Raw genomic sequence first — 57,671 nt, 5'->3', positions numbered from 1 at the left:
CCGATTTGTTCACACGGAAAAACTCCTGGAACTCGTCGATAAAGAGTGTGATGGGACGTTCTGCCGAAAGTTTCATCAGGTACTCAAACACATCGGTAAAGTGTTCGGCCCGCCCCATGGTTGGGACCCCCAACTTGTTCTCTATTTCAAGCCGGTAGTCCTCACACAAATCGCCTTCGGCTTTCCGGGCAACAAAGAAATAGAGAATCGGTTCGTCCTCGTATGCTTTCCACACAAGTGATGTCTTACCGATACGGCGACGTCCCGTTACCACTGTAAACTGAGCATTGTTTTTGGCCATTTCGCGAATCTTGCGAAGAAAGGCTATTTCTTCTGTCCTGTCAAAAAATCTCATATCCTTATCCTTTTTTATTGCTGTTTCCGAAACGGCTGTTTCCGAAACGGCTGTTTCGTTACTGCAAAAATAATGCAAATTTCTGGTAAAACAGGCAATTGATACAGATTTATTTAGCGAAATGGCTCAAAGGATTTTTATCTGGTAAGTTCCATTCCTGTTTTACACCGTCTGGTCTTACGTCCTTCCGCTTGTCCCGTTGTATCGTTAATCATCCCTTTATAGTTCCATCCGTTTTACCATCCGCCTTTCAGCGTATTCTTCCTTTTCTATATTCTTTTAATGCCACTCATCCGGTCCATTTCTGCCATCGCCGGTTGGTTTTCCAGACGCAAAGGTGGACTGCCGCGCTTGATTCCGTCGCTTTGAAGTGCATTTCCTATAAAATTCTTCCTTTCTGCGAAAGAGTAATTTTCCGGAAAAAGCGTCGGAAATCGCTTATTCGTCAGTCCTTGTAAAGCATCTGTAAATCCCAAGCGGTTCAGGCAGAAAAGAGAACCGAACAAAGGGAAAATAAGAAATTAAATATTAAAACCAATTAAATTTTTATGATTATGGAAGCAACAGCAATTCAATCAGTAGAGAAAAACATCACAATGGTAGCATTGGCAAACGTGCAGCCGAGCAATTACAACCCACGTAAGAATTTTGACGAAGCGAGCCTTGCAGAACTTTCCGAGAGTATTCGTCAGCAGGGTGTGTTACAGCCTATTGGAGTACGCCCAATAGAAGACAACCGCTTTGAGATTGTTTTTGGAGAACGCCGATATCGTGCCTCCCTCATGGCAGGATTGGAGGACATTCCGGCTGTCGTTATGGAAATTTCAGACGAAGTTGCCGAAGAAATGGCGGTAACTGAAAACCTCCAGCGCAAGGATGTTACCCCGATAGAGGAAGCAAATGCCTACCAAAAGCTCATTGATAGTGGTCGCCACGATGTGCAGTCTTTGGCGGTGCAGTTCGGTAAAAACGAAAGCTATATCCGCACACGCCTTAAATTCGTTTCCTTAATGCCCGAAATCGCACAGCTTTTGGAACAGGACGAAATCACAATCAGCGTAGCGAGCGAAATTTGCCGTTATGGGGAAGATATTCAGAAAGAGGTGTACAACAAGCATCTTAAAGAGGGGGTGCAGTACAATAGTTGGCGAGGAATGAAAGCCTCTGATGTTGCACGGAACATCGAACGGCAATATACCACCGACTTGGAGCGATACGCATTTGACAAGACCCTCTGTCTGTCGTGTCCTCACAATACAAATAATATGATGTTATTTTGCGAGGGTGGTTGCGGAAATTGCGCCAATCGTACTTGCCTTGCTGAAATGAATGCGGCATATCTCACGGAGAAAGCCGTGCGCCTTATGGAAGAACGCCCTGAGGTATCCCTCTGCTATGAAAGTTTCAACAGCAATGAAGCCGTAGTAGAACGTCTTACCGCCATGGGTTACGAAGTGGAAAGCCTTAACTATTATGCAAAGGCATATCCCGAACAGCCCGAAGCACCCCGAAAAGATGAGTACGACACCACCGAAGAATACGAACAGGCACAGAGCGAGTTCGAACAGGATTTGAACGATTACACGGAAGAATGCGAAGAAATCCGTACCCGAAGTGAAGCAGGTGAAATCATCCTTTATTTCCGTATTGAGAGCAAGGACATCGTACTTTGTTATGTTCCGAAAGTTACCTGTACTACCAATGACACAAAACAGGAGCAGACGCTTTCACCGGTAGAGAAGTTGGAAAAGCAAGACAAACGCAACAAGGAAATTGCCCTTGAAAAGACTGTAGAGGACACAAAAAAACAGATTTTGGAGGTTGATATGTCCGATTGCAAGTTTGGGCAAGACGAGGACAAGATGATTTATTTCTTCTTGCTATCATCCCTCCGCAAAGAGCATTTCGAAGCGGTAGGTATCGAGGAAAAAAAGCCTTATTCCTACCTTACAGATGAAGAAAAGATAAACATCATTGCCAACCTCACGAGCAAGCAGAAAGCGATTATTCGCAGGGATTTTCTAATTGCTAATTTCAAGAACGCATACGGCAACAATGCCATTGCATCCCTCTTGCTTGACTTCGCACAAAAACATATGCCCGACCTGTTGGCAGACATCAAGAACGGACATAATGAAGTGTATGAGAAGCGTCACCAACGTATCGAAGAGAAAAAAGCCGTTCTTTTGGTGCAGGAACAAGCAAAGCAGGAAGCTGAGCAATCTGACAAACAGCAATCCGAAGTAGGGATGCAGACCGAAGAACAGCCACAAGAGGAAAATATTGCAGCTTAACCATAATCAGAACCAACGAATAGAGGGTAGAGTAATCTGTCCTCTATTCGTTCCTAATTTGTAATTAGATTACAATTAAGGTGAAGATGTTCACGGACAACTGCTCCAAACCGTTGTCGGGCGCGTCTGCCGGGCAAACCCGCCATCCGCGCGATTATGCCTTTTCTATCCCATTTATAGCTACCTCCCGATACCCCGCCGCCACCCGTCTCCATTTATACCTATCAGTTTCCTCCTTTTTATCTTTTCCATCTTATTCCTTCTCCGGTTCCTTCCTGTCCTCGCCGGTTGGTTTTCCAGACGCGAAGGTGGACTGCCGCGCTTGATTCCATCGCTTTGAAGTGCATTTTTATAAAATTCTTCCTTTCTGTGAAAGAGTAATTTTCCCAAAAAAGCGTTGGAAATAGCTTGTTCGTCAGTCCTGTAAAGCATCTGTAAATCCCAAGCGGTTCAGACAGAATATAGAACCGAACAGAGGGAAGAAAAATAAATCATTAAAATTTCATGACAATGGACAACATCAAAGAAAGCAAAGAGTACAAACTTGCCAAAGAATGGGAAATGGCAGTGAATAGTTTTAGTTTCAATCCCAAGCGTTTTGCAGCCGCTATACCTGATATGCACCCCACACTGCAACAGAGCCTCTATAGATTGTTTAAGGAGTGCATCATTGTGATGGCGGATGAGACACGTCGCTATGATGACCGCAATCGTGCATCACATGAAGAAGCAAAGTGTCTTATGGAATACCTCAAGACAAATGGAAAGCATATCCCATTAAAATAACAAGCGTATGAAAACACAAGAAGTACAATTTGGCGGCAATAACTATCCTTGCCGTGTGGTGGAATCCAACGAGGGTGAAGAACTCCTTATCGGCTCGATTACCTTGCTTGATGCCCTTCAGCCCGGTAGTTTCAACGATGAAAACGAAGGCTTCGCAAGCAAGGAAGCCGAAAGAATCTATGACGAGGTTTTCTTCTTTACCGACATGGCAAACCTGCGACTGACAGACGTAGAATTGGTTGCCGAACTGAAAAAGGACAACCCGGAATGGTTCGAATAAAAAAACAATAATCATCTTAAAAATAGCATAGTTATGGAAAAAGAGTATGTAATACAAATAGCACAGACCATTCAAGAGCAGTTGATAGGACTTACCCCTATGCCCGTCCTCATGTCATGGGATATCGCAGAGTTTGCAGCCACCATCTTCAAAGGCCTGCCTGCACTTCGTATCAAAGTAAACGGACTGTTACACACCGGATACGTCATTATTGCACTTAATGGGTCGGACTATTATGAGGTATATCTGTTGAAAGGCAAAGATGCAGAGTGTGTCAATGAAGAAGTTTGTTACAACGAGTTAGGGGATGTCATTGACAGGGCAATTGAATGCGGTACTGACAAAGAGGAATACGAAAAAATTGCCATCAGCAACTCACCCAATTATTAAGCAGGTAACTCTCCTGATAAACCAGAAGAAGAGATTAGTTAGTAGTAAACCGCCAGTACGATTGTACTGACGGTTTTTGTTGTTTTTATTTACATTATATGTCAGACAGCCGGATTTTTATTTCGCGTTGCGCTTATTCTGAACGTCTTTTATCATCTCTTTCACATCTTGCCCCACTTGTACGAAGTTTTTATATAGGATGCGCTCCCGTTCCTCTCTCGACTTGAAAGTGTAGAACTTCGGCAGCGGCACATACGCCGCTTCTTCTTTCTTGATTTCTGCCATATCAAAATCTGTTTTGCAGAAGAACTTTGTAGTCTTGAACTCTTCCGATTCTTGAATATTCATTGAACCGCCCATACCTGTTTTCGTCTTCACAAAGTCCCGTGCCGTCTGACCGCATATCCATCCGGTTGCCATATCCGAGATTTTCGAGGCAGGCACAAGGTTATCCATATTCTCATTGAGATTGATACTTGTTTTGTCCCGGTCAATAGTCACGCCTTTTTTGACTTGGACCACCTTGCCGAAGATGTCGTTGGACAACCATTCCAGCGTTTCTTTGGCACGTGCCGAGCCGCTTACCACATTACCTACCGTCGTAATGATCTTTTGCATACCTACCTTACCATAATCGGCTTCCAGTTGCGGTAGTTCCTGAAAGCCGAGCGTTACACTCACCTTATTGCTTCGCGCCGTACCTATCAGACGGTCTATTTTGTGAAAGTAAAGTGTCGGTAACTCGTCCACTATAATACTCACAGGAATATTTTTCCCCTGCCCGGTATTCACACGGGTAACGAGACGGTTTAGGATAAGAGCGTTCAATGCACCGATGATGGATTCCATTTCCGGGTCATTTGCAATCAGCAGGTAACTCGGATTCTTCGGGTCACTCACCTTCAGGTCGAAGTCATCGCCATCCCGGTGGAATATCCAGTAGCTCTCTTTGGTTGCCAGACGCGAGGTATAAACACGTAACGTGCCAATCATACCCTCCAATTGTTCCATTGCCTTATTTTTGAAAGCTGTCTGGAATGGGCCAAGCAGCGGAGCAACCTCATTGTCAGTTTCCAGTACCTCGAAAATCGTCTGATAACTTTCATTCAAGAATGACAGAATATGTGGCATGTCCGAATACTTTCCCAGCCAGTAGGCCGGTTCCACGATATTGCCGCCTTCACGGTCACGCACGATACCTGTCGGTTTCCAGAATTTGGTCTGCGGATCTTGCTGTCTTTCCGCATATAGAGGCTTGCCGTTGGCATCGTAGGGTTCACGTTCATAATTCACGAAGAAGTAGATACAAGCGGCAAGGAAGTTTACCGCCGAGGTTTGGAAGAACTGGTCGCTTCCGCCGCCTCCCTCTTTCTTACCCTTTTGTAGGCTTTCCAATAATGTTTCCGCCGTTTCGCTGGCCGCCGCAAGATTGTTGATGTACTTTGCCTGAATTGGATTCACCCGACGGCTGTACTCCACATCCACAAAATTAATCATGTTGAACTTGCACCCTTGGGGTACTCTGCCCAGTTTCTCGTTCTTCTTGTAATGGTAGTAGAGCTTGGTCGCCAATGTAGGAAACTTGTAGTCATACACCACCATGGCGAAACCTTTGGCCGAATGCTGTCGGATAAACGGCTCTATGATACTGAAAGTCTTACCCGATCCCGGTGTTCCAACTACCCATGTTCCTCGAAAGCAGTTGCTTACAGAAATCCACCCCTTACGGAATTTACCCTTATAGTAGTATCGCATGGGGATATTTACGCTGTATTCATTCTCGACTTTTTCTTCACATTGTTCAAAACTTTCATTCTCGAAGTTGAAACGGTCTTTCATCAATCCCTCCTTGATGAACTTTGAAATGTTGTCTAATGCGATATGTACCAGTACTACGCCAGCAATGGAGGCAATCATATAGAGAATGATATTCAGAGGTAAGGTATAAAGCCTTGTTTCCATCGTATGGCCGAACAGCCATACGGAGAGTACGAGCAGCAATAACCCACTCGTCAATGGATACACCACCTGCCGGCGTGCGTTGAACTCCAGATGCTTCTTGTTCCGCGTTCCGACACAAGTGATGCAGATAAGCAGTACCGTTGCGATTTTGCTGTACACAAGATTGCCGTCGTGGTAAATCATCCATTGTTTGATGCGTCCGTGAATGTCGGTCAGTATGCCGCCCCAGTGGTCGAGCATTGCAGGGTCAATGGCATATTCAAAGAACTCCAGCAGCACGGACACATATACCACTGTGCGGAATATTTTATAGAACCCTTGCAATTCCTTACTTTCTTCCATAAGTCAGTCTGTTATTAGTCCTTGTTTTCTACGATACCAATGATTACCTACTCTGATTACATCCATACCGAACCATGCACCATTCTCGTTCAGTTTTGTTTTTATCTTATCAAGTGTTACCGGACCGATACCCCAGATTTCCATGAGATATTGCTCGTTAAGATGAATCAGGTCTCCGATATATAATATTCCATGAGATTCAAGATGGCTTTTGATGGATGGGGTAATACCCAAACTGAATACCGGTTCCGAGAGATAGTGTACTTCTTCTGCCTGAATGTTATTCAGGGCTATTTCAAGCCCCACTTTGATTCTTTTGAGAGAATCAAGGCGTTCTTGCATCTTTTGGATGACAAGCTCGTCTTGCTGTATCTCATTGCGTAATTGGGTTGCTCTCTTTACAAGTTCGGCATTACTTCTTTTCAACTCTCCGTTAATATCCGCCATTGACAGATTACTTGTTTCAAGCTCGTTTCGTGTGCGGTCTAATTGCGTGACAAGTTCCTCCAGTCTGTCGGCATGACGCTTCAAGATTGAATTTTTTTCATTATCGGCAGTCATTTCGTCCAAAAGGTAGCCGAACCTTTTAATTTGAAAATTAATATCTTCTTTATCCGATGCTATGGAATCTGCGAGTTTTGCCAGTATTTGTCGGCATGAATTACCTTTCATGGACTTATACATGAGGACAATTCCCAATATCATCAATGCTATGCTGAAAAATATATCCGTATCTTTCATATCTTTCTATCTTTTATTCGTTTATGGTAATTATGGGGCGTACTCTGTGCGCCTGTACTTTAGGTGTTTCCTGCATTGCACCGCTCCCCATGGAATAGAGCCATGCCTTGGCTGTCTGTTGCTTTTCGACTTCTGTGGATGTCCAGTACCAACAGTCGTTTTCATCCAGTGGTAACGGCTCACCGCCACATTGTTCGATGACAGGGTTGATTATCTTTCGCATGGTGTAGAGCAGCCGCATCTCTGCCACGGACGGTACATAGGCACTCTGCCCGTACCGCCATAGGTCGAAAACCGCTTCTGCCATTGGCGAAGCGGTTTCTTGTGTATCATACAGTGCGAATGTATTCTCATTGCCATCATAAGCCATGATGTCAGCCGATGTGCCTTGTGCGATGCCGAGGCTGTCGGCGAATGCCTGTGGAGCAATGTCCCACAGGTAAACTGCATACCCGTCCCCCTCCGTATCTCCGCGTTTTTCGGTATCGAAGACCACCGCTATCGCTTTTTTCCCCGATTGTTCATATTGTGCGTAAGGCAAGGCTGTTCCATCCTCGCAGAGGATATGTCCTGGACGAACTGCTGTATCGGGTACGTCTATATGCGTGTCACAGGCAGCGCAAAGCACGGCAGCCGTTGCCGCTGCCACCAAATGTATCTTTCGTATCATATTGCTTTCTTTTTTGTTTCCCTATTTTATAGGTAGTTTCACACCCAGCACGACACCTGCTCGCAGCACGTCCGCACCTTTTATCATCACATCGCTTTTCACTTGCCAATACAGTGTCCATCCGGCCCGTAGCACATAGTTGTGTTCGTAACCGAAGTGCAGGCCACCGAGGAACTTATTCATGTCGCTTCCGGCTGAAGCTCCGATACGCAGACTGCCATAGTGGTTGCGTCCCCGCGTCATGCACGGCTTGTAGGCCACGCCAAAACCGTAGCTGCGGTAGTTTCGCCAAAATGATTCCGGGCAGATATGCCCGCACGAAGCGCACTCTGCCCATTGTAGATAGCCGTTGACGAAGAACTCCCACATATGGCGATAGTTCATTTCGTGTTCGTAGGCGAGCGTTATATCCATGCCGTTCTTGTAGAGTAGCCCTGTGCCAAGCGAGAGGCGTCCGCTACCTTGTTGTGCATTTGCACTTGCAGCGATACACACGCAGGTAATTATCACGATGATTGTCTTTTTCATAGTCATTCCTCCTCCAATAAATCTGCATGGAACGAATCTGCCGCCAGTATATCCTCATAGTCGATGTTCAGACTGATGTTACGGCCACTAATCTGTTTCTCCGTCATTTCGATGGTCAGTAGCTTGTCATTGGGAAAGGTCATCTTTTTCACGACAATCACATTCCGATAGCCGTGTCTGAATGTCTTGCCCGATTCCAGAACCAGGGCTGGTGTCAGTTCGATAGTCTGTGCGTTGGTTGCCTTGGCGAGTTTCTTGTCTGTCAGCTTTATCCGTATCTCATCAATGTCAAAACGGATGTTCGTCTTGTTCTCGATGGAAAAGTCTATGAAGAAGTAGTCACCCACCGAGTAGATATTGTTCAGACGCATCACCATGCGGTGTGCTTTGGTAGCTACGTTGCGGATTTTTGCAGGTGAGTTCCAGATGCGCCGTGCATGATGTGTCATGTCGGCAGTGGACATTGAGACTGCCGGATTGTTGTACGCATTACGCTCTTGTAGCAATATCTCCTTATCCGTTACTGCCTCTTTCATCCTTGTGGTATAAATCAGTGCGTATTGTGTGCGGTATCGTTCCGTCACAATGGTGACGATGGCGAGTATTTCACCATCCTCGTGTCCGCTTTCCTTGGGCTTTAGGCGAATGATGTTGTCAATGGGCTGATCGCCCGCCACCTTGTCAGTGGAAATATCCACGAAACGCACCGGTTCCGATGCCGTGATGACAGTTGTTATCTGTTCGTTCACCGTCAGTTGTTCCATTTCTTCGTAGGTAGTTTGTGCGTTAGCTTTCGGTAAAATGGAAATACCTGATAGAAGCATAATGCCAAATAAATTCCTTTTCATTGAAATACAGAGTTATAATTGAAAATTCATGATTGCTTTATTCTCTTGCGAATTGATATTTGCCTTATCTGGGATGTCATCCTGCATACAACTTGGAGATTTGTCCGTAACATCTATCTGTTCGAATATGATTTGTTTCGGAAGTATTTTATGGCAGAAATAGCTGCTGTTGAACGGTACGTTTTTCCCTTTTCCGAACTGAATACGTTTATCGAACATGAGTAATTCCAGATCAGTATTCTGGAAAAGTCGGCAGGGTGCTACGTTGTTCAGCCAATAGTTGGACATCAGCAAGGCGAATGGTTTTCCGAGTTTCAGACAGCGTTCAAAGACTTCCACCTTCCGGCTGAAAGGAGGATTGGATACGAGTATATCCCATTGGGACGGTTCATAGTTGAAAAAATCCTGTCCGTTATAGATATGGGAATACACGACATGGAAACCGGCATCCTTGAATTTCTGCACAAACTCACTGTGCTTCGTATCGAAAGGACACCAGACTATCTTGCCTTCAGGTATATATTTGATAATGGGTAATACACCATATCCCGGTGTATATTTTTCATCTGTCGGATTCCCGTATAATTTTTTTAAGTAGTTTGAAGATTTCATAGGCACATGATTAAAAATATTTATATTGATTTCTTTTCCCTATTTCGCTTCATTTCTTTATCTGCCTGGCACGCGCCCAAGTACAACGTCCCGTCCGGGTCATTTGGATTTCACATTGCCAAAGAGTGCCCTTCTCCACTGTTCTGAAATTAACATTCCCGTATCTTGGTCCGTAAAAACCGGTATGTTTTTGAAAAGCGAATAAGGCAATCCTCCGTCTGTCTTCTGTTCGGAAGTTGCATATTAGGGCAAACTGCCCTCTGTGATGCCACCATTCGGTACTCACAAGTTTTCCGATAAATGTTTCGGCTTTATTTGGGGCTATATAGTCCGCATAATAAAGCCCATCCGTACCTTTGTGATATTCTGATAAATCTGTTTCCATGTCATCATCGTTTTAATTCCTTTTTTCCTGTCCGTTCACTAAATACACGAAAGTTCCGTATTTCAACTTGACTTTGTTTTTCTTGATAGCTTTGCTAATGGCATTGCTTGTTTTCTGGTAGGCATTGTTCACCGCCTGCATCCCCCATTGTGCAAGGCTGTTTCCTGTTGTACTTCCCATACTCATGTTCATATTGCCCGACATTGCCCCGCTTGCTACATCCTTGCTCGTTTCCCGGAATTGGCTGTTGGGCACATACAGCCCCTCCATGCCATCTGTATCATAGAGTGAAAGACTCACTTTCACCAATTCGTCATTCACGAGGATGCTACTGATATTACCTTTCACGCGCCCGGATGAGAATCCGCTTACCGTAGCGTACAGGTACGTTCCTCTTGCTATCACACACTCGCCAATCTCCACATCGTCAAGCAGGCGCAACCTCACGCGCGAGCCGTCCACCGCTTTGATGTTCTCGTCAATGATGGCTTGGATGAGTTTCGGTTCACGGACATTCTTCGACAGTGTGTTAAAGTAGTCCGAGGTTGTCTTCACCTTGCGTACCACCTCGCTGGGCGGTTCGTCCGCTGATGGCGTTTTCACAGCCCGGCTCTCTTCGTTGATGGTTCCGGAGGCTGCTGCTCCTTGTGGTGGAGCAATGTTGGCCGTGTCCGTTTCTGCCGGGGGTACAGTCGCGTTTTGCCCTCTCAGTCTCGCCTCTGCGAGTGCTTTTTCCAGTTCGGCAAGTGCTTCCTGTTCTCGTGTCTTGGCAGAGGCAATTTCCGCTGCCGCAGCTTTTTCCTGTTGTTCTTCCGTGAGCAGGTCGATGTCGTCCTGCGTGTATTTCGATTCATACTCTTCCTTGTTTTTATCGGGTTCTTCCCGGTCTATGTTATCTACAGCGGAGTAGTCTTGTATCTTACCCCATGATTTTGCCATATTCTCGTATTTGCTGCCTATGCCATCGTCCTTGATCTGTGCCCCCGGCAATTCGGGGTTCAGGAACTCCGTCGTCTGCAACGCCTTGTCTTGTATTTCTATCGTTTCTGTCTGAAACAGGTCGAAGATGAAATAAGACGTGCCGAGCAGGGGGAAATAAAGGATGGCGGGAAGCATATATTTCGGCTGGCGAAAATTGATTTTCTCCAATATCTTCATTATACATCTTTTAATTGAGTTGTACATATTTGCCTTCAATGGCACAATTTCTCAGTATCTCTGCGTTGTCTTCTCCGAAAGCTAATAGGATGCTACCGCGACTGGGAGAGTCACCTCGTGCTCCGTCTGGTCGGTAGAATCGGATGCGGTGGCGTAGGAATTTCATTCCCGTCGCTTTTGGGAAGATGACGTCCTGAAACATTTTGGAATCGCAACGGTTGAATAATAATGCAATGCCGTTGCCATGTTCTGCCAATTTCCGGACGAATAGCTCGATAAGAGGACGCGAATAGGGAGGATTGAGCCACACACGCCCTTCCCATATCTGGGACAACCCATCTATGTTCTGGTCATACATGACCTCGGCAGTCGGCCACAACGGACGGATGGGAGCGCAAGGGTCAAGGTCGAATTTGCCCAATGCGTCCAGTATCTCCTTTGGCGTGTACCATTCGTCTGACGAACGGACTGATTTTTCAAGCCGTGTATTCATAAGTATTCTTTTATTGTGGTTTGTCCCCTCTGTTTTTATGTTCCCTTATTTCGACTTCCTGCAACAGCTTGTGCCGTTCCCGAAGCACAGAATCCTGCATTTCCGTCGCCGTGCAACTTGCCGGACTGTGTCTGTACACAGTTACCAAGCGGTAGGCGTTCCATACGAAAGCTCCGATGACGAATGTAAAGACGATGACCAGAAACAGCGTCCGGTGTGCGTTGGCAAAGCCCTGCACCTTGGCCGCCGCTTGGTCGATGCGTGTCGCCTTGGCGAATTTATGCCCGGCCTGCACCTCTCGCTCGTAGCGTTCCTTGTACTGCGGGTCATCTTTGTCCGGCATCTTCTCGCCGAACAACATCCGTTTGAATCCTTTGATATTCATATCTTTGGTGATTTAATAGTTACTCTTTGTTTTTTGCTCGATATCTTTGTTCAGCAATGTGCGCCAGTTTACTATGAGCAGTCCATGCGGATTGTTGTCCGTTCTCGGCACACGTTTAAGTTGCCCTGCCGTAACCAGTTCGCGCATCAGGATATTACTCCGGCGCTCGATTCGCTGCCGACCATAGTAGGTGAACTCCATATTCTTTTTGTCAAAGGAGATACTGTCACAGAATATCGAGAACACCGCGCTCGTACCCAATATATTGGAGTAAAATCCCTTTTCCTTGAGGGTATTGTACTGTGCCAGTCCCGTCTCATCGACCAGGTACATCGCTTTTTCCATCGTATAGCGGATGTATTTGTCGTCCGGTGCGAGAGTAAAAAAGTAATGGTGAAACATTTCTACGTGGCTCTTGGCCTCCACGTCCAGTGTTTCGTCCATCGTCGTGCGGGTTACGAGTATAGGTACATTTCCGTCCAGCACATACACCTTTTTCTGCGCGTCCGTCACCATTGTCCGGGCAGTCCAGATACTTGATACGCTGATGATGATACACCCTGCAAGAAAAGCAGTGCAGATGATGCCCACCAGTCGGATTTTATTCTCCAAATGTTTGATGACCATATACCTTTATTTTTTCTTGTTAGACAATCGTGTGTATTCGTCATGTAACATTGTCATGACTGTATCATGCAACTCCGTCAGAAATTTTTCGAACTTCCCGTCAAAAAGCTGTGTGTAATCTTCCCGCATGATTACATGCACGAATATCCACCAGACACGGCGGTTTCGATTCTTGGCATTTTTCTGCAATTTGACCAGTTGCAGACGATAGGTAAGGTAAGTCATCATAGGGACAATATATCGGTTGTCCCATGTAATGGCTTCGTCCAGTTCTTCATATTCCGGATCAATTCGGTGGTTAGGTGCATAAACGAGTTCTTCGCTTATGCGTTCATTTGCATAGTGCACGAAACGCTCGTTCCTGCACCATTTCTCAATTTTCTGTTGTACATTCATCTTTTGGATATTTAATATTAGGTTTATCATTATCTCATCATCGAGCCGATACCGCCCGTAGCCGTCATTTTGGCCTGCTGCGCCACACCTTCTCCAAAGTTCCGTGTAGAGAAGGCCGTGTCGCCTTCAGGTATCATCCATGCTGCCAAGTCCGGCACGAGGTTTAGGCATTTCAGTGCCACGATACTTGCCGCCATCAAGTAGCCGGCGGAGAAGAAGCTGTTTTGCAAGTAGGCCGCCATTGTCTGTTCGCTTGCTGTGATTGCCGTCAGGTTTTCTACCTGTATGCACAGTACAATGTCGAATAACAGTAGCACATAGAAGCCGACGAAGTAGAGGATATTATGGCGTAAAACAAAGTCGTAACAAATCAAAGAAAATACACGTTATTCCATTGATACACAGAAACTTCTTTGATTTGATTTCTTTTATTTCCTTGACTGTTAAAAATCTATTTTTGGTGCATTTTTGTTGCATGTTTGTTACGCGAAACAAAATAATCTTTATAACTTTGACCTCAGAGAAACCCGAATGGGGGCATAAAATAGAAACAAATAAAAGCATATAACAGCATGGGAAGACAAAAGAAAGTATCAAAACCGAAAGAGCCTGTTCGCATTCGTCAGCGCAAGTTGAAGAATGGAAATATCAGCCTCTATCTCGACATTTATTCAGATGGTGTCAGAAAATACGAATCGCTGTCGCTCTACCTCGTTCCAGAGAAAGACCCGATTTCAAAAGACCAGAACAGACACGCTATGCAAGTGGCAAACAAGGTGAAGTCAGAAAGAATATTGGGGTTGCAGAACCGTGGCATCAAACAATGGGAGAAAATCAAGCAGGAGAATATGCCACTGCTGACTTGGCTCTGCAAATATGAGCAGTCAGACGGCAACTTTGCCAAATCCACATTGAAAGGCAGAAAGGAGATGCGCCACAAGATAGAACAGTACCTTGCCACGACTGGCGACATCAATATCTGTTTGTCAGAAATAGATGTTGATTTCTGCCGTGGCTTCGTGAAGTTTTTGAAAACGGCACATCATGGAGTGAAGAAAGACGCTACAGCTGTTATCAGTCAAGGTTGCGCACATCATCATCAAGCGGTATTCAATGGAGCGTTGAACAAGGCAGTGCGTGAGGGTATCATAGCAAGCAATCCAATGAAACTGTTGGATGCTAAGGAGAAGCATCAGCCAGCCGAAAGCGTAAGAGAATATCTGACCATTGACGAGTTGAAAGCCATTATGAAAGCGGACTGCGCCAACATGGAAGTAAAAAAGGCATTTATCTTCTCTTGCTTTGCAGGATTGCGCTTGGGTGATGTACGTGCGCTCACATGGAACAAGGTGTTTCTCGCATCTGACGGAAAGACAAAGTTTGTCCGCACGATCATGGAGAAGACAAACAAACTCGTCAATGTTCCATTATCAAAAGAGGCTCTGAACTGCCTTAATGAAAAGGAAGACCCGAACGAGCCGATATTCACTTTGCCAGGCACTCCAACGGTATGTCACGACATTCGTAAATGGATGCAAAATGCTGATATTAAAAAGCACATCTCGTTTCACTGCTCACGGCACACCTTCGCCACGATGATGCTGACACTTGGAGTTGACATCTATACAACAAGCAAATTATTGGGGCATAGCAATGTCTCTACAACACAGATATACAGTAAGATAGTGGACGAGAAAAAAGTGGAGGCGGTCAACAAGGTTGATAATCTATTTGATTAGCACTAATAAAAAAGGTAACTGAAAATGAGTATAGAGATAAGAACAAGAGTGTTAAAAAATGGCAGTCAGTCGCTATACCTTGACTGCTATGAGAATGGTAAAAGGGAATATGAGTCACTGCATTTGTACCTTGTTCCAGAGGTAAACGAAGACGCAAAGCGAGAGAACAAGAACGCCATGAAAAAGGCGGTCGCTATAAAGGCAGAAAGACTCCTTGGTATTCGTAAGGAGGCAAAGTCTCCAGATGAAACGGCATTGAGAAAGTCATCGCCTGTTTTCTATGAATGGCTGCTTGATTATCACAAGGGATTGGTTGACAGCCAAGCGTATTCTCAGAACTACATCAAGAATGTATGGAAGCTGATAGCCATCATGCACCAATATATGAAATACAGTCATAAAAGTGGCATACGATTGATAGACTTCAATAAAAACGTATATGTGGGCTTCTTGAACTATATGAGGGACATCTATGTTTCGCCAAAGTCTCCAAGCTACCCTCAGAAGTTGGCACAGTCCACCATGCACCAAATGCAGACCACACTCAACACCATATTGAACAAGGCGGTCAGGAACGGTCTGATAAGTGCAAATCCTTTTGCTTCATTGGATATAAGGGAAAGGGTCAGCAAGGCAGAGAGTAATATCGTTGCATTGACAAAAGAAGAGGTCATGTCATTGGCTTCCGTTAAAACAGGCAGCCCTGCAACCAAACAATGTTATATGTTCTGTTGCTTTACAGGTTTAAGACATAGCGATATATCCAACTTAAAATGGAAGGATATTCGCCAAACTGATGCGGGATTGGCAATCTATCTGCCTCGTATGCAGAAAACCAAGCACCCCATTCTGATACCATTAGGCAAAAAGGCATTGGAATGGTTGCCCGACAAGGAAGATAAAAGTGAAGATAGCCTTGTGTTCAACACACCGCAAATCTGCAACTGTGATAGAGCCTTGAAGCACATGGCTAAACGAGCAGGCATTACAAAGGTTCTCGGATTTCACACAAGTCGGCACACTTTTGGAACGTTGGCTATCCTCGCAGGATGTGACATCTTGACTGTGAGCAAACTATTGGGTCATAAAAGTGTTAAGACAACACAGATATATGCTTCCGTAGCCATGCAGATGAAAGCGGATGCCGTCAAGCGAGTGGAAAAAGTATTTGGAAATTAGGGAAGAAAAGAAAGGGAGTAAGGAGGATAAAATCTCTTTATTCCCTTATTTCGTTCTGATTTTACTACAAAAACACTCGCATAATCACTAAATATAGCATAAAACGAGCGGTTTAATGAAATAAAAGTACTACATTTGCGTTATTATAGGAAATAAAGGTTTGAAAAATGAAGCTGAACAGAATAAAACTGGTTCTGGTTGAGAAAGAAGTCTCCCAAACCGAATTGGCAAAGAAACTCGGAAAAAGTTTCAGCACCATAAATGCCTATTGCAGTAACCGCAAGCAGCCATCATTGGAATTGCTAAACGAGATAGCCGATATTCTCTCTGTCAGTATGAAAGACCTCATAGTGGATAAATAAAATCGTATGACTATGGCAAAAGATGCAAAATCAGCGTTCTGCGAGGACAGCAGGGTGAAGTTCCCCACACTCATGCACCTAATGGGTATGGGGTTCAAGTATGTTTCCTTGAAAGGACTGAAAACAAAATATGTGGAGGCTCCTAAAACGGAGTTTGACCCACTAACAAATATTTTGACGGATTATTTTATAGATGCTTACTGCACCCTCAATCCTAAGGCGGAGAAAAAGGATGCAGAGGATATGCTTGTCAAAATACAAAAGTCATTGCAGAATGACGATTTGGGCAGACAGTTCTACAATGAAATACTGTTGAATACAGGAGAAAGGATTATAGATTTGTCTTCTCCTGCCAATTTCTATAGGAATAACACATTCCAAGTTACCACAGAAATGACTTGTGGCAGTAAGGATAGCGACAACTACCGCCCCGACATAACGATTTTTGTAAATGGTTTGCCATTGGCTTTCATAGAGGTAAAGAAAGAGAATAACCATAAAGGCATACAAGCGGAAACAGACCGCATGAAACAACGTTTTGTCAATCCACAATACCGTCGCTTCTTGAATATCACACAGATAATGGTATTCAGTAACGATATGGAATATGACAATAATGAGGTTACGCCAACTATCGGTGCTTTCTATGCCACTATCGGAAAGAAGAATACAAAATACAACTGTTTCCGTGAGGAGGGACAGGACAGTTTCCCTACCGCACGGCATATTCACCAAGTAACGCCCGAAGAGGAAGAAGTCCTTTTGCGTGACAACAATGTGCCGCAATATAAGAACAGCAGTGAATACAAGACTAACTGTCTGGCAAATACTCCGACCAAGCGTATTTGTGACAGTCTGTTTTCTTTCAATCGTTTCCATTTTCTTTTGAAATATGGCATCGCATACGTTGACTATCCTAACGGGCTGCAAAAGCACATCATGCGCTATCCACAGTTGTTCGCCACAAAAGCTATAGAACGGCATTTGGAGGCTGGCAAAAACAAAGGTATCATTTGGCACACGCAAGGTAGCGGAAAGACTGCCTTATCATTCTATAATGTGAAATACCTGACAGATTATTATTCAGCAAAAGGGATTGTTCCGCAGTTCTTCTTTATCGTTGACCGCTTGGACTTGATGATACAAGCCCAAAGGGAGTTTTCGTATCGTGGTCTGAAAGTCAATTCCGTGCAGGATAAGGGGGCTTTTGCAAGTATAATAAGCAGCGGTTTGACCACTCAGAACAGAGAGGGTAAGCCTGAGATAACCGTAGTAAACATACAAAAGTTCTCCAACGATTCAAAGGCTTTGGCAAAAAATGCCTACAATGTACCTGTGCAGCGCATCTATTTCATAGACGAGGCACACCGCAATTACAGTCCAGACGGCAGTTTCCTTAAAAATCTCATATCCAGTGATACGAATGCCGTCAAGATAGCCCTAACAGGCACACCAATCATCAGCAAGGAGTATAACACTAAAGATATTTTCGGTGATTACATACACACCTATTTCTATAATGCGTCCATTGCTGATGGTTATACACGCCGACTGATACGTGAGGATATAGGCTCAAACTATAAAATCAAGTTGAAAGAGGCTTTGAACAGCATCCGTGTAAAGGTACACAGCGTAAAGGAAAGCGATGTGTATGCCCACCATGTGTATGTGCAACCGCTTCTTGATTATATCATAGAAGACTTGCGCACATTCCGCCAAAAGAACGAAGACAACACGTTGGGCGGTATGGTTGTGTGCAACAGCAAGGAACAGGCACAACTCATGTACCGACTATTTCTTGAAAAGTATGCCGATGAAAGCGAACTTGACAACGAAACGGACGAGGACGGTTCAATCGTGTACAAAAGTATCAGTGCTGGCGAAATGGAAGTCAAGAAAAAGCCCTGCAAGAAAGGTTGCTATCGTGCAGCACTTATCACATACGACAGTTTCGACAAGGAAACTCGTGCCAAGTGGATAGAACTGTTCAAGGATGGCAAAATTGACTTGCTTATTGTGTTTCAGATGCTCCAGACAGGCTTTGATGCTCCACGTTTGAAGAAATTGTATCTGCACCGTATGGTCAAGGAGCATAACTTGCTCCAGACATTGACACGTGTAAACCGCCCATACAAGGACATGAAGTATGGCTATGTGGTGGACTTCGCCAACATTGAGGAGGAATACAGCAAGACAAACAAGGAATATCAAGAAGAACTTGAACATGAGGTTGGCAAAGACAATATACAGAACACCGATCGCTTGTTGGTGTCAATGGATGAAGCCAAGAAAAGGGTTGATGAAGCCAAGAAAGTGCTTGACAACTATGAACTGGGCAATCCCGAAATCTTCTCTCGCCAACTCAATTTGGAAGATGACAGAAATGTTGTCCGCACAGTCCTCAACTCTCTTGAAGATATGCGGAGTTTGCAGAACATGCTTACTTCGCAAGGTTCTAACGCTGACGAGGTTGTGGAAATCAGCGACATTCACAACTTGATAAAGGCAGCGAAGAACCGTCTTGACCTGTTGGGCTTCATAGACAATTCCGACGAGAACGCCAATGCAAAGCAACTGCTCAATATGGCATTGGAGAACATTGAGTTTTCTTTTGAAAAGCGTGGCGAAGGTGAGTTGGAGATACAGGAACAATACAAGCAGAGCGTGGAACACGCCAGACAGCAACTGAAAGCGTGTGTTGATACCGATGACCCAGAATATCGCTCTATCTTGGAAGAGTTCCTGCGCCTGTTCCGTAAAAAGGAAATGGAGTCACAGGAGGAGTTTAATATGCACAAAAAGGTACAGAACGTGAATGACATTCTGCGTCGCATCAAGAAACTGAATGAACGTGACGCTTTGGAAGCCATCAAGTACAATGGTGATACCAAGTTTGTGCGCGTGGAGAAACGCCTGAAAGAGAAAGACAAGGAAGAAACCGAACGCAAGGTTACGCCACGCAACTACGCATGGACGGAGGAAAAGGAGAAAATGACCATCATTCTGCTTGCCATCAAGGAAGATGTGGACGATGTGTATTTCCATAACCAATCCATCTTGGAAGTTCCAGAGTATTTCAAGAAGAACATCCTTACTTACGTCACACGCCATTTCAAGGAAGAAGCGGTAAAGACCGACCGTGAGGTGCGCAAGTATGTGAGTGAGATAATAAACAGAGAATATCAAATAGCAAGATAACAAACGAATGAAGAATATAGAAGAAATAAAAAATCAGACCTATGCACTGATTGATGACTTGAAAAAGACTACCACAGAGAACGGACTCGCTGGTAGCGGTAACGAATATGTGGTTATTGTGGAGATTTTCCTCTACAAGTTCCTTAATGACAAGTTTATCTATGAGGCTAAAAAAGAAAATCCAGGACTGGCTAATGCCGAGGATTTCTTTGCAGCTATTGATGCCATGTCGGAAGATGATTATGAGGAGATGTGCGATTCTATGCTCGACACAATCATCTTGAAAAAGGAACATCTTATTCCGTTCCTTGCCAAGCGACAGAACGAGGATAAGTTTGCCGAGCTGTTCGATTCTACATTGGAGAGTATAGCAAGCGAGAACTCTGACATCTTCTATATCCTCAATGAGGACGAGACCAGAGTTTCCATTATGAAGCCTATATCTGATGTTGTTTCTGGTGGAACGAACAAGAAGAATGCTTTTTGCCGTTCGCTGATTGGTGATGTGGCAAGTTTTTCGTTTGAGAATGCCTTTGAAGCTGGCTATGATTTCTTCTCCACGATATTTGAATACCTTATAAAGGATTATAATGCCAATGGTGGTGGCAACTATGCCGAATACTACACACCTCACGCCATTGCAGCTATCATGGCTCAACTGCTTGTTGATCCGTCGGAAGATGTAAGAAGCGTGACTTGCTACGACCCATCGGCAGGTACAGGAACACTTGTTATCGCCTTGGCTCATGCCATCGGTGAGCAAAACTGCACAGTTTATACACAGGACATCAGCGATAAGTCATCAACCATGATGATGTTGAACCTTATCCTTAACAGTATGAGCCATTCTTTGACTCATGTAATACAGGGTAACACGCTAAAGCATCCGTTCCACAAGAATGAGGATGGCTCGTTGCGTAAGTTCGACTATATTGTCAGCAATCCACCTTTCAAGTTGGACTTCTCCGACTATCATAGCGATTTGAAGACCGATAGTTACAAGGGGCGTTTCTTTGCTGGTATTCCAAACATTCCTTCCAAAAACAAGAAAGGTATGGAAATTTACCTTTGCTTCTTCCAACACTTACTTTACAGTCTGAAAGAGGACGGTAAGGCGGCTATTGTCGTGCCTACAGGTTTCATAACGGCTAAAAGTGGCATCGCTTTCAAGATACGTAAGCACTTGGTCGATGGCGAAAAGTCCATTTTACGTGGTGTGGTAAGTATGCCAAGCAATATCTTTGCAAACACTGGTACAAATGTAAGTGTGGTTTTCATTGACAAATCGGGAGTGGATAAGCCTGTTCTCATTGATGCAAGCAAACTTGGTGAGACCATCAAAGAGAATGGCAACCAAAAGACAAAACTGCGCACAGAGGAAATACAACAGATTGTCAATACATTCCGCAACAAGGAAGTGGTTGAAGACTTCTCTGTCACTCCAACTTTTGATGAGATAAAAGAGAAGGGCTACAGTTTCTCCGCTGGTCAGTATTTCGACATCAAGATTGATTATGTTGATATTACGGAAGATGAGTTCAACCGTCGTATGGATAATTTCAAGACCACGCTAAGACAGCAATTCAGCGAGAGTCATCGTTTAGAAGAAGAGATTCTGAAGCAGTTGGACTGTATCGGTTTCAATGAAAATGTAGGAAAGGAGAACAGCAATGAGTAACGAGATACAATTTCTGCTCTATAATATGCCCGATGCTGACGGTAAGGTGCAAGTAGTCATCAAGGATGAAACGCTATGGTGTACACAAAAGGCTATGGCTCAACTCTTTGGTGTCGGTGTTCCTGCTATTAGCAAGCACTTGAAGAACATCTTTGAAGAGGGTGAACTTATGGCAGATTCAGTTATTTCCAAAATGGAAACAACTGCCGCTGACGGCAAAAACTACACAACGACATACTATTCTCTTGATGCCATTATTGCCGTAGGCTATCGTGTGTCTTCACTGAAAGCCACTCGTTTTCGTCAATGGGCAACAAAGATACTCAATGAGTATATCAAAAAGGGCTTTGCAATGGACGATGAGCGGTTGAAGCAAGGTAATGCTGTATTTGGAAAGGATTACTTCCGTGAATTGCTTGAACGCATCCGCTCTATCCGTACAAGTGAACGTCGCATTTGGCAACAGATTACGGACATATATGCAGAGTGCAGCACCGACTATGACAAGAACTCTCCGACTACAAGAGATTTCTATGCTATGATACAAAACCGCTTCCACTATGCCATTACAGGACAGACTGCTGCGGAGATTATCTATTCAAAAGCAGACCATACGAAAGACCACATGGGATTGACCACTTGGAAAAATGCTCCAGATGGACGTGTTCTGAAATCAGATGTCAGCATAGCCAAGAACTATCTACAAGAGAAAGAAATCCGACAACTGGAGCGTGCTGTAACAGGCTTCTTTGACTATATCGAAGACCTCATAGAGCGTGAAAACACGTTCAACATGTCGCAGTTCTCGGCAAGTGTCAATGAGTTCTTGACATTCCGCAAATACCAGATATTGCCTGACAAAGGAAAAATATCGGCAGCGCAAGCCAAGAAGAAAGCGGAAGAAGAATATGACATTTTCAATAAGACACAACGCATTGACTCTGACTTCGATAAAGAAGTGAGGGGATTGCTGGATAAAGGATAAATCAATGACTGAAATAGAATATCTAAAAGAGCAGTTAGAAAAGGCAGTTAAGTTTATCTCTCAAATTGAAAATGATTGCTATCCTCTTATTGATGAAATCATAGATACTGTCTGTAAGAATGTGATTAAGCGCATAAACACAGAGTCGAAACAGATAAATCTTTGCGATGATTTGCCAAAAGGATTCACATTCTTCGACCAATTATCAGTTCTGCATCAATCCAGAGATTATGACGAAATATTCTTTCCAAATGGGTGTTTGGAAGATTACATTGGTAACTCAATAGAGTTAGAAATCAACGAACTTCCAAGAAAGGATAAGATAATTCTATGGTATAGTGATTGTCACTCTGAATTTGGTAATGAATATGAAGTCTTTGATGCACGGTATATATGTACTCAACGTTTCAATGACTTTGAGAATAAGAGGTATGAAGAATTGCTACCAATGTTGGAAGAATGTAATTTTTGACTAATTTTTAGTACGGATATAAATGGAATTGAAGAAATATAAAATTGGAGATTTAGTACAAGTTACAAGAGGTGCAAGCTTGGGTGGCGAATTTTATGCCACCCAAGGAAACTATGTACGTCTTACTTGTGGAAATTTTGACTATCGAAATAATTGCTTCAAAGAGAATCAATCAAAAGATAACATCTACTATACAGGTGGTTTCAAAGAGGAGTTTCTACTTGAAAAGGGAGACATTATTACGCCTTTGACAGAACAGGCAATCGGATTGCTTGGTTCTACTGCAAGAATACCCGAAAGTGGAAAATATATCCAAAGTCAAGATATTGCAAAAATTGACTGCAACGAGAGCCTATTGGATAAAGACTTTGCTTTCTACCTAATCTCGTCAGCTTGCGTTAAACAGCAGCTTAGTGCCGCTGCTCAGCAAACAAAAATACGTCACACCTCTCCCGACAAGATTAAAGAATGCACAGTGTGGATTCCGTCTCTTGATGTTCAGAAAAGGATTGGACGCATTTTAACGGACATTGATAACAAAATAGCCATCAATCGTCAGATAAATGATAATTTAGAAGCGATGGCAAAGCAACTCTACGATTATTGGTTTGTGCAGTTTGACTTCCCGAATGAGGAGGGAAAACCGTATAAATCGAGTGGAGGTGCTATGGTTTGGAATGAAGAACTTCACATGAACATACCTTACTCTTGGAATACATGCCTTTTGAACGATTACATCGGCAGTGATAACACTGGCGATTGGGGATTTGACGAACCTGCAGAAAAAAGAAACATGAAAGTTGGGTGTATTCGTGGAGCAGATATTGTAAAACTTAATGATTTGCCAACTCGCTACATAAAAGATAGTAACACTTCAAAGCTGTTATCTGTATGGGATATTGTTATAGAAGTATCTGGTGGTAGTCCCACCCAAGCTACTGGTAGAAGTGCGTTTGTAACGCCTGGAGTATTGAAACGCAATGGCGGAAATTTGACTTGCTCTAACTTTTGCCATGCTTTTACAATGAAGAACTACAAAGCATCTGCATATTTCTTCTTTATGTGGCGCATGTTCTATGACAATAACAATATGTTCAATTATGAGGGTAAAACTTCGGGCATAAAGAATTTTATGACAGACACTTTCTTGGCAAACAGGTGGTTAGATGTTCCTACAGCATTATTAGACTTATTCTTTGAACGAATAAAGGTTATATACGAGCAAATTGATAACAATATAGAAGAAATAAATGCTCTCACTAAGCAGCGTGACGAGCTCTTGCCATTGTTAATGAACGGTCAAGCGTCGGTAAATTATCATTTATCTGACGATTGACTTTGATTTTTTCATCAATAGAAGCTAAAGAGACAACTATTTGGTTTTGTTTTTCGAGGGGTAGATATTCAATATCAATAGCAGACAGGGCATTGTCAAGCTGTAAGTTCTTGATGCCAGAAGTCTTCCCCTCGAAATTGAAAAATGCACCATGATTATATACATTTTGCCAAAAATAGTACACATACAAAGGATTCCAACCAGCCTTTACACGAAATGCTGTACAAAAGTTAGAACAGACAACATTACCTTTGGCTTTTATCAAATCTTCCGACACATATACAATGCGTCCTGTAGATTGCGTAGGACTACCTCCCGATTTTTCAATCACCAAATCACCTGCTTCCAAAAGTTTTGTTTCTTTTGTGCGGTCACAAACATATCGTTGAGGTATGTCTGTAAAATTGTGGTTGGTTATAGGCACAATGTCTGCGCCCCTAACACAATATGCTGCATTAGGGGTATCTTGCGTAGGAGATTCTTCGCCCCAATCTCCTGATATAAATGAGTCAATAATATCTGCTAATTTCATATACTTCTTACATTTTGTGATGCAAAGGTACTCAAAATCAAGCAGAATAACTAATTTGTAAACCTTAATTAAGGAATTTGCGGTGTGCTATCTTGACATTTGTCTGATTTACCATAGCATAATGCAGCGTAGTGTCTATTTTCACATGCCCTAACATTTTTTGCACTTGTTCTATTGGCATTCCCTTGTCAATAGCCATTGTTGCCAATGTTCTACGGAATTTATGAGGGTGAACCTTGTTGAGGTTTACTTTCTTTCCAAGTTGGCGCAAACGCACTTCCACGCCACTAATGGTTAGGCGTGTATGTGGTTCATGCAGACTTACAAACAATGCAGGATTAGTGTCTGTGCGTTGCTCCAAATACTTTTTGAGGTGGATTTTAGTCCTTGCGTTAAAATAAACCTCACGCTCTTTGTTGCCCTTGCCGAACACTACACACTGGCGTTCTTGGAAGTCAATGTCTTCACGATTGATTTTCACCAACTCCCCTACACGCATTCCTGTACTAAGCAGCAAATCTATCATAGCAATGTCACGCAATTCTTGGCAACTGTCACGCAATACTTCTATATTCTCGTCTGTCAGCACCTCTTTCACCAAAGCATCCGTGCGCACCTTATGGATTCTGCGGACAGGGCTTTTGGTGATGTAGTCTTCATCTTCAAGCCAAGAGAAGAAACTGGAGTAGATACGGCGCAAGTTGTCAATCGTAACCTTGCTAAGTCCTCGTTGTTCCTGTTGCTCAGCGAGATAGCAGCGGATGTCATTAGTGGAAATGTCGCACACATTCTTCTTCACAGTCGCTATCAGCTTCTCAATGGAAGACTTATAATAGTGGATTGTCTTGTCTGAACAGCCCTCCACTTTCTTTGAGGATATAAAAGCCCCAAGAAGTTCAACGTTTTCCTTGTTGCGCTGTTCTTCCTCTGTTGCCTTTGGCGTAATTTCACACTCTGACAGTGCCTTTCGGGTCACATCTGTCAGCAAATCCAACTGATTTTCAGTCAAAACCGCTCGCATGCCGTCTAAAACGGTTTGTATAATTGTTTCTTTCATGTCATAAAACTTGTATTGGTCTCTATATAATATAAGGGAAGAAAGAAACGATGCCGATAAATGATAATTTACCGTGGCTTGACCATTCATTAAGAGGGGCAAGAGTTCGTCGCGTTGCTTAGTTAAAGTCATAATTTCTTGGTTATTTTTGACTATTTCGTCAAAAATTGGGCAAAGCTTTTCTTCTAACTTGTTAGCTATCTCTACATTTGGTGGAAGGGCGATAGTGCTTTGCCTTAAATGATCTTGCGTTATATGTCCCATTGTTGTCTTTCTTGCCTCTGCCATTTGCTTGAATACACCAACATAATGTATTAGCTGGTAGAAATAGAAAGAGCGTGGATAACCATTCTTTGATGTAACCTTGAATATATGTTGGTTCAATCCGCCATTGCCATAAGCCCACAGCATTACTTCCAAAGAAGCAGACCATGAGAACAAAACATCACCATCAAAAACCTTTACATCATCGGGAATATCAGCCTTAACCCATTCCGTGTCAGCAGATAAACCGTCGTGCATTTCTTTAATTTTTATAACAGGTAATTTGTTATTATCTGTTGGGCGGTATTTCTGACACGCCAAGCCGTTTGTGTATTCTGCAATATCCAACAACGTACCACAATGCCATCCTTGTGGTATCTCACGCTTCAACTTCTCATTCCACACCATAGCTCCGCCACTTGACTTGTATGGCTTGCCCTCCTCATTCGGGAAGTCAAACTGCACAAACCAATAGTCGTAGAGCTGTTTTGCCATTGCCTCTAAATTATCATTTATCGGCAAGTACTTCTATATCTTTTGATATATCTGTCTTGTTCTTAAACTTTACAAACGGCAATTCACTTTATAAAACAATCAGTCTTGATTATCAGTGCTTTGCATTACCTTTGCACTCAAAAGAAAATTCGCATGGGACTATTCAAGAAGATAAAAGACATATTCAGCAACGACAAAGGCAAGGAGACAAACACGCAAGAGAACGTTTCCTTGCCTTCTTCTATAAATGTACCTCAACAGTCCACCAAGCAACCTTTGGTAATGCCTGGTGTTACAGAGGTTATAAAGGCAAGAACATATCTGAAAGCAAATGACACAGAACAGACTAAATGCCAATACGAGAGTGCGGTTCAAAAAGGATATTCATTGAACCTTGAACCCTATAATTGGCTACTTCGCCATTATACAAGCAAAGAACAATGGAGCGATGCCAAGCGTGTTCTGTTGCTTGTCCCTGCAAAATTCAGCCAAGATGCGCTTGTTGTCGAATTTAGGGAAGTAATAAGGCAACGAGAAGACAAACTACCCAAACAAGCCAATCTCCACAGAAACATTATCACCAAAGACACATTGGCAAACCGATACAAAAGTTTGATTGCTCAACTGCCCGAATTTGATTTCTACACAAGTGGAAACGATACTTTGTTTTCAGAAGACGCTCCAGCGTGCCGTCAGATAGAAGATATAATCAGCCATATAGAGAATGAACTACGCAAGGCAAAGGTTGCTGAGAAAAGCAAGGATTACATCACCGCAACCAATATCTATGAAGAGCTGATTGCCAATGGCTATTGGAAGCCAGAGCCTTACAACCGTCTGCTTTATATCTATGACAAGGCTGGACTTACAAATGGGGTAAAGGAGTTACTTGTTCTTGCAATAAGTTTCTTCGAAAATCAGCAAAAGAAACAGAAACAGGAATTATTACGCCTTGCCGACAAGTACAAAAGCAGAGCCTATGCAGAGGCGAAAATAAATCAAGGAAAGACAGTGGCATATTTCGATGGTCTTTTTGAAATATACATGCCTTTCCCTGATATTGATGTCTGGAAGCGAATACTCGCTGACACTACCGCTTAATGCCCGAACTCTTCTTGGGATAGTGTTTGCTGTGGGCGAATCTCATGCAACGTCTGGCAAAGTTGAAAATATCCTCGTCCTTATCCCTCCAAGGCAATTCCGAATTGGAGCCACCGCCACCTCCCGACTGCGTGATGCTTGTTGCCCCATTGACGCCCTCAATGAACATCTTGACAGCTGTGCCAAGCACATCTTTGAAACGCATATCGCACATATCTTCAATGATGGTGTTCTCTGCCATTTTCTTGGCTTCGGGTACATTGGCGCAAATTCTACTGCTCATCGTCAGCAGTTCTTGGAAACTGCCTGCAAGGATAGAGGCTTGGGCGTATGTTTGTAATGTCCGTGAAGTTTGCTCCTGCACGACACGCAAAGTTTCAGCCTCAGACTTCTGCGCCCTTGTCATGGCTCTGAACTCGGCAAGGGCTTCATCGGCTGCACTCAGTTTTTCTCGTTTGTCCGTCAGCTTGAACTCCAAGGTGGACAACTGACTTTTGAGCCGTTCCAGTTCCTTTGACAACTCGGAATGTTCGCCATTCTGTTGTTCCAACTGTTTCTCAACCTCATGGATTTTGTTCTCCACCTCGGATTTCTGGTGAGTGAGGTTTTCTATCATCGTTTTCAGACCTTTAACGGCATTCTCCTTTCTGCGAATGTCAAGTTCCAGTTTGCCATTTGCGATTTCCAACTCACGGCTTTCGGCTTGGAGTTGTCTATACCATTCGTCACGAGGGACATGCTGGGCATTGGTAGCCGAAACGGATTCGCCACGTACCAAGCCCCACTTTTTGTTGACCTCTGCCAAGTAGTCGTGGATAGCATCCAGTTTGTTTGCGTCACCACCAAAAGTATCTCTGTATTTGATACGCATCTTCTGTTTCTTCTCATCGTACATAATGGGCGTGACAAGGCAATGGATATGTGGTGAAGACTCGTCAAGATGAACGGAAAAGTCAATGATGTTGTCTTCGCCCCATGCATCGGCAACAGCCTTGTAGATGTCCTTTGCCCACAATTCTATCTCCGCTTTGCGCTTGACATGACTGTTGTCTGCGCCTTTCGCTCGCTCCACATTCTGGTTTCCGAAAGCCATTTCTCGCATTCTGTCGGCATCGCCCGAAAATATCATGTTGCAGGCAATGCGGTATTTGGGCGTTTCAAGCCCTTTGTTAGGGTCTTCCGCACCAGTGGCTTCCAAACGGTCTTGAAACCGCTCCAAAATGGGCTTAGAAGAGCCGAGAGGTACAATCTTACCGCCCTTGACTATCTCAAAGTTGAGATGCGCACGGCTCTTGTCGTAGTTAAACTTCTTGTTGGAGGCTTTGGCTTCCCATTGGGATTCCGTCCAACGCCTCTGATGTTCGTTATCTTCACCTGCCGAAAACGACTTGACGGCTTGTTGGTGAAACACTTGGTATTCTGGCATAATGTTATTTCTAAGATGGGGTAATGAAATTTATAAAATGAGCTTGCTCTGGTGTCCTCCTAAGGGCTTGCCCGATGGAGCATAATTCGGTTGGTGATAACCATACCGAGGATTATGTTCCCCATCTACATTATGCGTACATATAGGCAAGCCTCTTCTGTTGTGTACCATCACTGCTCTAAAACGGTTTTGATGAAGTCTTGGCATTGCGTTCTTACTGGCAAACTGACAGCATAAAGGCAAATGCCAAGAGTAAAAATGAAAGAACGGTAGGTTACATTTCACGTTGCTCGCGGAATTGCTCCATATCTTCCGCTAACAACTGCTCTCTCACATCATCAGGGATTTCTTCCAAGGAATGGATTTGCTCCATTTCCGAAGGCGTGATTTCTGATGAATCGGAAGAAGGCAAAGGCAAAGTTGAAGAAGTCGGATCTGAAACAGACTTGTTCGGGTTCTGTTCCGACTTCGCTTTGCTGTTGTCTCGCTTATAAAGGGCATTGGCTGTATAAACCGTTTCACCCTCATGCTTCCACGCTGCTATGCACCTCATATCCATAATGGTGGTAAGGCAATCAGTTTTTATTGTTACGATACCCAACTGTTCCAACTGTTTCAAGAAGCGAATAACCGTCTTTCGGTTGCAGTTCCATTCCTTTGAAAGTTCAAGGGCAGATACACAAGTTTGTCCTTGCATTAGTGGTTTGGATATACCACGCTTGGTATAGGTGGTATCGGCAGTTGCCGTGTGATGAAGCAGTCTGCGGAAACATTGTATTCTGTTGATGCCTCCCTCGTTGCTACTGAGAAAATTCAGTTGTTCGTCCGTCAATGACAAATAGTAAGTGACAGGGCGAGTTTTGTCTATCTCTTTTCTTTCCATGTCCGAATGGTTTATAAATGGTGAATGACTGAAAGGACAACAAATCATCGGTGAAGACCATGCTGTTGCCGTGGCATATCCTCACTGACAATCTCCATGAGTTTTCTATCCAAGCGTTGAAGTTCATCTTTGTTAAGACTGCTTATTGCCTCAATGCTCACTCGCAACACAACGGCTCGTCTTCCATACAAAATGGCTTGTTCGTCATTGTCTATGGCATGGTTTGCACCAGTTGCTTCAATGTAATCATTGACGGCATCCCTCATGGATAATTCACGAAGTCCTGTCTTAGCCCAGAGGACAGACAGTTTGACTGCTTGTTCCTTCTTGGCTTCAAATTCTGTTGTCCTCATGGCTACTTGACACTTAGATTTTTCAAGATACGGTTGGCTTCTTCTGAAACCTGCGCCTTTGACGCAATCGCATTTCTGCGAATCCATGTCAAGAGTTCCGCTTTCTCGAAATACACCATCTTGCCATTCGGCTTGTAATAAGGAATGGTCTGCTCATGGGTCATCTTGTAGAGCGAACTTTTTGTCACTCCCATAAATCGGGCAGCTTCTTCCAAAGTCAGCACTTCCTTACCTGCTGACAGGGTATTTTCAAGCACTTCCACTCGCTTGGCGAGTTTTAGGTTCTCCAGCATGAGTGCTTGAACATCTGGAGTAACGCTTTGATTGGTTCGTGATTCCATAATCTGTTGATGTTTTAATTTGACTATTTCATCATGACCATTGTTTGTGATTGCAAGTTGAAAGTGGTGCAAAGGTATGTAAGATATTTCTCATTCTGTTAGAAATGCTTGGTCAATGACGAAATCTTAAGTTATATTATAATAATGAAGTTGTTTCATACTCTAAATCATACTTGGATGAAATAAAGTGAAGACAAAATCAAACTTAGAAACGATAGTAAGAATACAAGAGAAACGCTGTTTTTGGAACTTGGTTGTCAAACCCTCAAAACAACCATAAAATGCAGAAATGGTGCTTGGACTGTAATTTTATAGTTGCAAATACGCAATTATCTCTTTTTTATTTGGAAATTTTTGTTGCACGTTTGTTACGTGGAGGTGTTTTGTAAAATAACAACACTGATAATCAACGAGTTACACAGCGAAATAATCCCACGAAGTAGAGCATTGCACCATAGAAATGTACTGTCAGATACCTTATAAGCCACTTCGCCCATGCACCTTCCCATTTGGGCAACAGCGAGAACGCCCATTGTATAGGTCCGAATATTGTTAACATGCCCAGTAGGATTTGCTGGCAATAGATGGTAGCCCACTATTCACTAAATATATTCAGTGAAATTCTGTTTTACAGGTTATCTTTGTATATCAGTTATTTGTAGATGTTTTCATTTGGTTTGAATACTCACGAAATTTCACGGTTTTAGAAAATATTGGTACTATTTGATACCATATTTCGGGATATATTTTGTACCTTTGCATCACAGTAACCAAGATATATCGCGTATGGATTTCATCTTCATCAAATCATCCAAGGCAGGAAAAGAGGACTACGGTTCCATCTATGCCCGTGTGCGCACCGGAAAGGCGAACATGAAGGTCGTGACGGGCTTCACCATCAAGCAGCTTGAATGGGAAAAGTACCGCAGCCTGCAATACACCTCGTCAGCCCTGATGTCGAGCATCGGGATAAAGTACGGGCAGTTCGCCCAAGTCCTTGCGAGGATAAAGGTGGCGTTCGAAGCGGACGACTTCAACCCCAAGGAGGCAAAGAACATCATCGAGAGCGTGAAACACGATGTGCTCAACGGGATGATGCAGATTGTGGAGGTCAAGCCCAAGGGCAGGATGCTGTTCGAGGATTTCCTCACCTCTTATATAGAAGACATGGAGACCGGACGGCGCACCAAGAAAGGCCGTACCGTGAAGGTATCACCTGCCTATATAAAAGGTCTGCGCATTATCCAAAAACAGATTCGCAACTACCAAAAGGAAACACACCGCAAACTCGGATTGGATGACATGACGATGGAGACACGCAATAGCCTTGTCGGTTACTGGAAAGAACGGGGCTTAATGCCCAACGCCATCAACTCGTACATGACCGATGTCCGCACGGTGGCAAAGGCGGCCTACGAGGACAAGCTGACCAAATGCGATGATTTCCGTCATTCCGACTTCGTGCCGAAAAAGGAGGAGGTGGACAACATCTACCTCATGCCGGAACAGATACAGGAAATGCTCAACCTCGACCTTTCCACCAAGGAGGCTGTCATCAGCAGGTGGAAGACTCTGGATATAGATGAAGATGAGAAGCAAGCGCAAATCTCAAAATGCCGCATCACCCATATCAAGACACTGGAGCACGTAAGGGACATTTTCATTGTGGGCTGTCTGACCGGGCAGCGTGTTTCCGACTATTCAAGGATATGCGAGGACATGATAACGGAAATAGGCGGCACGGAGTTCATACTCATCACCCAGCAGAAGACGGAAAAGAAAGTCTATATCCCCGTTGACAGGCGCGTGAGAGCCATACTTGCCAAGTATGACGGCAAGCTGCCCCCGGTTCATCCCAATGAAATGAACAAGCTGGTGAAGACCATCGGCCTGTTGCTCGGCTGGACACACGACTGCGGCTTTGACGAGAAGCGTCTCAACCCCAAACGTGGAAGGAGATTCTGCGACATGCTCCTTTCACATACAGCCCGGAGAAGTTTCGCCACCAACGCGTACAAGGCTGGTGTCCCTCTGCCTTCCATCCAAGCCATCACCGGACACAGCAGCGAGGCGCAACTGCGCCGCTACCTGAAACTGGACGCGGAGGAAAAGGCCGTCATAGCGTTAAAGGATTTCAAGGGTATCATCAAAATATAAGGAGGTGCTTATGGAGAAATCAAGGTTTGACATTATTAGCGACCTTTTCAAACTGTCCAACGTAATCAGTGATACCCTGAAACTTGCGGAATCGCTTGCCGGCAAGTCTTCCGGCAGTGGCAAAACGGATTGTAAGGATATTTGCCGGAACATCCGATACAGCCTGAAACCCCTGCCTTTTCTTTTGGCCGGCATCAGGGAATATGTCACCGAACACGAGGACAAGGAACTGGCACGGAAATTCGTCGGGCTGCACGATGACACGAAAAGGCTTCACGGCATCTGCTCCAAATATGCGGACTTGAACAAGGCGGCTTTCCGTACAGGTGTGGCTTACCTGAGCATGGAAGTCATAAGGCAATACTTCTTTCCCGAAAAAGAACAGGAGAAAGTATCGCCGGAAGGTTCTGATATTTCTCCCAAACCAATGATACGCACCGAAGCCACCGACTGCATTGACACCATCCGTGCCGCCATACGGAAGTGTGCAAAGGATTCAGACGGGAACAGAGGGAAAGAAATGTATGCCATGCTTGCCAAAGTGGACAAGGCTAAAATCCAAGCCGTCAAGGAGTATATTGTCAATGCCAACGACAAGGATTTGGCGCAACTCTGCACGGAATATTTTGCAGAAGCCGTCCACCTTTCCATGCTGCCCCAAAATGACGATGTGAAAGCGCAGTCCGCCGGAATAAAGATGTTCCATATCGCCATGACGATGGGATATGTCAAAAGAAACGTGCTGCATGAGAACGAGTCCAAGTCGGCAACATCCAAAACAATACCCTCTTGTACGGAAGAAGCGTCATCCGGTTTTATCGCCACAGATACAATGCAAGGCGGCGCGTTCAGTACGACCGCACAGGTTCCTGTTTTAAGGCTGTACCGTTTCCTTACCACTTTCACCGTACAGAGCGGCCCCGACAAGGGCAAACCGCTATTGGACGGCAATGCCGTTTCCGACCGGGACTTCCTCCGTGCCGTCATGCGTGCCGACTATTCCACGATATACGGCAGTTGCGTAAAGGGCAAGATGCGCTGTGTCGCAATCCTGCTGTCCAAGGCCTACTTCAAGGACTGGAAAGGTTACAGGGTATCCGCAGCCCGTTCCATGGGGCTGACACCCGAAAGCCTCGCCAAGTACAACGTGGAGAAAACCTTTATAACGAAGCTCAAAGAGCTGCTTCCCATGATAAAATAGTGACATAACCCACAGGTGGCTACAATTCACCACAACCCACAGACTTCCACAAGCCGTTAAGCACCAGTTGTTTGACGGCTTTTTTCATGCGGTGCCATTTCACAGAATACCACAAATTCACAGGTTTTATTATTGCCCTACCTTTGCCGCCATAAACTTAAAATCAGTGAATTATGACAGATAAGACAGAAATGGTACTGGTATCGCGCGACGAGCTTCAACAGCTTATCGGCGCAAGCGTGAGGTGCGCGTTTGAGGAATACCGGCAGGAACAGGCGCCACAGGACACATCGGAGTATTACACCATCCGGCAACTGGCGGAGAAATGGGGCGTAAGCATAGCGACCATCTGGCGGCATGAGAAGCTGGGACACATCAAAGGACAGCGGATAGGACGGCGTGTCCTGTTTCCCAAGGAACAGATAGACCGCATCAAGAGCCTGAAAGCCACCAACAGGAAGGCCGACAAGAACGCCAAGGGATAATTTGTAAGACGCACAACAAAAAAATGTCAAGGCTTATGAAGAATTTGAAACAGCTTGTTTTGCCGTGCTACAAATTGGAGATGGCAATGTCCGTGGAGGCGTGGTACTTCCTGCACGGGAGCACGGACGGGATATGCAACCTTACCTATCTTCTTTCCCTCTTGTCGAAAATGGCGGTTTCGGAAGTGATGAACACCAAACGGGGATTGGGCTATGCCGTCCATCCCGGACAGGTGGACGGCTCCATGCTGGTACTGGCCAAGGAATGGGGCATCGGGCGCAAGGCGGTGTCCCGCCTGTTGGAGGATTTCTCGGAACGCGGGCTAATCCGTGTTGATTCCAATCCCGTGACTTCCATCATAGACATGGTGTGCGTGAAGTCGTGGATGATAGCAGGGCGGCTCATCGAGAATCCGACATATCGCCAGACAGTCAAGGCATACGAAGGGGCACGGATTTTCCTTTTCAACGGGCAACAATTAGAGACCTTGCGTCGCAGTTCGGCAAGGAAGAAGAAAGAAAAACCGACAGAAGAAACGTCAGAGGGAACGGATAGCTTGCCGTCCATGAATCCGATCGGTTCCAATCCTATTATAGAAGGTACAGGAACAGCGGAAACCGAAACGGCTGCAACAACCGAAAGCGAAGTGGAAAGCACCGCAGAAAATGCAGTCGTGGATGCCGCCGACAACACACCATTTTTAGAGGAAGACAGTACCTTATCCGGTTCACGGGAATAGGAACAGCCACAGGAATGAAGCGGCAGGAATGGCAAGCGACAGCGTTTTAGAAGGGATATTTTTTAGGGTTGGCAAGTTAATGTTTTCGTCCACGAAAACTACGCCACCAATGGCGACCCGGCCACACGGGAAACGGCAAGCCCGGATTACAGCCCTAAAAAACAGAACGGTTTAACGGATAAAAGAAAACGGATATGACATATCAGGAGAACAGGAACAAGGGAGGCCGCCCCAAGGCGGTGAAAGGCAAGGCGCGGACAAAGACCATATCCACACGGCTCACGCTTGCCGAATGGAAAGCGGTTATGAAACGGATTACAGATGCAGGCAAGAAACCGTCGCACTTCCTGCGCGAACTGTTACTGCACGGCAAAGTCGTGGCGGCACGGACACAGGAGGACAGGCAGCAGATAAGGATGCTGGAGGGAGGGTGCAACAACCTGAACCAACTGACGAAGATGGCGCACCAACAGGGCTTTTCTCTTTTGAAAGGCAAAATCATGGACTTGCTGGACGAGTTCAACAAAATCATCGGGAAGATATGATGGGCGATTTGAAAAAACGGGCGAGCTTCGCCAGAGTGGTGAACTACGTGAACAACCCGAAAAAGGCAAGGATCATCGACAGCAAGGACGTGAGGCTTGATGACAACGCCACCATCGCAAGAAGTATGCAGGGGCAGGCGGATGACAAGCCGGGACGCAAGCTGAAAAATCCGGTGTACCATATCTCGCTGGACTTCGCACACGAGGACGCACCCAAGCTGACGGATGCCCTGATGGTCGAAATCGCCCGTGAGTATATGCGGCGCATGGGCATAACGAACACCCAGTACATCGTGTGCCGCCATACCGACAGGGAACACCAGCATCTGCACATCGTGGCCAACAGGGTGGACAATGACGGGAACACCATCAGCGACAGCAACGATAATGTGCGCAACGTGAAGATATGCAAGGCTCTCACGAGGGAATACGGGCTACACTTCTCCAAGGGTAAGATGAACGTGAAGCGTGACCGCCTGTGTGGTAAGGACAAGGTGAAATACCAAATCTATGACGCTATCAAGGCGGCTCTGCCCTTTTGTAGCTGCTGGTCGGATTTGTGCGACAGGCTGGCAAAACAGGGCATCGGGGTGAATTTCAAATACAATAGGAACGAAGGTAAAATAATCGGTGTGTCGTTCACGAAGAATGAAATCTCATTCAGCGGCTCACGGATAGACCGGAGCATGAGCTTTTATAAGTTAGACAAGCTGTTCGGAAGCCATATTGCCGAGGGCATGGAATGGCAGCCCCGAGTGCCGGACAACGGATTTGACGGACGGACATCACCAACCATGCAAGGTATGGCAAAGGACAGCCATGCGGCAGGTACTTTTATAGAACAACCTCCATCAGCCGGAGCGGAAACGGACAGCAACGGTTGTAGTCTTGCTGAATCATGCTCAAACATCGTTCAAGTGACCATCGGAGCACTCATGGAGCTGTGCGTACAGCCGCACCAAGCAAAGGTATCATCCGGCGGCGGAGGTGGAGGAAACGAAAGCGGCTGGAGCGAGAATGACAACAACAAGAACAGGCATAAACCAAGAAAGATGAGAAGATGAAGGACAACAAGCAGAACTTAACCGACCTTATCGGGGCATTGGCAGTGGACATCGAGGAAATCAAGAAAAAACTGGACGCAAAGGATAGCCCGGACAAGAACGAGGCATTGAAAAGGCTGGAAGCGAAGCTGGAGCCTGTTATACGGTTCTTCAATGGCAATGCACCGGAAAATGTCAATGCCATTTTCGGAAGCAAGGAAGCCATCGAGGAATACAAGCAATCAATAGGTGATGAAGCGGTAGCAAGTCTGCGGTTATACACCGAAGCCAACGAGAAGGATATGCGCAAACATGGTGTTCTCACCATCAAGGAACAGCTCAACAAGATATTGGAAAGGCTGACAAGCCACATTGAGAATGACAAACTGGCTTCGGAAAAGTCACGCCAAAAGCAAAGTGCCATATCGGAACTATGGCAGATAATCCGCCCGGACAAGGCAATAAACGCAATAAGGCTGTTATGGAGCAAAGTTCCCGATGGCTGGCAAAAGAACCCTTACGCATGGGCTGGTATCGGTTGTATGCTCGTATTCTTTGCCCTGTTTGCCGCCAGTTGGGTACAATGGCATGAGTACCGGGAAGAAAACAGGCGGTTGAGAACGGTTGCAGACAAACACCATGTGACTACAATCATGCTTAACGAGTTGCACCCGGAACTGGCCGTGACCGTCGGAGCATACGAAAAACTGGTGGATGTTGTCGGTGCGGATTCCACGCTGGCCATATTCAACAGGCAGGTCAAGACAGTGAGAGAAGAAGATAATCAATCCAAACGACAAAAATAAAGTGAATGGCATCCATAAAAGTGAAATTTCGTCCTTCCACCGCAAGCGGCAGGGAGGGCAGCATATATTATCAGGTAATCCACGGGCGCATAGTCCGCCAAGTTAAGACGGACTACCGCATATTTGACACGGAATGGGACAAGAGAACTTCCTCTGTGAAAATCCTGTCCGAAATCGGCGAAAACAGGAAACGGTATCTCCGTGAAGTGGCGGAACATATTGACTGGGACACCAGACGGTTGAAAGCCATAGTCGTCCAATGCGACAGGCAGGGAGGAATTTATTCCGCTGACAGCATCGTCGAGAAGTTCAACGGGCAAACGGGCGAACAATCGCTGTTTCGTTTCATGCAGGGCATCATAGGACAGTTGAAGCAGCTTGGCAAAGTCCGCACATCAGAAACCTATACGGCGGCATTGGCCAGTTTTATGAAGTTCCGTGAGGGGCAGGACATACTCTTGTACGAGATGGACGGCAACACCATGATGCTTTACGAGGCCTGGCTCAAAGGCAAGGGCATCTGCCCCAACACGGTTTCCTTTTATATGCGCATACTCCGTGCCGTTTACAACCGTGCAGTGGAAAAGGAACTGACGGAACAGAAGCATCCTTTCAAGCACGTTTACACTGGCATCGGGAAGACGGTAAAACGCGCCATCCCATTGAAGTCTATCAAGCACATTAAGGAACTTGATTTGACTCTGAAACCGCATCTGGATTATGCAAGGGATATGTTCCTCTTCTCTTTTTATACCCGTGGAATGTCATTCATTGATATGGCCTATCTGAAAAAATCGGACTTGAAGAACGGAATAATCACGTACCGGAGAAGAAAGACCGGACAGCAGCTCACCGTCAAATGGGAGAGGTGCATGGAAGACATCATCGCCAAGTACGGCGAGAACACGGCTACCCGTTACCTTTTGCCGATAATTACAAACCCCTGTTCCGATGAACGGACACAATACCGTAACGCCATCTGCCGCATCAATGTGGCGTTGAAGGAAGTTGCTGGTCTGGCAGGATTGAACATACCGCTGACCATGCACGTTGCCCGGCATTGTTGGGCGAGCGTTGCCAAGAGCAAGAACATCCCTCTTTCCGTCATCAGCGAGGGCATGGGACATGATTCGGAAGAGACCACGCGCATCTATCTCGCATCGCTTGACACAAGCGTGGTGGACAAGGCGAACAGCCTTATCCTGAAAGATTTTTGACCGGATATTTATGGTGAAATGTGTTGAGCGAAAAGACGAATCTCTTGATAAGAGTTATGGTTGATATTGCAAAGGTACGCATAATATTTCAAATACCGTGTTCATTCCTCATTTATAATGATATATGAAAGGCAATTTGTGAGAATTTGTTTTGCAAATTCGTCAGATTTTGCCAGTATAGCACTGATTATTAGAGCCCGTTCCTTTGAAATATATCTCTTATCAAGAGATGAATTTCAAGGAAATACTACATAAATTTCGTACCGAATCATTCACGGAAAGGGAGAAAGGTACAAAGTTTGAGCGACTGATGCGCTCATGGCTATTAACAGACCCACGCTATAATGAGCTTGAATCGGTCTGGCTATGGGAAGATTTTCCGGGGCGAAACGATTTTGGAGGTAATGACACAGGTATCGACCTTGTGGCCAAAACTGAATTGGGTGACTATTGGGCTATCCAGTGTAAATGCTATGCTGAGAATACAATCATAGATAAACCTGCTGTAGATTCATTTCTCGCCACTTCCAGCCGCACGTTCACAAACGAGGTAACATTCCAAACTGCCCGTTTTTCAAATCGTATTTGGATTTCAACCACAAACCATTGGGGAGCTAATGCAGAAGAGGCTATCCGAAACCAGGAACCACCTGTTACGCGCATCGGTATGGCAGACCTTGTTTCATCTCCTGTGGACTGGCAAAAGATAATGGACGGTCTAACCGGCAATTCTGCACTGGTGGAGGGCAAGAAGCCTCGTGAACACCAATTGAATGCCATATCAAAAGCATACGTTCATTATATGTCAGATGGCAACGATAGGGGCAAACTCATTATGGCTTGCGGTACAGGTAAAACCTACACTTCGCTGCTCATTGCGGAACAGTTGTTTGGCAACAAAGGCTTGGTGCTGTTCATGGTTCCGTCCATCGCCTTGTTGGGGCAGTCGCTCAACGCATGGTCGGCAGATGCGAAGAAGCCCATTAAGGCTGTCTGCATCTGTTCCGATTCCAAAGCCTCACGCAAGACCACCAAGGGATCTGATGATACGGATGACAGCGTGGTTGACCTTGCCGTACCTGCATCCACCAATCCACAATCCATTGCATCCCAATTAAAGAAATATCGGAATCATGACGGCTTGGTAGTCGTGTTCTCCACCTACCAATCCATAGATGCCGTTTCTGCTGCGCAGCGAGAGATATTATCCAAGACAAACGGAGAATACGGCGTGTTTGACTTCATCATCTGTGACGAAGCACACCGCACTACCGGCGTAAAAATAGCCGAAAAGGATGAGAGCAACTTTATCAAGATACATTCCAATGAGAATGTACAAGGTCGGAAACGCCTTTATATGACTGCCACGCCGCGTTTGTATGGGGAATCTGCCAAGATAAAGGCATCGGAAAAGGATTGCATTCTCTGCTCGATGGATGATAAAGCCATTTATGGAGAGGAATTTTATCGTGTGAATTTCTCATACGCCGTTCAAAATGGCTTATTGACGGATTACAAGGTGCTTGTCCTTACTGTTAGCGAAGATGATGTACCTGCCAACATAAAACAAGACATCACCAATTCTACCACCGAACTGAATTTTGACGACACATCAAAGCTCATTGGGGTAATAAACGGATTGTCAAAAATGATACATGGCGACGACCATCGCACATGGGATGCCGACCCACGCATGATGCGCCGTGCCGTGGCGTTCTGTTCAGCCATAGGCAACGAGACAAAAGCCGGAACGTCAAAATATGTAGCTTCGGTACTTCCAAGAATATCTGGGAAATACGAAGAGAATCTTGATTCAGAAAGCCTTTCGCATACCGTTTCAGTAAGGACACGGCATATAGATGGTTCTATGAACTCGCAGGAGCGTAATGGAATCCTGCAATGGCTGGCGGAAGAGCCAGACAATGAACGTGAATGTCGTGTTGTAACCAACGTGCGTTGTCTGTCCGAGGGTGTGGATGTGCCGTCTCTCGATGCCGTATTGTTTCTTTCTGCCCGTAATTCGCAGGTGGATGTGGTGCAGTCGGTTGGCCGCGTGATGCGTACATTCCACAAGGGGCAATCCGATGAAAAGAAGTATGGATATATCATCATCCCTATTGTAGTGCCATCTGATATTTCGGCGGAGGAAGCTCTTGACAACAACAAGACATTCGATGTGGTGTGGGCTATCTTGAATGCGCTCCGTTCACACGATGACCGCTTCAATGCGATGGTAAACAAAATAGCCCTCAACAAGCAGAAACCAAACACTCAGACAGGTACACCGTCTGTTACCATAGGCCGACCGGGATTGGGTACAAATGACGGAGAAGCGGAAGCACAACAAATTGAGAATGCAGAAATTGCCCGACAGTTGGAACTTCGTTTCGGGGAGATACAGGACGGTATGTATGCCAAACTGGTAGAAAAGTGCGGTGACCGTCTTTATTGGGAGAATTGGGCAAAAGAGGTTGGTCTTATTGCGCACAAATTTATTGAGCGTATTTCCAAACTTATTCAGTCCGGTGTACACAAAAAGGCTTTCAATGAATATTTAAAGGGGTTACAGCGAGACCTTAATCCATCGGTAGATGCCGCCCAAGCCATTGAAATGCTGGCACAGCACATCATCACCCGACCTGTATTTGATGCTCTGTTTTCAGATTACCAGTTTGTCAATAACAACACCGTGAGCCGTTCTATGCAACGCATGATAGACATATTGCAAGAACAGGCTTTTGAAAAGGATACCGAGGTACTGGAGAAGTTCTACCAATCGGTAAGGACAAATGTGGGCGGTATTGATAATTTGGAGGGTAAGCAGACAATCATAAAGAACCTTTATGAAAAGTTTTTCAAAGGCGCATTTCCGCTTACAGTGGAGAAATTGGGCATTGTTTATACACCGGTGGAATGTGTGGATTTCATCATCCGTTCAGTGGATGATATTCTCAAAGCAGAGTTCAATACTTCGCTGACGGAGCAAAACGTTCATATTCTTGACCCATTTACAGGTACAGGTACCTTCATTACTCGTTTGTTGCAATCCGGCCTTATCCGTCCTGAGGATATGGAGCGCAAATATCGGAATGAAATTCATTGCAATGAAATTGTGCTGCTGGCCTATTATATTGCTGATGTGAATATCGAATCTGTATTCCATGACATTACCTACAGGGAGACTTACTTACCGTATAGCGGTATCTGTCTGACCGATACGTTCCAATTGGCAGAGAAGAAACATAACGAACTTTTCACGGAATTCTTTCAAGACAATTCCAAACGGGTAAAGAAGCAGATGGCTACACACGTGAGGGTAATTGTCGGAAATCCGCCGTATTCTATCGGTCAGAAATCGGCTAATGACAATGCACAAAATACTGTATATCCGGCTATGGAAAAGAGACTGAGTGAAACTTATACAAAAAGAAGTTTAGCAGGACTCAGTAAATCAACTTACGACAGTTATGTGAAAGCATTTCGGTGGGCTTCTGACCGTATTCCACAAAATGAAGGAGGTATTGTAGCATTCATAAGCAATGGTGCATGGCTTGATGGTATCGGTCAAGATGGTATGCGCAGATGTATAGAGGAAGAATTTACATCTGTTTATGTACTGAATTTGCGTGGAAATCAGCGCACTTCTGGAGAATTATCCCGTAAAGAAGGTGGAAAAATTTTTGGAAGCGGTTCTCGTACTCCTATCGCCATAACTTTCCTTGTCAAAAATCCGGCAAAGAAAGGGCAAAAGGCAGTTATCCATTATCATGACATAGGTGATTACCTCACTCGTGAGCAGAAGCTCAAACTGGTAAAAGATTTCCGTTCCATTTCTTCGCAGAAATTGGAATGGCAGATTATTACGCCTAATGATAAGGCTGATTGGATAAATCAACGTGATGGGGTATTTGATAATCTAATACCACTGTTTGATAAAAAAGGTGTTGGCATTTTTAATCATAATGGACCAGCAGTAGCCACAGGTCGAGATGTTTGGGTTAACAATTTTTCTAATTCGCAATTGGACGACAATATTAATTGCTTGATTAATAATTACAATGCTCAATGCCGCGAATTTCAAACAATTAAATCACAAGAAAAGGCGTTGTCTGTTGAATCATTCATAGATACTGATACAACTAAAGTAAGTTGGACTCGTTCATTAAGAAATTTCTTGTCGCGTGGAACTTTACTAAAGTTTGAAAGAGAAAGACTTATGGAATGTTCGTATAGGCCATTCTGTGTGACAAACTTATATTATTCTCCAAGCCTGATAGAAAGCCCAGGACAATGTAAGGATTTGTTCCCACTGAATACAGATAAGATTATCTTATGCGTAAATGGAAAAGGTTCTAATAAAGATGCTTCAACTATAGTTACCCATTATATTCCTGATTATCAATTGCAATTTAATTGCCAGTTCTACCCATTATATTGGTATGAGGAAAACAAGAATCCCCAAGCTACACTTTTTGATGATGCGGAAACAGACAAATATATTCGCCGGGACGGAATAACCGACTGGATTCTGAAAGAAGTCCGTAGCCGTTTCGGAGGTTCAAAAGCCATTACCAAAGAACACATATTCTACTATGTGTATGGGTTGCTTCATTCTAAGCAATACCGTGAACGATTTGCCGATGATTTGAAGAAGTCATTGCCACGCATCCCCATTGTGGATAGTGTACAGGACTTTATGTCCTTTTATAAAGCAGGCAAAGAACTTGCCGACCTGCACCTGAACTATGAACAAAGCATAAACGAGCAGGCTGTTGGGCAAGATGGAGATTATCTGTTTTTCGCTGCAATGCCAATGATTGCCCATCGTGCTTGTGCTGTCAGAGTAAATGGCGATATGGACATTTGGCAAAACAACTGGACGAACGAAACCTACCAATACTTTGCCGTTGATAAAATGAGGTTTGCCAAAATTCGTGACGAAAGTGGAAAGCTCGTTGCTGATAAGGCACGCATCATCTATAATGACCATATTACCATTGAGAACATTCCGCTCAAAGCATACGAATATGTCGTTAATGGTAAATCCGCTATCGAGTGGATAATGGAACGCTATGCCATCACAATTGATAAAGCGTCCCAAATCAAAAATGATCCAAACGACTGGTCGCGAGAACACGAACAACCCCGTTATATCCTCGACCTGCTTCTGTCGGTGGTTATGCTCTCTTGTCAAACAGTAGATATAGTAAGCACTTTGCCAATATTAAGACTGTAGTTTTATCGTTTTGTAAGCTTAGGGGTTCTTGAATCTGGTTTCTTTGTTGGAGTATTGATTTTCACAATAAGGGGCATTGGAAAATCAACTCCAACAATTAAAGCTTCACCTTCTCCCAAAATAGGAAGGAAAGAAAGAATATTTCTATTTGCTGCAGATGCGGCACTTTCAACTGCTTTTTTATCTTGCTCATTAATTAACCTATGAACCAGAAATGTTCCCATTTGACTTAATGTCCCTAATGGTATATCACGAGGCATTTGGGTAGCAATACATAAGAACAAACCGTATTTACGGGCTTCTTTTGGTAGGCATATCTTCTACCCTTTCTATCTATGTTCTGAAATGAGATATAGTTATGTGGAAGCTCACGAAATCTGTCGTACCTTTACTTTTAAATATCTTCATCAATTTTTGCATTAATAGCCTCTAGATATGCATTAATATCTATTGCGGGTACAGTACCAATGGACTTCAAATAGCTCACAAGCTGAAGGAAAAATGTGAAGAGAGACACATTCTTATTGCTAAACTCAATCTCGTTTACTTCGCGACTCTCATACACTTTTTCTATATACTTACGATTATCCTTGATTGGGTCTATATATTCAGGTACAGTCTCTTTATAATCAATATAAAAACTACCAGCATCACAGAAGCATCCCAAATCCAAAGTCTGTAAGCCCTTCAGTTTTTCTAACTGCTTTATTACCGTATCATTCCCACGGTACGAACTCGTTGTAGTTAAAATACCACCTATTATCTTAGTCAATGCTCTGGCAGGCGTAGTTTTTCCTGAGGAGACCATACTAATACTTGTTCTTTTCAGTTTACGCACGCTCTCAACTTTCTTGGCTGCATATTCTATATGTCCTTCCACATCCTGTTTTACCTCAAACACGGCATACACGCTTTCTGCCGGTATATACATAAAACCATCCTGCTTGAATATGAAGGGTGTGTAAATCGCGTCATAAATGACTACGTCCATCTGTTCGCTAACATTGCCCGTCGAATCTATCACAATAGCCTTATCCACCTTATACCTGTCAGGAAGGTATGTGCGTAGAAACTCTATCCAATGTTGCTCCGTAGCATCACCTTTGCTGCCGGGATGTTCAATAAATTCCCTGTTTACATTCAGGCTAGCCAACATTTGGTTCTGCAAGCCATGAAATAAATCCTTTAAATCTATCATTTTATTGTATTCCAACAATTGATTATTCATATAACAATAAAACTTATGAGCACTAAGTCCATTACTTCTAACACTGACTATCAGTAGTAACGGATTCTCAATGGCCACTTCCTTCTCAATATCTATCATAGCCGCCAAATCTGTACTGCTATATTGTGTGGAACCATTTGGATGACTATGCCATTCGCCCACATATTGCAACCCCTCCTTGGCTAATTGTTCCCATACATTTTCCAAACCCTTGGTAATGCGCATAAACTTTGTCCTGCCAGTCAATTTTTCCACAGGCACCACAACTTTTTCTATATACACTGTATGTTTATCTTTAGAATATCGTCCAGCGAGCATCCCTCCGTTCTCATTGGGGTATTCGCCCTCAGCCTGCAACTTTATTTGGTTGAATACTAAGGTTGGTATCTCTATATACAAATCATTACTTGACAAATAATACTTCATAACTTGTTTATCTTTAAATTCAAGTCGTCTTCTGTTATATAAAAATCACTTAATGGTTCCTGCTTGCTCAACATTTTGATAATATGTTTCACGGCGACTTGCACTTTGCATTCTATGTCATTATACGAAGCCTTAAAGGTTGGATTCCAACAACCCGTAGGATTGTACATGTCGGTTTCCACATCGTGTTTAAATAAGCCATAAACCAACAAAACAGTCTCTGTTACATTAGGAGAAAAGGCACATATCAAATCTTGTGCGTGATTGGTTATTGAGAGATTAACCAATTGGGCTTTCGTCCCAATAGAATCCATTACCCGCATCAGTTGATTATCCGTTGTACAATCAAATATCACATCAAACTCGTCAAAGAATTCTGCTAGAGCACTTTTGTCCTCATGCCCTGCCGCATATGTTTTTATCACTAAGTCAGCAATAGATTTCAAACTGGTACATTCAACATGAGGCGAAATCTGCGTCAGTAAACTCGTTATATCCAAGGTTTTCTCAATTATACCTGTATAAAAAGGATATGCAGACCGGCAAACATTACCAGGTTCCTTATTGTCTATGTCATATAGAGTCAGGTTTTTCGCACCACATCTTGTTAGAGTTTCTGCCAAAATACTTCCTATAGCCCCGACACCCATAATCAGCATTTTCTTATTAGCCAGTTCTTTGGGCATAGCTCCACGCCCAAAGAAATACTTATAGGAAATATCCACAGTTTCTGCCCATTGGATTTGCCCTTGTCTAAAATCAGTTAGCCAAAGCCTATTCTTACCAGTGCCCATCCGCACAGGTTCTATCGGCAGATCATCCATGAAGAGAATCATTGCCTGCCAGTGAACGCCACCTTCGGGAATTCTATATCCACAAAACAACGGGAAGAAATCATACTTGTCTCTATGCGATACCACAAAACTATGGATATAGTTTTTCTGACTCTGCGAGAATAGTCCCCTGATAGAATTGTAATTCTCAACAATAAACTTGTTGTATACCGATGGAATGTTGTTCAGCAGACAATATACTCCCTTAAACGACCTTAATTCTTGGTAGGACTTACTAATCCTACAGAACATTTCCGTCTTCTTTACCTGTACGCACGACACAAACTTTTGTACCACATAGTTGATAACTGGCGTGTCTTTTTTACGACCTGTTGGTAATGGCGTATAGTGTACTATTCCGTAGTCTCCTTCAGTAAAATCCTCTTGAGTCTCTGCGAAACAGAAAGTATAATACTGCCCGCGAATCGTATGATGATTCACTACCAAATGCTCGTAGTGAGCATCCTTTTCTCCCCTTACATAGTATTCCTCAACCCATTCCTTCAACTGTTTCAAGTCGTTTACAAACTGACTCTCTGCATTATCATATTCCGCAGGGTGCATGCAAAGATTGCCGCCCTGCATAATGTGTGGATAATCCAGCAGATTTTTATTTTGAAAATGGATAGGTTCCATGCCCATAGTTTTGAACGGATAAGTAGGACTAATCTCTACATACCATTCCAAGTCAGCATGTTCTTGATCTGTAACCACGGCAATACGACCTTTTAAGGAGCCTGCTTCATCAATGATAAAATCTTCAATAAGACTAACGCCGTGAATGAGACCTATCAATTCTTTTATTTTATCTACAGTCATCATATTTTACTATCCGAACCGTTTTGTACTTGTAGGATAAGCAGCACCTGTATCTTTCTCTTTATATCCGCAATATTTTTCGTTTACCTTGAAGTAGTAGGGCAAATATAAATCAGGATTACTGTCTATGTTGTTGAGCATGCTTTCCATATCAGATTTAAACGATTGTCTATCGTAGTCCTGCATAGTCCCCACGACATCGTTGTTCGTGTTACCTGGGTCAAAAAGGTGGAAACTACTTTCCGCGATGTGGTCACGTAGATACTCCATCGTGTATTTTAATCTTGGCCAAAGACCCATGTCACCATTATAACCATCTAAGGCTCTAATTACGGCCAGTTCAATAACGAAAGACTTATATTTCTTATCTTTTTGCTTTTTCCATATTTTAAGCAGACGAATAATTTGACGTTCACTTGACTTACCTTCGATATGCGAAATCTGCTTCTGGATATTCGTTTTCTGGCTCGATCCTTTTTTGAATCCCCAATGGTCTTCATTAAAGCACAAGTTCAGGTTATACGAATCAGAATAGTCGTTATTATTTAATTCTCTACCAGGTACAACATCAAGCTCAACCGGTTTCTCATCCCCCTCTTCAATAGGAAAACTAACACCAATGGAAACCTTTTGCTTACGAATGGTCACACCAGTATTCTTGTATTCATCTGCAAGGAAATCGTGCACACTGTCAAACATCTCTTGTAATGTTCCAAAAGCATTATACTTGAACGGTTCCACCAAATCAAGGTCGAATTTCACATTAGTGGCAGTATGCTTAGCAAAACTGCCAGAACCAAACGAAGAATACTTGTCGCAACCATAATGGTCGTGCATTTTGGCCTTAATCTCCTCTCTACGCTTTTTTACTTTATTCACGAAATCCTGCACGTGGCACATTTTGTGTGTATCTAACACTTCTCCTAAATGTTTGTTTTTGTCGAAACTCATATTTTCTATCAATGTATATTTTATAAATTAATTAATAACTCTATCACCTTATGTACCTCCGAATATGCCTTCAAATCCTCTGGCGATTCCTTGCAGAGTTGGCATAACTTTTCTGAGTTTGATATAGCTCGTTCCAAATCACCATTCTCTGTCAGGTATTTATAGAGGTTGGTGCGTATGAAATATCGCTTTGTCTTTTCATACCCCGGCATATATTTCTGTAATTCGGGAAGCAGTTGTTCGTAACTCTCATATCGCCGACAAACTACATTAGGCAAGAAATGGAGTAGAAACCAAAACTCCGTGCACGGATTCGTTTCTACAAACATTACCTTTCCGGCATATTTCTTCTTGCTATACTCTTTCTTTGCCCGCTGATACAACTGCATTTCAGATGGAAACTGAAATAGTCTGTCCATATCAAACAGGCATACGATAAAGTCGTATTGCTTGTTCAAATAAGATTCTACCAGTTTCAGTATATGATTGATGTCGCTGTGCTGCGGAAAATCCGGAGCGACCTTGAAAGGATAACGACACGCAATCCTCAGAGAGTCGAAATAGAACCATTCCGTTTCTCCTTCGCCTATGATGGCGATACTTTTTGTTACTGTCCGTCCCATATCATTAGTCATTCAAGTTGATATACTGACTACCCAAGAACGGCAACTTTACCAATTTTCCCTGCTTGTAAGCATTGTATGGGGAAAGATTCTTATGCAGTCCCAAAGAAGACAGGCGTACTATTTTAGTTTCGCCAAGTTCGTCTTTGTCGGTGAACCATATCGTATCACGGCGAATGAAATCCTCGTTGAGAAGATTGATGTCGTGTGTGGTCAGGAGCATTTGGGATGTTCCGTTACTGTTTGCCAGAAAGACTTTCAGGAAATAAGCCAACAGTTCATAATGAATACTTGTCTCCACTTCATCAATGGGCACAAACCGATTGGTCTTTAATAAGAAATTCAGTATCACCGCCATTCCCAAGAACCTCATGGTGCCATTGGACTCGTATTCTTCCGACAAATCATATACTTTATCGCCTGCCTTATGCTTAAAGGTCAGTTCCGTATTTGTAATTTTCCCCTTTCTAAGCATTTCAGCTTTTGCATCTTTATCAATAGGGGCATTCTGAATCAGTTGTTCCAATTCAGGTGTAATCAGCTCTTCCTCTTCATGTAATACCACATCTTCTATATTGAAATCGGATGCTTTCAGGAAGTTCAAAATGAATTTCTTCAAATCTCCTGCCTCGTCTTTATCCAATCGTGATTTGACATATCCCGAAAGCAACATACCGGGAGCCAGTACATCTTTTACCTGCTTGGCAAAATAATCGTACACATCATTCAGCCTTGTCCGTTCCACGTTGCTTTTGCCAAATGCGGCAAGCACACTGCAATTATTGATAGTGTTGCCGGAAATCACATCCTGGCTTTTCTTTGTCATTTTCAGATTTACGCCAAAGTCGATAGTCGAGGAATCTGTCGCGGCATCATAACTTCGGTTATACAGCTTGGTCGGGCGAATGGAATCATAAACAATCAATGTCTCGGAATAGATATGCTTTGCATCCAATTCAAAACTAAGAATGTACTTCGACTGATTGATATAGAACACCATTGACATCTTTGTCTTTTCGTTTCTTGAAGTGTCATCCAACATGAAAGGAACAACCCCGGTTTTCTCAGTCCTGTCTTTAGGCATTCTTAAAACCAGCATCTTGAAAAATTCAATGGCATTTAATATATTCGTTTTACCGGAAGCGTTGGCACCATAGATGATGCCCACTTTCAGCAATCTTACACCGTCCTTAACTTCATACGAATATTCATCAGACATAAAAGTATCTACCGACGGCTCAAAACTGATTTTCTGAACCGATTTAATGGAAAAAAAATTCTCAATGCTGAACTCTGCTATCATAATCGTTGATTTTATCTATTGTACGGTGCAAAGGTACAAATAAAATCTCATACGACAAACTATAAACGCGATTATTGTAGGAAAATTACGCAATACAAATATAAAATCAACGAATAACTATTTGTTGGAGCTGTAAATTAACCATCTGATTATCTCTGGAAGGTGTTGACCGATTTGAGAACGGGGGTAAACGAATGTGGATTATGCAGCCCGAGAAGTTAATTGTCCAATGACATTTGCGTCATATCTTGATTTATTTATGATGGCTAAATAGTGGTGCTAAAATGATACTAAATTGCAAAACTACTCTTTTATACACTCTATAAAATATAGTAAATCAGTTTATTATAAAATTTTGTATCTTGTAGCCCACCATCCGATACGATACACAATCAGAGCGATAAGCATGATGATTTTGTCGATACCTACGATGACTCCTGCCGTCAGTGAGGTAAACCACAGTTCGGCTGCGTCTTTCTCCATCTTCGTCACTTCGTCCACTCCGGTTTGTTCCATGGTCGCTTCTACCAGGTTCGGGTCGGAGGTACCCGTGTGAGCGACATCTGCCTGTGCTTGCAAGCTTTGGTACATCGTGTCACGTACATGGATAAGTTGCTGCACTTCCTCGAATTTGTCCGCTATTTGGGTGGCTTCTGCCTCGTACAGGTCATGCGTGTACGAGCCGATGCAGTTCGGGATGTAAGACAGGAAGTCAAGGAAACACCAACTGCTCCCACTGCCAGCCATACCCGTGTCTGCTGGCGGATACCACCAACAGAGGATGATTGAAACAGCCAAAGGACGGAACAGCTTCAGCACATCCAGTGGCTCATGTTTCACCATCATCTTGTACGCCATTCCCGCTGCCATCACAATAGCGAACAGGGCAGCCAGTGCCATGCACATTTGTAGTATCCACCAGAACGGTCCCTGCGAGCCGGTAAAAGTCGCATCAGTCAGGAACTCGTTCGTTTGAAAAATCACATCGTCTATTTCTTCTTCAAGGATATTAATACCGAAATCCGAGAGTATATTTCCGTCTGCCATACGTTTTTGTTTTTTCAGTTCCCTTTGTTTACTGTTTCATCTCCGTCGCCGCTGCCACCCGTGTTATTGCCTGATTGCGGGCCGCGCACGGCAAAGCGCGATTCGTGCCATCGGTTCACCGCATCGCGGACAATACTCTCCTTATCCAGAGTACGGTCAGCGGTAGCATTCAGTAGCGTACTTGTTATCGTAGTATTCTGCCGTTTGGCAAGGTAGCCGACAAGGATTTCGTTCTGTCGAGTTATATCCTCGTAGATGCGCAGATACTCTTTCTTCCGCTGTGCGTTGGGCATATAGGCATCTTTCGTTGCATCAATGGCGCACTGGTAGATATGGTAATATTCCGTCCATCTGTCTTTATCCTCCGGTGTCCCCCCGACAGGCAAGATGCGGTCTATGTTTCGTTTGAACCTTACCATCTGTCCGTTGACCTTATCGCCTTCAGCGACCCATGCGATGTCCGCTTGACGGTCAGCCACGTTCAAGGCTTCTATCTTTGCCCGGCTCACCAATGCCGAGTCGATGGCTTCAGCTTCGTCCGTTTGGTTGTATAGGTTGACGCCCGCCAGTGTGCGGAACGACAGTTTGTTCTTGACTGCTGCCGACTTCTTATACTTGTTGTGCAGTATGGAATAGTAGAGGTCGGGCGAGAGTGCTCCCGTACCGGTTTCCATTACTGTTACTTGGTTTTGTTTCGGCGAATCGTGGTTATAGGTCACGGATTGTGCCTTTGCCGCCGTGGTTGCAATTATTGTAACCGTCACGAGTAAGAGTATTCTGTCCATATTTACTTTCGGTTATTTGTTATTAATCTTTCAATACTCAATGTGTTTCAATCAGTTAATCACCAGGATTATTCTACATTTCTTTTTATATTATATTCATTTCTAATCCTTTCCTCTCCCCGCAAGAAGTGCATATCATCCTTTTCAATACAAATACATTTTCTATTCGTATGAATACAGGCGATTGCAGTGCTCATGCTTCCAGAGGCAAAATCAAGGACTGTGTCACCCTCTTTCGTGTATGTTTTTATCAGATATTTCAACAATGCGACTGGTTTTTGATTAACATGAATCGTTTTGCCCTCTGATTCCGCAGTTTTAAAATATTTCACACTTCGTGGGTATCTCGTTCCTTTGTTTTCATTTCTGAATGTAGGATTTGGTACCTTGTTTACTCCTGTCCAGTTACTTCCTCTCTTTGTACGATTCTCATAAGGCTCACCTTCCTCCATGATTGGATAATAAGGAGTTCTGCCGTTACAAAAGATACTGATTAGCTCATGCGCTTTTAGAGGTTGCTTTTTAGCAAGAAGGAAATTGCTTGCTTTTGACTTTTCCCATACCCAGTCGTATTTAAATTCGGCTAAATTGCCACAGCGTAAAAGGCTGCTGAACGGTTCGCTGCCAAATAAAGCCGTAGGCGCATTATCCTTTCTCACTCTTCTAATCTCCTCCCACATTTTCGAGAATGGTATTATCTTATCCCATTGCGAGGCTGTAATTCCGAAAGGTGGGTCGCATAGAACTAAATCAATACTTGATTCTGGGAGAAGAGGCATTACTTCAAGGCAATCGGCTTTATATAGCGTAATGTCTTTTTCAAAAACGATCTTTTTCATTACATCTTTTATTAATCCAAATGTCCATTTGCCTCTTGGTTATAGGCCAGATAGACTTGTTTGTACTTAAAGTTTCTTTCTCTGTTTGTACTTCTCCGAACATTCAGGACGAAACGCTTTTCCTGCGTTTTAAGATATTCCTTATCAATTTCGGTGTATAGAAGTCATAATCATCATTATGGCATTATTTACCTCCTTCCTCTTTTACCGTCAATAATCCAGTCGTCCCGCATTGCGCCATCGTCCGAAAGCACCGTCAATAATTTCCCGTTTGGTACGTTCCCGGTAAATCTTCGATTTCCAGTAGCCGATACGTACCTGTATGTATCTCCATGTCTCGATGTATGCCCGGTTCAAGTGTTGCTCAATGCTGTCCAGCGACTTGTTCACGGACTCCAGTACCATCAGCAGGTCGCTGGTCGAGCAGGCCGCTGCGCCCGTGGCATACAGCACGAGGTCGCTCACCGACTTATAGAGGTGTTCTCCCTCGTTGGCGATGTCCCGTATTGCTTTTTCATTGATAGTCAGTATCAGTGCGTCTGACGGCTCGATGTTCCCATGTTTCAGGATTTTCTCATGGAAAGCCTCCAGCATGGTCTTATAGTCACCGATACGGTCACTTACCGAGCTGTAGGTATCCTTCACGTTCAGCACCGTCCGCAGGGATTGGTACATCACGTCGATGACATCAAAGGCACGGGTATAGCGGTCAAGGTCGATATTTACTTCCTTGTATTTGCCCGTCTCCTCACGGCTGTACTCATGCAGCAGTTGGTTGCTGTATTCCAGCGTGCTTCGGGCCAGCAACAGGCTGCGTTGTTTTTTGTGGTCATTTATGTACGCTTCCACCGACACGATATCGAATGTCCATTGGCCCTTGGCGACATCGGGTAGTAGCGCAAGCAACGTAATGGCCATCAGTATAGTGCGTTTCATGGCCGTACCTCCTTTCTGCCACTTCGGGATGTCCGTGCGTTTTCTACCCAGCGGTCATGGCACTCTTCCACGAGTGTCAGCCTACGACCCTCGTCCGTATCGAGTTCCGGTAGCACATCCTTCAGTACGTCGATGATGTTCCGCTTGTAGTGCATCATCTTCTCCAAGGATACGAGGTCGGCGTATATTTTCGTGATACGTGAATCCACTTCTCGTGCGATTTCGAGGCGGTCACTTGACCAAAGCAGGTGGTACACGTCGCTGTTCGGTACTTCTTCCATAGGTTCTGTACGGGCATACTCGGTAGTGATTTTACAGTTGGGATATTCCCGTGCGATTTCCGATATGCGATTATTCACGATTTTAGTCTTTTCCTCGTTCGACAGGTTCGGATCGAGTGTCAGTACATCGGCAACGTGCGTGTCTGTGTATGCCGAAGTCAATTCCCAACTGATTTGGATAATGGCACGGTGAATCTTGATACCCAGAAAGTATTTCGGCTTCCGTGCGATAGAAATAGTCGCACGGAACGTAATGATACCATTGATGTTCGGCATCGTCGCCTTACGGACGAACGTATAGCCGCTCCATGTACCTCCGTCCTGCCAAGTGAGGCTATAGGCTGTCTTGCAATCCTGCATGATAGCCGGTAGGCGGTAGTAATCATCTGTCGGCACATCGTTCTCTGCTTCCGCTTCCTGCTTTGCATCTGCGTACTCCTTCTGTTTTTGTTGCCACTCGGCAAGTTCGCTTTTCAGTTCCTCGATACGTGTCCGGTTGGAGTTATATTGTTGCCGGTAAGCTGCTGCGTCTTCCACGCTCGCCTCGGCAATTTTTTTCAAAAGGTCGGCGTTTTCCTTTTCCAAGGCACTAATCTGAGATTGAAGAACGGCGACTTGATTGTCCGCTTCCCGTATCAGTGCGTCCAGTTCTGAAAGATCCAGTTCGTTCTCCGTTACCGAGGTCTGCATGACACACTCTTTGGAGTGGGCATCCAGTGAGCCGCCACACTTGCGACACTTGTATTGTGTCGAGCCTTGCCCCAGCGTCGCCCCGTCTGAACAGGTTACACTGATGGTCACGCTTTCGCATCCCTGCAATTTTGCGGCGTCCGTCGCCTGATAATAGTTCCGTGCATCGGATGCTATGTAATAGACATAGCCTTCCTCGTTGTCATTGAACTCCGAGAGGCGGGCATTGAGCTGCGCTTTGAACGTATTCAAATCCATCGAATAGGAGTCGAAGACATCCTCATAGACCACCTCCATCCGATTCCAACTCTGTGTCACGTGTATCTCGTAGGCGTATGCCTTCTTTGTCTGTTTGTTACCCTTACTGATGATATAGGCCTGTTGTCGGGTATTGATAGTATAGGTGTAGCCATCGTTGCTATTGTTGAGCTGTTGCACTCGGCTTCTTGACCATCCGGCATACCGTTCTGAATTGGCGAGGGCCTGCTCCCGTTGCGAAGCGTTCGGATAAAATCCCGGATCACTCGTGTTAAAGCGTGTCCATGCACCCCCGTTCAATATGCTGTTGTCGTCTGTCGGTGGGTAGTAGTCGCATAGAGAAATGCTTCCTTGATCACGCCGTGCGATATACCACCGTTGCGTGTAATAGTTCCCGACAGCATTGTCCATATAGTCGGTCATCCACGATGTGAGGTCGTAATTGCTGAAATTGAACAATGCGGCCACGCTATCCTGACCGCCCACCATGTCGATTAGCAGACTGCCGATGTCATGTTCCGCCTGCTCGAAGAGAGTACCGTAGTGTTCATACAGGTTGCCGATTTCATTGACTTTGCCACCCAATAGGTCATGGAACGCACTACTTTGCAGTAGAGCGTCACCGAGGTTCTCCATACCTGATGTTGCCAGCCCTACGCCCATGTTATAAAGGTTGTCAATGTCGCCCTTTAAGTTCTCAATCGTGAAATTGCCCGGCACTTTGGTAAAGTTGTCCAACATCCGTTGCCAATCGGTACCGCCCAGTTCTGCGAGGTTCAGCAAGGTGGCAATGTCGCGGTCAATTTCCAGAAAAGCGATGTCCGAGAACGACAGCGTGCTGTTTGTCACCACACTTTCGAACTGCATACACAGGCTCTTCGTATCGTCGCACACTTTCATCAGGTAGCTGCCCCAGTGGATTGCTGTTTGTGGTGAGCGCAGCATCAGCTTCGCCACCACCCATATTTTCGGCATGATTTTTTCTGCCACCATGTGGTAAATTCGACGATAGTAGTAATTTTCCGTGCTGCTGCACCAGATGCCAAGGTCGGACAGAGCCTTGTGTTCCAAAAATTTGGAAGAAAATATCCCTGCTGCCGCCACTTCTGCCGCCGTATAGTGTTTCAGAATATCATCCACCTGCTCGCGGTAGTAGCTTTCGGCTACTGCCTCCGTGCCGAATGCTGCGGCCATGGCCGCCACGGTACGAGCGTCATAGTTCACGCTGTAATATTGTGCGTGAACGTGCTGTGTCAGGGCAGGCAATAGGATAACCCAAAAGATAAACAGCCGTTTCATCGTTTCAGACCTCTTTTATGTATTCCGGTTCCTTGTGATTGAAATACCACCGTTCAGATTCGATACAATTCTCCGTGACAAGTCGGCAGAACATATCATGTATGATGGTAGTATCCTTGATGGCCCTTTTGATCCGGGCTTCTTGGGAGCCGAACCATCTCAAAAAGAAAGGCTGGTTTAGATAAGTTTCGCGCACGGTCTGATAACGTAGCCATCCCAAGTCACTTAGTCTTTTTTCACTCATCGGACTACTGTTCAGTTCCCTGAATAGTTCTTCTCGAAACCTGTTTTCATCGAAGACAGGTTTGCTGTTACATAGCCTGTCGCACATATCGTAAAACTCCTTTTCTTTGGGGTTTTCTTCATAATACCGGTTCAAATACGCTTCCAGTTCTACATCGGACATACCCAACCGAAGGGAATACTCTGCCAACAACCGTTCGATGGCGGCTACTTTGTCCGGTGTCATGTCATCCATGCGGAGCAGGTTCTCCTTGGACAGCATACAAAACTCCCGGAGGGACAAAACAGTGAGTTCCGGATTGCTGACAGAGATTTGTTCGCGCGTCAAGCTGCTTTCAAACCCCATCATATTTATCCCGTAGCCCAGTGACAGGGTGATTAAAATCCTTTTCGTTTTCATTATGATGTTATTTTAGTGGTTAAGTTCAGTACACATCCCGCTTCATTAACTTTCTGCGCAAACGGCAATGCCTTGCCGATACCGCTGGTATTCCAGTCGCGGCAATATGCCTCGATAGCCTCTTGGTGGCTGCATTGTAACTCGCGCTTGTAAAGCTTCAGAGCCTCTTTCTCCGCTCGTTCGGTCGTGTAAGTCATGTAGCACTCGCGCGGTTCTTCCACGCCATAAACACCGCTGGTCGTGCCCCGACGGATAAACACCTCGCGGAAGAAGCTGCGTCCTTCCTTGTTTTCAAGGCGGTTAATGGTAAAAATTTTCTTACAGTCCACGTCCGTTAGGCCAAGAATCGTCTTGATGGTGTCGAAACGTTCCTTGAATTTGCTCTGGTCAAGCAGCATCACCACATCCGAGTTATTGATGATGGCCTCTTTCACGATTTCGCTGCCGATGATGTCTTGTATTTCCTGTGTCACCACGCCCACACTGGCCCAGAATTTACGCGCTGTTTTGTGTAGGCTAAGCACCCAGCGCCTTATCATATTTCTATGGTAGGTTTCCAAATGCTCGCCCCCGAACCGGACTTACACCTCTCAGCGTATCCGGCTCTCCACTAATTTCAGTCTATCT

General features: G+C 44.4%; 55 protein-coding genes and 3 pseudogenes (1 of these 58 running past the window's edge). 22 read left to right on the top strand and 36 right to left on the bottom strand.

Features of this window, described 5'->3' with window-relative positions; all coding sequences use genetic code 11:
- Both NBH01_RS20320 and NBH01_RS20315 read right to left on the bottom strand, forming a co-directional pair.
- On the bottom strand, positions 1-355 hold the start of the coding sequence (locus NBH01_RS20320) for an ATP-binding protein (protein ID WP_009017603.1). It extends 965 nt beyond the left edge of the window; the window shows 355 of its 1,320 coding nt (coding positions 1-355); the start codon lies at positions 353-355; its stop codon lies off the left edge, out of view.
- A 269-nt stretch (positions 356-624) separates the two neighbouring features.
- Complete coding sequence (locus NBH01_RS20315) at positions 625-861, bottom strand: hypothetical protein (RefSeq protein WP_039848664.1); 237 nt, start codon at positions 859-861, stop codon at positions 625-627.
- A 48-nt stretch (positions 862-909) separates the two neighbouring features.
- Here NBH01_RS20315 and NBH01_RS20310 point away from each other — a divergent pair, with 48 nt between their 5' ends.
- The 4 genes from NBH01_RS20310 (at position 910) to NBH01_RS20295 (ending at position 4,105) form a co-directional block, all read left to right on the top strand.
- On the top strand, positions 910-2,649 hold the full coding sequence (locus NBH01_RS20310) for a ParB/RepB/Spo0J family partition protein (protein WP_039848698.1): 1,740 nt from the start codon (positions 910-912) through the stop codon (positions 2,647-2,649).
- 510 nt (positions 2,650-3,159) lie between these two features.
- Positions 3,160-3,435, top strand: a complete 276-nt coding sequence (locus NBH01_RS20305) for a hypothetical protein (protein WP_004322070.1) — start codon at positions 3,160-3,162, stop codon at positions 3,433-3,435.
- Between the two features lie 7 nt (positions 3,436-3,442).
- A complete protein-coding gene (locus NBH01_RS20300; protein WP_004310164.1) occupies positions 3,443-3,715 on the top strand; it encodes a hypothetical protein in 273 nt (90 codons plus the stop codon).
- Positions 3,716-3,748: 33 nt separating this feature from the next.
- Positions 3,749-4,105 (top strand): hypothetical protein, encoded by a 357-nt coding sequence (locus tag NBH01_RS20295; RefSeq protein ID WP_009017605.1) that lies wholly within the window; start codon positions 3,749-3,751, stop codon positions 4,103-4,105.
- A gap of 117 nt (positions 4,106-4,222) precedes the next feature.
- Here the strand turns inward: NBH01_RS20295 and NBH01_RS20290 are convergent, their stop codons facing one another.
- The 13 genes and pseudogenes from NBH01_RS20290 to NBH01_RS20230 all read right to left on the bottom strand — a co-directional run.
- A complete protein-coding gene (locus NBH01_RS20290) occupies positions 4,223-6,409 on the bottom strand; it encodes a type IV secretory system conjugative DNA transfer family protein (protein ID WP_004310166.1) in 2,187 nt (728 codons plus the stop codon).
- 3 nt (positions 6,410-6,412) lie between these two features.
- Positions 6,413-7,150, bottom strand: coding sequence for a DNA-directed RNA polymerase subunit alpha C-terminal domain-containing protein (locus NBH01_RS20285; protein ID WP_004310167.1), 738 nt, complete (start codon positions 7,148-7,150; stop codon positions 6,413-6,415).
- 13 nt (positions 7,151-7,163) lie between these two features.
- Positions 7,164-7,820, bottom strand: a complete 657-nt coding sequence (locus tag NBH01_RS20280) for an Lcl C-terminal domain-containing protein (protein ID WP_008768662.1) — start codon at positions 7,818-7,820, stop codon at positions 7,164-7,166.
- A gap of 21 nt (positions 7,821-7,841) precedes the next feature.
- On the bottom strand, positions 7,842-8,354 hold the full coding sequence (locus tag NBH01_RS20275) for a hypothetical protein (protein ID WP_007218151.1): 513 nt from the start codon (positions 8,352-8,354) through the stop codon (positions 7,842-7,844).
- Positions 8,351-9,196 (bottom strand): conjugative transposon protein TraN, encoded by an 846-nt coding sequence (gene traN, locus NBH01_RS20270; RefSeq protein WP_007218152.1) that lies wholly within the window; start codon positions 9,194-9,196, stop codon positions 8,351-8,353. Before traN ends, NBH01_RS20275 begins: the two co-directional genes overlap by 4 nt.
- A gap of 12 nt (positions 9,197-9,208) precedes the next feature.
- A complete protein-coding gene (locus NBH01_RS20265; protein ID WP_009017606.1) occupies positions 9,209-9,808 on the bottom strand; it encodes a hypothetical protein in 600 nt (199 codons plus the stop codon).
- Between the two features lie 49 nt (positions 9,809-9,857).
- Entirely contained in the window at positions 9,858-10,193 is a 336-nt protein-coding gene (locus NBH01_RS20260; protein WP_009017607.1) for a hypothetical protein, read from the bottom strand.
- A gap of 12 nt (positions 10,194-10,205) precedes the next feature.
- Positions 10,206-11,351, bottom strand: a complete 1,146-nt coding sequence (traM, locus tag NBH01_RS20255) for a conjugative transposon protein TraM (protein ID WP_004310172.1) — start codon at positions 11,349-11,351, stop codon at positions 10,206-10,208.
- Between the two features lie 10 nt (positions 11,352-11,361).
- Positions 11,362-11,844 carry a DNA N-6-adenine-methyltransferase gene (locus tag NBH01_RS20250; protein ID WP_009017608.1) on the bottom strand — a complete coding sequence of 161 codons (483 nt, stop codon included), beginning with the start codon at positions 11,842-11,844 and terminating at the stop codon, positions 11,362-11,364.
- A 10-nt stretch (positions 11,845-11,854) separates the two neighbouring features.
- Positions 11,855-12,229, bottom strand: a complete 375-nt coding sequence (locus NBH01_RS20245) for a hypothetical protein (protein WP_008768664.1) — start codon at positions 12,227-12,229, stop codon at positions 11,855-11,857.
- A gap of 12 nt (positions 12,230-12,241) precedes the next feature.
- Entirely contained in the window at positions 12,242-12,856 is a 615-nt protein-coding gene (gene traK / locus NBH01_RS20240; protein WP_004310175.1) for a conjugative transposon protein TraK, read from the bottom strand.
- Between the two features lie 6 nt (positions 12,857-12,862).
- Entirely contained in the window at positions 12,863-13,252 is a 390-nt protein-coding gene (locus NBH01_RS20235) for a hypothetical protein (RefSeq protein WP_004310176.1), read from the bottom strand.
- A 29-nt stretch (positions 13,253-13,281) separates the two neighbouring features.
- Positions 13,282-13,593: pseudogene (locus tag NBH01_RS20230) on the bottom strand (hypothetical protein); the annotation flags it as partial.
- Positions 13,594-13,824: 231 nt separating this feature from the next.
- Between NBH01_RS20230 and NBH01_RS20225 the strand changes: the two are divergent.
- The 8 genes from NBH01_RS20225 to NBH01_RS20190 all read left to right on the top strand — a co-directional run bounded on the left by NBH01_RS20225 (position 13,825) and on the right by NBH01_RS20190 (position 24,201).
- Positions 13,825-14,991 (top strand): site-specific integrase, encoded by a 1,167-nt coding sequence (locus NBH01_RS20225; protein WP_250700250.1) that lies wholly within the window; start codon positions 13,825-13,827, stop codon positions 14,989-14,991.
- 24 nt (positions 14,992-15,015) lie between these two features.
- Positions 15,016-16,170, top strand: coding sequence for a site-specific integrase (locus NBH01_RS20220; RefSeq protein ID WP_250700249.1), 1,155 nt, complete (start codon positions 15,016-15,018; stop codon positions 16,168-16,170).
- Between the two features lie 167 nt (positions 16,171-16,337).
- The gene (locus NBH01_RS20215; RefSeq protein ID WP_149923781.1) at positions 16,338-16,532 is read left to right on the top strand and encodes a helix-turn-helix transcriptional regulator; all 195 of its coding nucleotides are present in this window, start codon (positions 16,338-16,340) and stop codon (positions 16,530-16,532) included.
- Positions 16,533-16,544: 12 nt separating this feature from the next.
- Positions 16,545-19,730, top strand: coding sequence for a DEAD/DEAH box helicase family protein (locus tag NBH01_RS20210; RefSeq protein ID WP_250700248.1), 3,186 nt, complete (start codon positions 16,545-16,547; stop codon positions 19,728-19,730).
- Positions 19,731-19,737: 7 nt separating this feature from the next.
- Positions 19,738-21,408, top strand: a complete 1,671-nt coding sequence (locus NBH01_RS20205) for an HsdM family class I SAM-dependent methyltransferase (RefSeq protein ID WP_250700247.1) — start codon at positions 19,738-19,740, stop codon at positions 21,406-21,408.
- Positions 21,401-22,393, top strand: coding sequence for a virulence RhuM family protein (locus NBH01_RS20200; protein WP_250700246.1), 993 nt, complete (start codon positions 21,401-21,403; stop codon positions 22,391-22,393). Before NBH01_RS20205 ends, NBH01_RS20200 begins: the two co-directional genes overlap by 8 nt.
- Positions 22,394-22,397: 4 nt before the next feature.
- A complete protein-coding gene (locus NBH01_RS20195; RefSeq protein ID WP_215681271.1) occupies positions 22,398-22,865 on the top strand; it encodes a hypothetical protein in 468 nt (155 codons plus the stop codon).
- Between the two features lie 22 nt (positions 22,866-22,887).
- Positions 22,888-24,201 carry a restriction endonuclease subunit S gene (locus NBH01_RS20190; RefSeq protein ID WP_250700245.1) on the top strand — a complete coding sequence of 438 codons (1,314 nt, stop codon included), beginning with the start codon at positions 22,888-22,890 and terminating at the stop codon, positions 24,199-24,201.
- On the opposite strand, the gene NBH01_RS20185 is transcribed toward NBH01_RS20190, so the two are convergent.
- The 3 genes and pseudogenes from NBH01_RS20185 to NBH01_RS26820 all read right to left on the bottom strand — a co-directional run.
- A complete protein-coding gene (locus NBH01_RS20185; RefSeq protein WP_250700244.1) occupies positions 24,125-24,733 on the bottom strand; it encodes a restriction endonuclease subunit S in 609 nt (202 codons plus the stop codon). The genes NBH01_RS20190 and NBH01_RS20185 overlap by 77 nt on opposite strands.
- Before the next feature lie 64 nt (positions 24,734-24,797).
- Entirely contained in the window at positions 24,798-25,790 is a 993-nt protein-coding gene (gene xerA, locus NBH01_RS26825; protein WP_502801504.1) for a site-specific tyrosine recombinase/integron integrase, read from the bottom strand.
- Between the two features lie 258 nt (positions 25,791-26,048).
- Positions 26,049-26,462 (bottom strand): annotated as a pseudogene (locus NBH01_RS26820) (restriction endonuclease subunit S); the annotation flags it as partial.
- 240 nt (positions 26,463-26,702) lie between these two features.
- Between NBH01_RS26820 and NBH01_RS20170 the strand changes: the two are divergent.
- Positions 26,703-27,650, top strand: coding sequence for a hypothetical protein (locus NBH01_RS20170; RefSeq protein WP_250700243.1), 948 nt, complete (start codon positions 26,703-26,705; stop codon positions 27,648-27,650).
- Here the strand turns inward: NBH01_RS20170 and mobV are convergent.
- The 5 genes from mobV to NBH01_RS20145 form a co-directional block, all read right to left on the bottom strand.
- Positions 27,640-29,076, bottom strand: coding sequence for a MobV family relaxase (mobV, locus tag NBH01_RS20165; protein WP_250700242.1), 1,437 nt, complete (start codon positions 29,074-29,076; stop codon positions 27,640-27,642). The genes NBH01_RS20170 and mobV overlap by 11 nt on opposite strands.
- A 274-nt stretch (positions 29,077-29,350) precedes the next feature.
- Entirely contained in the window at positions 29,351-29,959 is a 609-nt protein-coding gene (locus NBH01_RS20160) for a helix-turn-helix domain-containing protein (RefSeq protein ID WP_250700241.1), read from the bottom strand.
- Positions 29,960-30,003: 44 nt separating this feature from the next.
- Positions 30,004-30,312, bottom strand: a complete 309-nt coding sequence (locus tag NBH01_RS20155) for a hypothetical protein (RefSeq protein ID WP_250700240.1) — start codon at positions 30,310-30,312, stop codon at positions 30,004-30,006.
- A gap of 2 nt (positions 30,313-30,314) precedes the next feature.
- The gene (locus NBH01_RS20150) at positions 30,315-30,653 is read right to left on the bottom strand and encodes a helix-turn-helix domain-containing protein (RefSeq protein WP_005679991.1); all 339 of its coding nucleotides are present in this window, start codon (positions 30,651-30,653) and stop codon (positions 30,315-30,317) included.
- Positions 30,654-31,059: 406 nt separating this feature from the next.
- Positions 31,060-31,212 (bottom strand): hypothetical protein, encoded by a 153-nt coding sequence (locus NBH01_RS20145; protein WP_250700239.1) that lies wholly within the window; start codon positions 31,210-31,212, stop codon positions 31,060-31,062.
- Positions 31,213-31,439: 227 nt separating this feature from the next.
- Between NBH01_RS20145 and NBH01_RS20140 the strand changes: the two genes are divergently transcribed.
- The 9 genes from NBH01_RS20140 to NBH01_RS20100 all read left to right on the top strand — a co-directional run bounded on the left by NBH01_RS20140 (position 31,440) and on the right by NBH01_RS20100 (position 44,083).
- Positions 31,440-32,810, top strand: coding sequence for a site-specific integrase (locus tag NBH01_RS20140; RefSeq protein WP_118049853.1), 1,371 nt, complete (start codon positions 31,440-31,442; stop codon positions 32,808-32,810).
- Positions 32,811-32,820: 10 nt separating this feature from the next.
- The gene (locus tag NBH01_RS20135) at positions 32,821-34,011 is read left to right on the top strand and encodes a hypothetical protein (RefSeq protein WP_118049852.1); all 1,191 of its coding nucleotides are present in this window, start codon (positions 32,821-32,823) and stop codon (positions 34,009-34,011) included.
- A 239-nt stretch (positions 34,012-34,250) separates the two neighbouring features.
- The gene (locus NBH01_RS20130) at positions 34,251-34,496 is read left to right on the top strand and encodes a helix-turn-helix domain-containing protein (protein ID WP_223382234.1); all 246 of its coding nucleotides are present in this window, start codon (positions 34,251-34,253) and stop codon (positions 34,494-34,496) included.
- Positions 34,497-34,531: 35 nt separating this feature from the next.
- Positions 34,532-35,236 (top strand): hypothetical protein, encoded by a 705-nt coding sequence (locus NBH01_RS20125; RefSeq protein WP_118049851.1) that lies wholly within the window; start codon positions 34,532-34,534, stop codon positions 35,234-35,236.
- A gap of 194 nt (positions 35,237-35,430) precedes the next feature.
- Entirely contained in the window at positions 35,431-35,781 is a 351-nt protein-coding gene (locus tag NBH01_RS20120; RefSeq protein ID WP_117699559.1) for a plasmid mobilization protein, read from the top strand.
- Positions 35,778-36,845: a relaxase/mobilization nuclease domain-containing protein gene (locus NBH01_RS20115; RefSeq protein WP_118049850.1), complete on the top strand. Its 1,068-nt coding sequence runs from the start codon at positions 35,778-35,780 to the stop codon at positions 36,843-36,845. Before NBH01_RS20120 ends, NBH01_RS20115 begins: the two co-directional genes overlap by 4 nt.
- Positions 36,842-37,630 (top strand): hypothetical protein, encoded by a 789-nt coding sequence (locus tag NBH01_RS20110; protein ID WP_250700237.1) that lies wholly within the window; start codon positions 36,842-36,844, stop codon positions 37,628-37,630. Before NBH01_RS20115 ends, NBH01_RS20110 begins: the two co-directional genes overlap by 4 nt.
- A 5-nt stretch (positions 37,631-37,635) precedes the next feature.
- The gene (locus tag NBH01_RS20105; protein WP_118049848.1) at positions 37,636-38,847 is read left to right on the top strand and encodes a site-specific integrase; all 1,212 of its coding nucleotides are present in this window, start codon (positions 37,636-37,638) and stop codon (positions 38,845-38,847) included.
- A gap of 229 nt (positions 38,848-39,076) precedes the next feature.
- Complete coding sequence (locus NBH01_RS20100) at positions 39,077-44,083, top strand: DEAD/DEAH box helicase (protein ID WP_118049847.1); 5,007 nt, start codon at positions 39,077-39,079, stop codon at positions 44,081-44,083.
- A 2-nt stretch (positions 44,084-44,085) separates the two neighbouring features.
- On the opposite strand, the gene NBH01_RS20095 is transcribed toward NBH01_RS20100, so the two are convergent.
- The 13 genes and pseudogenes from NBH01_RS20095 to NBH01_RS20035 form a co-directional block, all read right to left on the bottom strand.
- Positions 44,086-44,343, bottom strand: a complete 258-nt coding sequence (locus tag NBH01_RS20095; protein WP_229031946.1) for an ATP-binding protein — start codon at positions 44,341-44,343, stop codon at positions 44,086-44,088.
- Between the two features lie 134 nt (positions 44,344-44,477).
- The gene (locus NBH01_RS20090) at positions 44,478-45,737 is read right to left on the bottom strand and encodes a DUF6602 domain-containing protein (protein ID WP_055170324.1); all 1,260 of its coding nucleotides are present in this window, start codon (positions 45,735-45,737) and stop codon (positions 44,478-44,480) included.
- The gene (locus tag NBH01_RS20085; protein WP_182009271.1) at positions 45,734-47,389 is read right to left on the bottom strand and encodes a ThiF family adenylyltransferase; all 1,656 of its coding nucleotides are present in this window, start codon (positions 47,387-47,389) and stop codon (positions 45,734-45,736) included. Before NBH01_RS20085 ends, NBH01_RS20090 begins: the two co-directional genes overlap by 4 nt.
- Positions 47,390-47,398: 9 nt before the next feature.
- Positions 47,399-48,340: a nucleotidyltransferase family protein gene (locus NBH01_RS20080; protein WP_055170320.1), complete on the bottom strand. Its 942-nt coding sequence runs from the start codon at positions 48,338-48,340 to the stop codon at positions 47,399-47,401.
- Between the two features lie 20 nt (positions 48,341-48,360).
- Positions 48,361-48,963 (bottom strand): RloB family protein, encoded by a 603-nt coding sequence (locus NBH01_RS20075; protein WP_118049858.1) that lies wholly within the window; start codon positions 48,961-48,963, stop codon positions 48,361-48,363.
- A gap of 4 nt (positions 48,964-48,967) precedes the next feature.
- A complete protein-coding gene (locus NBH01_RS20070) occupies positions 48,968-50,266 on the bottom strand; it encodes an AAA family ATPase (RefSeq protein ID WP_118049844.1) in 1,299 nt (432 codons plus the stop codon).
- A 357-nt stretch (positions 50,267-50,623) separates the two neighbouring features.
- Positions 50,624-51,313: pseudogene (locus NBH01_RS20065) on the bottom strand (hypothetical protein); the annotation flags it as partial.
- A gap of 14 nt (positions 51,314-51,327) precedes the next feature.
- Entirely contained in the window at positions 51,328-52,098 is a 771-nt protein-coding gene (locus tag NBH01_RS20060) for a DUF5045 domain-containing protein (RefSeq protein ID WP_007218157.1), read from the bottom strand.
- Between the two features lie 68 nt (positions 52,099-52,166).
- Complete coding sequence (locus tag NBH01_RS20055) at positions 52,167-52,937, bottom strand: DNA-methyltransferase (protein WP_004310179.1); 771 nt, start codon at positions 52,935-52,937, stop codon at positions 52,167-52,169.
- A 210-nt stretch (positions 52,938-53,147) separates the two neighbouring features.
- A complete protein-coding gene (locus NBH01_RS20050) occupies positions 53,148-53,873 on the bottom strand; it encodes a hypothetical protein (RefSeq protein ID WP_009017621.1) in 726 nt (241 codons plus the stop codon).
- On the bottom strand, positions 53,870-56,401 hold the full coding sequence (locus tag NBH01_RS20045) for a hypothetical protein (protein ID WP_009017622.1): 2,532 nt from the start codon (positions 56,399-56,401) through the stop codon (positions 53,870-53,872). Before NBH01_RS20045 ends, NBH01_RS20050 begins: the two co-directional genes overlap by 4 nt.
- A 4-nt stretch (positions 56,402-56,405) precedes the next feature.
- Positions 56,406-57,044, bottom strand: coding sequence for a hypothetical protein (locus NBH01_RS20040; protein WP_004322062.1), 639 nt, complete (start codon positions 57,042-57,044; stop codon positions 56,406-56,408).
- A complete protein-coding gene (locus tag NBH01_RS20035; RefSeq protein WP_262884221.1) occupies positions 57,044-57,568 on the bottom strand; it encodes a TraG/VirB4 family ATPase in 525 nt (174 codons plus the stop codon). Before NBH01_RS20035 ends, NBH01_RS20040 begins: the two co-directional genes overlap by 1 nt.
- Positions 57,569-57,671 lie beyond the last annotated feature (103 nt).

Origin of the sequence: Bacteroides sp. B1-V-101, assembly GCF_023656585.1 — a bacterium.
Taxonomy (GTDB): domain Bacteria; phylum Bacteroidota; class Bacteroidia; order Bacteroidales; family Bacteroidaceae; genus Bacteroides; species Bacteroides thetaiotaomicron.
This window is presented reverse-complemented; position numbering and strand designations above follow the sequence as displayed.

Bases quoted from the DNA above. Each gene is read 5' to 3' on its own strand.
- NBH01_RS20310 (WP_039848698.1), top strand. From the start codon at position 910: ATGGAAGCAACAGCAATTCAATCAGTAGAGAAAAACATCACAATGGTA.
- NBH01_RS20305 (WP_004322070.1), top strand. From the start codon at position 3,160: ATGGACAACATCAAAGAAAGCAAAGAGTACAAACTTGCCAAAGAATGG.
- NBH01_RS20300 (WP_004310164.1), top strand. From the start codon at position 3,443: ATGAAAACACAAGAAGTACAATTTGGCGGCAATAACTATCCTTGCCGT.
- NBH01_RS20295 (WP_009017605.1), top strand. From the start codon at position 3,749: ATGGAAAAAGAGTATGTAATACAAATAGCACAGACCATTCAAGAGCAG.
- NBH01_RS20290 (WP_004310166.1), bottom strand. From the start codon at position 6,409: ATGGAAGAAAGTAAGGAATTGCAAGGGTTCTATAAAATATTCCGCACA.
- NBH01_RS20285 (WP_004310167.1), bottom strand. From the start codon at position 7,150: ATGAAAGATACGGATATATTTTTCAGCATAGCATTGATGATATTGGGA.
- NBH01_RS20280 (WP_008768662.1), bottom strand. From the start codon at position 7,820: ATGATACGAAAGATACATTTGGTGGCAGCGGCAACGGCTGCCGTGCTT.
- NBH01_RS20275 (WP_007218151.1), bottom strand. From the start codon at position 8,354: ATGACTATGAAAAAGACAATCATCGTGATAATTACCTGCGTGTGTATC.
- traN (WP_007218152.1), bottom strand. From the start codon at position 9,196: ATGAAAAGGAATTTATTTGGCATTATGCTTCTATCAGGTATTTCCATT.
- NBH01_RS20265 (WP_009017606.1), bottom strand. From the start codon at position 9,808: ATGAAATCTTCAAACTACTTAAAAAAATTATACGGGAATCCGACAGAT.
- NBH01_RS20260 (WP_009017607.1), bottom strand. From the start codon at position 10,193: ATGGAAACAGATTTATCAGAATATCACAAAGGTACGGATGGGCTTTAT.
- traM (WP_004310172.1), bottom strand. From the start codon at position 11,351: ATGAAGATATTGGAGAAAATCAATTTTCGCCAGCCGAAATATATGCTT.
- NBH01_RS20250 (WP_009017608.1), bottom strand. From the start codon at position 11,844: ATGAATACACGGCTTGAAAAATCAGTCCGTTCGTCAGACGAATGGTAC.
- NBH01_RS20245 (WP_008768664.1), bottom strand. From the start codon at position 12,229: ATGAATATCAAAGGATTCAAACGGATGTTGTTCGGCGAGAAGATGCCG.
- traK (WP_004310175.1), bottom strand. From the start codon at position 12,856: ATGGTCATCAAACATTTGGAGAATAAAATCCGACTGGTGGGCATCATC.
- NBH01_RS20235 (WP_004310176.1), bottom strand. From the start codon at position 13,252: ATGAATGTACAACAGAAAATTGAGAAATGGTGCAGGAACGAGCGTTTC.
- NBH01_RS20225 (WP_250700250.1), top strand. From the start codon at position 13,825: ATGGGAAGACAAAAGAAAGTATCAAAACCGAAAGAGCCTGTTCGCATT.
- NBH01_RS20220 (WP_250700249.1), top strand. From the start codon at position 15,016: ATGAGTATAGAGATAAGAACAAGAGTGTTAAAAAATGGCAGTCAGTCG.
- NBH01_RS20215 (WP_149923781.1), top strand. From the start codon at position 16,338: ATGAAGCTGAACAGAATAAAACTGGTTCTGGTTGAGAAAGAAGTCTCC.
- NBH01_RS20210 (WP_250700248.1), top strand. From the start codon at position 16,545: ATGGCAAAAGATGCAAAATCAGCGTTCTGCGAGGACAGCAGGGTGAAG.
- NBH01_RS20205 (WP_250700247.1), top strand. From the start codon at position 19,738: ATGAAGAATATAGAAGAAATAAAAAATCAGACCTATGCACTGATTGAT.
- NBH01_RS20200 (WP_250700246.1), top strand. From the start codon at position 21,401: ATGAGTAACGAGATACAATTTCTGCTCTATAATATGCCCGATGCTGAC.
- NBH01_RS20195 (WP_215681271.1), top strand. From the start codon at position 22,398: ATGACTGAAATAGAATATCTAAAAGAGCAGTTAGAAAAGGCAGTTAAG.
- NBH01_RS20190 (WP_250700245.1), top strand. From the start codon at position 22,888: ATGGAATTGAAGAAATATAAAATTGGAGATTTAGTACAAGTTACAAGA.
- NBH01_RS20185 (WP_250700244.1), bottom strand. From the start codon at position 24,733: ATGAAATTAGCAGATATTATTGACTCATTTATATCAGGAGATTGGGGC.
- xerA (WP_502801504.1), bottom strand. From the start codon at position 25,790: ATGAAAGAAACAATTATACAAACCGTTTTAGACGGCATGCGAGCGGTT.
- NBH01_RS20170 (WP_250700243.1), top strand. From the start codon at position 26,703: ATGGGACTATTCAAGAAGATAAAAGACATATTCAGCAACGACAAAGGC.
- mobV (WP_250700242.1), bottom strand. From the start codon at position 29,076: ATGCCAGAATACCAAGTGTTTCACCAACAAGCCGTCAAGTCGTTTTCG.
- NBH01_RS20160 (WP_250700241.1), bottom strand. From the start codon at position 29,959: ATGGAAAGAAAAGAGATAGACAAAACTCGCCCTGTCACTTACTATTTG.
- NBH01_RS20155 (WP_250700240.1), bottom strand. From the start codon at position 30,312: ATGAGGACAACAGAATTTGAAGCCAAGAAGGAACAAGCAGTCAAACTG.
- NBH01_RS20150 (WP_005679991.1), bottom strand. From the start codon at position 30,653: ATGGAATCACGAACCAATCAAAGCGTTACTCCAGATGTTCAAGCACTC.
- NBH01_RS20145 (WP_250700239.1), bottom strand. From the start codon at position 31,212: ATGTTAACAATATTCGGACCTATACAATGGGCGTTCTCGCTGTTGCCC.
- NBH01_RS20140 (WP_118049853.1), top strand. From the start codon at position 31,440: ATGGATTTCATCTTCATCAAATCATCCAAGGCAGGAAAAGAGGACTAC.
- NBH01_RS20135 (WP_118049852.1), top strand. From the start codon at position 32,821: ATGGAGAAATCAAGGTTTGACATTATTAGCGACCTTTTCAAACTGTCC.
- NBH01_RS20125 (WP_118049851.1), top strand. From the start codon at position 34,532: ATGAAGAATTTGAAACAGCTTGTTTTGCCGTGCTACAAATTGGAGATG.
- NBH01_RS20120 (WP_117699559.1), top strand. From the start codon at position 35,431: ATGACATATCAGGAGAACAGGAACAAGGGAGGCCGCCCCAAGGCGGTG.
- NBH01_RS20115 (WP_118049850.1), top strand. From the start codon at position 35,778: ATGATGGGCGATTTGAAAAAACGGGCGAGCTTCGCCAGAGTGGTGAAC.
- NBH01_RS20110 (WP_250700237.1), top strand. From the start codon at position 36,842: ATGAAGGACAACAAGCAGAACTTAACCGACCTTATCGGGGCATTGGCA.
- NBH01_RS20105 (WP_118049848.1), top strand. From the start codon at position 37,636: ATGGCATCCATAAAAGTGAAATTTCGTCCTTCCACCGCAAGCGGCAGG.
- NBH01_RS20100 (WP_118049847.1), top strand. From the start codon at position 39,077: ATGAATTTCAAGGAAATACTACATAAATTTCGTACCGAATCATTCACG.
- NBH01_RS20095 (WP_229031946.1), bottom strand. From the start codon at position 44,343: ATGCCTCGTGATATACCATTAGGGACATTAAGTCAAATGGGAACATTT.
- NBH01_RS20090 (WP_055170324.1), bottom strand. From the start codon at position 45,737: ATGAAGTATTATTTGTCAAGTAATGATTTGTATATAGAGATACCAACC.
- NBH01_RS20085 (WP_182009271.1), bottom strand. From the start codon at position 47,389: ATGACTGTAGATAAAATAAAAGAATTGATAGGTCTCATTCACGGCGTT.
- NBH01_RS20080 (WP_055170320.1), bottom strand. From the start codon at position 48,340: ATGAGTTTCGACAAAAACAAACATTTAGGAGAAGTGTTAGATACACAC.
- NBH01_RS20075 (WP_118049858.1), bottom strand. From the start codon at position 48,963: ATGGGACGGACAGTAACAAAAAGTATCGCCATCATAGGCGAAGGAGAA.
- NBH01_RS20070 (WP_118049844.1), bottom strand. From the start codon at position 50,266: ATGATAGCAGAGTTCAGCATTGAGAATTTTTTTTCCATTAAATCGGTT.
- NBH01_RS20060 (WP_007218157.1), bottom strand. From the start codon at position 52,098: ATGGACAGAATACTCTTACTCGTGACGGTTACAATAATTGCAACCACG.
- NBH01_RS20055 (WP_004310179.1), bottom strand. From the start codon at position 52,937: ATGAAAAAGATCGTTTTTGAAAAAGACATTACGCTATATAAAGCCGAT.
- NBH01_RS20050 (WP_009017621.1), bottom strand. From the start codon at position 53,873: ATGAAACGCACTATACTGATGGCCATTACGTTGCTTGCGCTACTACCC.
- NBH01_RS20045 (WP_009017622.1), bottom strand. From the start codon at position 56,401: ATGAAACGGCTGTTTATCTTTTGGGTTATCCTATTGCCTGCCCTGACA.
- NBH01_RS20040 (WP_004322062.1), bottom strand. From the start codon at position 57,044: ATGAAAACGAAAAGGATTTTAATCACCCTGTCACTGGGCTACGGGATA.